A 57,671-nucleotide genomic window follows, 5' to 3' on the forward strand; every position below is an offset into this window, starting at 1 on the left:
CCCACCCAGGACGACGCCGACGCCCTCCCGGTGATCGCCCGCAAGTCGCAGATCCCGGTGATCGCCGACATCCACTTCCAGCCCAAGTACGTCTTCGCCGCGATCGAGGCCGGCTGCGCGGCGGTCCGGGTGAACCCGGGCAACATCAAGCAGTTCGACGACAAGGTCAAGGAGATCGCCAAGGCCGCCAAGGACCACGGCACCCCGATCCGCATCGGCGTGAACGCCGGCTCGCTGGACCGGCGCCTGCTGCAGAAGTACGGCAGGGCGACCCCCGAGGCGCTGGCCGAGTCCGCCCTGTGGGAGGCGTCCCTCTTCGAGGAGCACGACTTCCGGGACATCAAGATCTCCGTGAAGCACAACGACCCGGTCGTCATGGTCGAGGCCTACCGCCAGCTCGCCGCCCAGTGCGACTACCCCCTCCACCTCGGCGTCACCGAGGCCGGCCCCGCCTTCCAGGGCACCATCAAGTCGGCCGTCGCCTTCGGCGCGCTGCTCTCCCAGGGCATCGGCGACACCATCCGCGTGTCGCTGTCGGCCCCGCCGGTCGAGGAGATCAAGGTCGGCATCCAGATCCTGGAGTCGCTCAACCTGCGCCAGCGCGGCCTGGAGATCGTCTCCTGCCCCTCCTGCGGCCGCGCCCAGGTGGACGTGTACAAGCTCGCCGAGGAGGTCACGGCCGGGCTGGAGGGCATGGAGGTGCCGCTGCGGGTCGCCGTCATGGGCTGCGTGGTCAACGGTCCCGGCGAGGCCCGGGAGGCCGACCTGGGTGTCGCCTCCGGCAACGGCAAGGGGCAGATCTTCGTGAAGGGCGAGGTCATCAAGACCGTGCCCGAGTCGAAGATCGTGGAGACGCTGATCGAGGAGGCGATGAAGATCGCCGAGGAGATGGAGAAGGACGGCGTGACGTCGGGCGAGCCGCAGGTGTCGGTGGCCGGCTGACGTGGCCGGCCGGCCCGTCCGGCGCCCGGGGACGGGGCGGGTTCAGGACCGAAGCGGGGTCCGGGGTCGGCGTCCCCCGGATTCCGCGGGTACAGTGCGGAGAAATCAGCAGACCCCAGTGTGTGAGGCCCCGCACGTGTTGACGCAGACCACATCCCGGGTCCTCGAACCGAGCGACCTGGACGCCGCCCTCGCCGTACTCGACCGCGAGCCGGTCGCGAACGCCTTCGTGACGGCCCGCGTCCAGATCGCGGGCCTGGACCCGTGGCGGCTCGGCGGCGAGATGTGGGGCTGGTACGAGGGGGGCGTCCTGACGTCCCTGTGCTACGCCGGCGCCAACCTGGTACCCATCTGCGCCACCCCCCGGGCCGTCCGCGCCTTCGCCGACCGCGCCCGCCGGGCCGGCCGCCGCTGCTCCTCCGTCGTCGGCCCGGCCGAGCCCACCGCCGCGCTCTGGCGGCTGCTCGAACCCCAGTGGGGCCCGGCCCGCGAGGTCCGCACCCACCAGCCCCTCATGGTCACCGACCGCATGTCCGACGTCATAGCCCCGGACCCCTACGTCCGCCGCGTCCGCAAGGACGAGCTGGAGACGATCATGCCGGCGTGCGTGGCGATGTTCACCGAGGAGGTCGGCGTCTCCCCGCTGGCCGGCGACGGCGGCCTGCTCTACCAGGCCCGGGTCGCCGAGCTCGTCGGCGCCGGCCGCTCCTTCGCCCGCTTCGGCAGCGACGGCAAGGTCGTCTTCAAGGCCGAGATCGGCGCCGCGACCGACCGCGCCTGCCAGATCCAGGGCGTCTGGGTGGCCCCCGAGCACCGGGGCAAGGGCGTCGCGGCCCCCGGCATGGCGGCCGTCCTGCGCTACGCCCTGACGGAGATAGCGCCCGTGGCGAGCCTCTACGTCAACGACTTCAACACGCCCGCCCGCAGGACGTACGAGAGGGTGGGCTTCCAGGAGGTCGGCGCCTTCATGAGCGTGCTGTTCTGACCGGCACCGCCCTGTAGTCTCCCCGGCATGGTGCGCTTTCCCGGTCACGGCCGCTCCCACCCCGACGACATCGTGATCGGCCCCCTCGACCTCCCCGGCCACGTCGACGAGGCGCTGGCGGTGCAGGCGGTGGCGTTCGGGCTGGGCCCGGAGGAGGTGGCGGTACGCCGGCAGATCGTGCTGCGCCACATGACCCTCCCGGGCGCCCGGGCCTTCGGCGCCACCGTCAAGGGCCGCCTGGCCGGCTTCGTCTACGGCATGCCCAACGACCGCGCCCACTGGTGGTCCACCGTCGTCGAGCCCTATCTGCGCGCCCGGGGCCACGACGACTGGCTCGACGACTCCTTCGTCATCACCGAGCTGCACGTCCACCCCCGCCACCAGCAGCACGGCATCGGCCGCGCCCTGATCACCACCATCACCGACGGCGCCGAGCAGCCCCGTTCGATCCTCTCCGCGATCGACGTCGAGAGCCCGGCCCGCCGGCTGTACCGCTCGCTCGGCTACCAGGACCTCGCCCGCCAGGTCCACTTCCCCAGCGCCGCCAAGCCGTACGCCGTCATGGGCGCCCCGCTGCCGCTCCTCCGCCGATAGGGACAATGGATTTCCGCCGTCCCGTCCCGCCCGGCTAACCTCCTGTCATCACCCAGACGCAGCAGGAGTACCGAAACCATGGCGAACGCACCGGTCCAGCGCATGTCCCAGTTGATGGCGAAGACGCTGCGCGACGACCCGGCGGACGCCGAGGTCCTCAGCCACAAGCTTCTCGTCCGGGCCGGCTACGTGCGCCGCACCGCCGCCGGCATCTGGACCTGGCTGCCCCTCGGCAAGAAGGTCCTCGCCAACGTCGAGCGCATCGTCCGCGAGGAGATGGACGCCATCGGCGCCCAGGAGGTGCTGCTCCCCGCCCTGCTGCCGCGTGAGCCCTACGACGCCACCGGCCGCTGGGACGAGTACGGCCCCGAACTGTTCCGCCTCCAGGACCGCAAGGGCGGCGACTACCTCCTCGGCCCCACCCACGAGGAGATCTTCACCCTGATGGTGAAGGACCAGGCGTCCTCCTACAAGGACCTGCCGGTGATCCTCTACCAGATCCAGTCCAAGTTCCGGGACGAGGCCCGCCCCCGCGCCGGCATCCTGCGCGGCCGCGAGTTCCTGATGAAGGACTCCTACTCCTTCGACCTGGAGGACGAGGGCCTGGCGAAGTCCTACGCCCTGCACCGCCAGGCGTACCAGAAGGTCTTCGAGCGCCTCGGCCTCGACTACCGCATCTGCGCGGCCACCGCCGGCGCCATGGGCGGCTCCAAGTCCGAGGAGTTCCTCGCCCCCGCCGAGGCCGGCGAGGACACCTTCGCGGACTGCCCGAACTGCGACTTCGCCGCCAACACCGAGGCGGTCGCCTACGAGCTGAAGCCGGTCGACGCCACCGGTGTCCCGGCGGCCGAGGAGATCCCCACCCCCGACACCCCGACCATCGAGACCCTCGCCGCCTCGCTCGGCGTGGACGCCTCGGCCACGCTGAAGAACCTGCTGGTCAAGGTCGACGGCGAGATCGTCGCCGTAGGCGTCCCCGGTGACCGCGAGGTCGACATGGACAAGGTCGAGGCGCACTTCGCCCCGGCCGCCGTGGAACTGGTCACCGAGGCCGACTTCATCGCCCGCCCCGACCTGGTGCGCGGCTACGTCGGTCCGCAGGGCCTGGACAAGGTGACGTACATCGCCGACCCGCGCGTCGCGCCGGGCACCGCCTGGATCACGGGCGCCAACAAGGCCGACACGCACGCGAAGAACGTGGTCGCCGGGCGCGACTTCGAGGTCGACGCGTACGTGGACGTCGTGGTGGTGCAGGAGGGCGACCCCTGCCCCAGGTGCGGCACCGGCCTCAAGCTCGACCGCGCCATCGAGATCGGCCACATCTTCCAGCTGGGCCGCAAGTACGCCGACGCCCTCAAGCTCGACGTCCTCGGCCAGAACGGCAAGCCGGTCCGCGTCACCATGGGCTCCTACGGCATCGGCGTCTCCCGCGCGGTGGCGGCGCTCGCCGAGCAGACCGCCGACGACAAGGGCCTGTGCTGGCCCGCGGAGGTCGCCCCGGCCGACGTCCACGTGGTCGCCGCCGGCAAGGCCCTCCAGACCGAACTCGCCCTCGACGTCTCCGAGAAGCTGTCCGCCGCCGGCCTCCGCGTCCTGGTCGACGACCGCCCCGGCGTCTCCCCGGGCGTGAAGTTCACCGACTCGGAGCTGATCGGCGTTCCGCAGATCCTGGTCGCGGGCCGCCGCGCCGCCGAGGGCGTCGTCGAACTCAAGGACCGCCGCACCGGAGAACGCGAGGAACTCACGGTCGAGGAGGCGGTGACCCGCCTCACGGCGTGACGGCGTCACGGGGCCCGCGCCGGTCGTCCACCGGCACGGGCTCCGGGTCTCACCCGGTCCCTCTCACTTCCAGGGGTCGGTGAAGGACCGGCCGGGCACCGGCTTGGCGACGAGCGCGACGGCGGTGAAGAAGCTGACCTGGCCGATCGCGAACACCAGGGTGGCAAGCGCCTTCGGCTCGTAGTGCTCGGCCACCCGCGCGTACAGCGCGTCGGAGACCCGCTCGCCGTCCGCGGACGGCCGCAGCACGGCCTCCACGAGGGCCAGCGCGGCGCGCTCGGCACCGGTGAAGTACGGCGAGTCCCACCAGGACGCCACCGAGGCGATCCGCTCCTCCGACTGCCCGGCCTTGCGCAGGAAACCCGTGTGCAGGACCGTCAGGTAGGTGCTGCCGGCGATCTGACCGGCGCGCAGCTGGACCAGACTGATCGTGGAGCGCGGCACCGACCCGTTGCCGGTGACCTTGAACAGGGCCGCCGACACCTCCGCCAGCTCGGGAACGAGCTCCGCGGGGTCCTCGGCCATCCGCGGAACCATCGGGATCTCCGCCGTGATCGAACGCGTTTCCATCGCCGTCTCCTCAAGGTCGCTTCGCTTGCTGTCACCGACCTGACGGACCGCGGCGGAGAAGTGTGACGGAGGCCCCGGAGCGAGAACGGCCCTAGAGCCAGCTCGCGAACTCCAGGAGGAGTTCCGCGTCCCGCTCACGGCCCACGCGGCGGGCCCGCACCCCCGACTCCACCGCGCGGAACAGGGTCCAGCCCCGCAGCCGCTCCCGGTCGACCTCCAGCGACTCCGCCAGCCGCTTCACCCGCCGCCGGGTCGTCGTCGCCCCCGACGCCTGCGCGATGAGGTCCTCCACGCGGTCCCGCACCAGCCGGGCCAGGTCGAACGCGTGCTCTCCGACCACCGGGTCGGGCCCCACCGCCAGCCACGGCATGCGCTCCCCGGACAGCACCTTGCTCTGCCGGAACGTCCCGTGCAGCAGCCGGTGCTCGGGCGGCGCCGCCAACAGCTCCTCGCGGGCCGTCAGCGCCGCCTCCACCAGCGGGGCCACCTCCGGGTCGGCCGCCGCGCTCGCCCGCATCGCCCGCGCCTGCCGCTCCGTCCGCTCGGCCACCGTCTCGAAACCGTGTCCGTCCGGCGGGTCCACCCAGAGCCGGCGCAGCGTCCCCGCCGCCTCCAGCAACGCCTTCGCCTCCGGCAGCGACCGCACCGACACGTCCGGGTGCAGCCGCTCCAGCAGCAGCACCCCCTCGGTCGCGCCCGGGACCGGCTCCAGCAACTGGACCGCCCCCAGGCCGCCCCAGTGGGCCAGCGCGGCCCGCTCGCTCTCCGGGCGCGCCCGGCGCGGCGCCAGCTTCAGCACGGCGGGCGTCCCGTCGGCCGTCCGCACCAGCACGACCAGGCTGCTGCGCCCGCCCGGCACCTGCACCCGCTCCACGGTCAACTCACGCTGTGCGACGGCCCCGCGCGCCACCTCCGGCAGCTCCGCCAGCCAGTCGTCGCCCTCGGGCGCCGTCTCACCGAGCGCCCTCACCAGACGCTTCGGCGGTTCGAAAACCATGCGCGAGTCGTTCCCTTCCTGCTGTACGCGGTGTCCGCCGCCCCGTCACGCCGTCGGCGCCGGGGTCCCCGAAGCCGTACCGCCCCGCTCGGCGAGCCCAGGGAAGGCTACGCTCTCGCCGCTCCAGCGCACCGACCGCACCGCCGCCTCCCGCATCGCCTCGGCGGCTCCCCGCCGCCGCTCGCCGCCGCTCGCCCGCACCAGATCGGCGTACACCCCGGCCACCCGGTCCTCCAGCTCCGCCGCCAGCCGGACCGCCGCCGCCGCGTCCGGGACCGGGAACGGCAGCGCGTATCCCGCGGCGGCGGCGACGGGTGCGCCCCCCGCGTCCTTCACCGCGCGCACCAGTGCGTCCCTGCGCGCCCGGTGCGCGTCGTACGCCGTCCGTGCCTCGGTGCGCCGGTCCTTGCCGATCCGCCCGCCGACGACCCCGTAGCCGTACACCGCCGCGTGCTCCGCCGCCAGGGCGGCCTGCAGGGCCCGCAGTTCCCGGTCCTTCGCCTCGCGCGACTCGCTCACCCTCGTGCCTCCGTCAGCAGGTACACATGTGCCGCGCCGGCCGCCGCGACCGAGGCCAGCAGCCGGGCCAGCTCGCCCGGCGCGTCAAGGAGCGCCTCGGTGCGCCGGCCGGAGATCTCCCGCTCGGCGGCGGCGAGTCCGGCGAGGGCGTCCTTCTCCTTCGCGGGCACGGCGGCCGGCGGGGAGGCCGCGGGCGCGCCCGACCCGGACGACGACGGCGACGGCGAGGGCTCCGCCGTGTCCCCGAACGCCTCGGCGTGCCGTACGACCTCCGCGCGCAGCGGCCGCAGCCGCTCCGCCAGCTTCGGATGCGCGGCCACGACCGCGTCGTACCGCTCGGCCAGCTCCCTGCTGTCCCGGGCCGCACGCGCGCGTGCCCGGTCGGCGGCCGAGGGACGGCTGCCGCCGGAGGCACCGGGGTCCTCGGACCCGGCGGAGCAGCCCGCCACCAGCAGGGCCGCCGGGGCGACGGCGAGCAGACTCCTTCTGCGCGGCCCCGAACGGGCGCGCGGGGACGGGGGGAACGACACGGCAGACGTCCTCGGGGGCTCGTACGAACGTAGCGACGAAAAGCGGGGCGCGGGGCCCGTGATCACCGTACCCGTGCGCCCGCGCGGGGGCGCTCAGCGGCACCCTCCGTGACCGGGTGGACGGCAACACCCTCTGCGACCGGATACCCTTTGACCAGACACGCGCACCGTCCCACAACAGCACACGCGGCCGAGGAGTCACCCGGATGAGCACCACCCAGAGCGAGAGGCTTCGAGAACTTCTGGAACCGCTCGTCAGCTCCCAGGGCCTGGACCTCGAAGAGATCGCCGTGGACGCGGTCGGCCGCAAGCGTGTGCTGCGCGTCGTCGTCGACTCCGACACCGGAGCGGACCTCGACCGGATCGCCGATGTGAGCCGCGCGCTCTCGGCGAAGCTCGACGAGACGGACGCGATGGGCGGCGGGGAGTACACCCTCGAGGTCGGGACCCCCGGCGCGGAGCGCCCCCTCACCGAGCACCGGCACTACGTGCGCGCCACCGGCCGCCTGGTCCGGTTCCAGCTGGCCGAGGGCGGCGAACTGGTCGCCAGGATCCTCGAGGCGGACGACGACGGCCTCGACCTCGAGGTGCCCGGGGTGAAGGGCCGCAAGGCCACCACGCGCAGACTCGCCTTCGACGACATCACCAGGGCGCGCGTCCAGGTCGAGTTCAACCGCAAGGACAACGAGAAGGAAGAGGAGGCGTAATCGTGGACATCGACATGAGTGCACTTCGGCTCTTGGTGAGGGAGAAGGAGATCTCCCTCGACCTGCTGGTCGAAGCGATCGAATCGGCCCTCCTCATCGCCTATCACCGCACCGAGGGAAGCCGCCGGCACGCGCGCGTGGAGCTCAACCGGGAGACCGGGCATGTGACCGTGTGGGCGAAGGAGGACCCCGAGGACCTCGAGGAGGGCCAGGAGGCCCGCGCGTTCGACGACACCCCGTCCGGCTTCGGCCGTATCGCCGCCACCACGGCCAAGCAGGTCATCCTGCAGCGCCTGCGCGACGCCGAGGACGACGCGACGCTCGGCGAGTACGCCGGCCGCGAGGGCGACATCGTCACCGGCGTGGTCCAGCAGGGCCGCGACCCGAAGAACGTGCTGGTCGACATCGGCAAGCTGGAGGCCATCCTGCCGGTGCAGGAGCAGGTGCCCGGCGAGACCTATCCGCACGGCATGCGGCTGCGCAGCTACGTCGTCCGGGTGGCCAAGGGGGTGCGCGGCCCGTCCGTCACCCTGTCGCGCACGCACCCCAACCTGGTGAAGAAGCTCTTCGCCCTGGAGGTGCCGGAGATCGCCGACGGGTCCGTCGAGATCTCCGCGATCGCCCGCGAGGCCGGCCACCGCACCAAGATCGCCGTACGCTCCACCCGCTCGGGCCTGAACGCCAAGGGCGCCTGCATCGGCCCCATGGGCGGCCGGGTGCGCAACGTCATGGGCGAGCTGAACGGCGAGAAGATCGACATCGTCGACTGGTCCGACGACCCGGCCGAGATGGTGGCGAACGCGCTGTCGCCGGCCCGGGTCTCCAAGGTGGAGATCGTCGACATGTCGGCCCGGTCCGCCCGGGTCATCGTGCCGGACTACCAGCTGTCCCTGGCGATCGGCAAGGAGGGGCAGAACGCCCGCCTCGCCGCCCGGCTGACCGGCTGGCGGATCGACATCCGGCCGGACACGGAACAGACCGGGGAACGGTCCGGGGAATAGATCCAGGCCGCAGGTCGCTGAGATCACGACAGCTTTGCGCGCGGCAAGTGTTCGATTCTTGCCCCAAAGGGGTGAGGTCGGCCGGGGGAGGTAGACTGAGGAGTGTCTGGCCGGACACGTGCTGGCGTATGCCCCGAGCGCACCTGCGTGGGGTGCCGGGAGCGAGCGGTCAAGAGCGAGCTGCTGCGCATCGTGGTGACCGAGGACGCGTGCGTCCCCGATCCTCGCGGTACGCTGCCCGGCCGGGGTGCCTATGTGCATCCCGTCCCGGTCTGTCTCGACCAGGCAGTGCGCCGCAGGGCGTTCCCGCGGGCGCTCCGCGTCCCGGGACCGCTCGACGTAAAGGCGTTGCGCCTCTACGTCGAGCAGGCACAAGGTTGCTGAGCAGCGGCTGACCGCCGGCTGGACAGGCAACACGTAAGAACATGCCGCACGGAAGCCCCGTGCGGTCTGGTACCTCGCGAGTCGAAAGCAGGTCGAGATTGCGATGAGCACTCGATGAGTACGCGATGAGTACGCCCATGAACTAGCGACGGTCCGGACGCAACCCGGACCTCAAAGGAGCGAAGTGGCTAAGGTCCGGGTCTACGAACTCGCCAAGGAGTTCGGTGTGGAGAGCAAGGTCGTCATGGCCAAGCTCCAGGAACTCGGTGAATTCGTCCGTTCGGCGTCTTCGACCATCGAAGCGCCCGTAGTACGCAAGCTGACCGACGCCTTCCAGCAGGGCGGGGGCAACGGCAAGTCCGCCGCGAAGCCCGGCGCGCCCCGCAAGGCGGCCCCCAGGCCCGCCGCGCCCTCTCCGGCGCAGGCGGCTCGTCCGGGTCCGGCTGCCCCGAAGCCGCCGGCCGCGCCCAAGCCCGCCGCGGCCCAGCCGCCGGCGGCTCCGACGGCCCCGTCCGCGCCCGCGCCGGCGGCCTCGGGTCCGCGTCCGACGCCGGGCCCGCGCCCCGCGCCGCGTCCGGCTCCGGCGGCTCCGGAGTTCCAGGCCCCGCCCGCGGCGGCGGCTCCGGCTCCGGCTCCGTCCGGTCCGAAGCCCGGCGGCGCGCGTCCCGGTGCCCCCAAGCCCGGCGGTCGTCCCGCCGGTCAGGGTGGTCAGGGTCAGGGCGGCCAGGGCCGTCCGGCCGGTCAGGGTCAGCGTCCCGGTGGCGGCGCCCCGCGTCCGGGCGGTCGCCCGGCCGGTCCGCGTCCCGGTAACAACCCCTTCACCTCCGGTGGCTCCACCGGCATGGCCCGTCCGCAGGCTCCGCGTCCGCAGGGCGCGCGTCCCGGTCCGGGCGGCCCCGGTGGTCCCGGTGGTGCCGGTCCCCGTCCGCAGGCCCCCGGTGGCCAGGGTGGCGGCGGTCCGCGTCCGCAGGCTCCGGGCGGGCAGCGCCCGACCCCGGGCTCGATGCCGCGTCCGCAGGGCGGTCCCCGTCCCGGTGGCGGCCCCGGCGGTCCGCGTCCGAACCCCGGCATGATGCCGCAGCGTCCCGCTGCCGGCCCGCGTCCCGGCGGTGGCCCCGGCGGCCGCGGCCCGGGCGGTGCGGGTCGTCCCGGCGGTGCCGGCCGTCCCGGTGGCGGCGGCTTCGCCGGCCGTCCGGGTGGCGGCGGCGGTGCCGGTCGTCCCGGTACCGGCGGCGGCTTCGCCGGCCGTCCCGGCGGCGGTGGCGGCGGCTTCGGCGGCGGCGGTGGCCGTCCCGGCTTCGGCGGCCGTCCCGGCGGTCCCGGTGGCCGCGGTGGCACGCAGGGCGCCTTCGGCCGTCCCGGCGGTCCCGCGCGTCGTGGCCGCAAGTCGAAGCGGCAGAGGCGCCAGGAGTACGAGGCCATGCAGGCCCCGTCGGTCGGCGGCGTGATGCTGCCTCGCGGCAGCGGCGAGACCATTCGCCTGTCGCGCGGTGCGTCGCTCACCGACTTCGCGGAGAAGATCAACGCCAACCCGGCGTCGCTCGTCGCGGTCATGATGAACCTCGGCGAGATGGTCACCGCGACCCAGTCCGTCTCCGACGAGACGCTCCAGCTCCTCGCGGACGAGATGAACTACACCGTTCAGATCGTCAGCCCGGAGGAGGAGGACCGCGAGCTGCTCGAGTCCTTCGACCTGGAGTTCGGCGAGGACGAGGGCGACGAGGAGGACCTGGTGGTCCGCCCGCCGGTCGTCACCGTCATGGGTCACGTCGACCACGGAAAGACCCGCCTCCTCGACGCCATCCGCAAGACGAACGTCATCGCGGGCGAGGCCGGCGGCATCACCCAGCACATCGGTGCCTACCAGGTCACGACCGAGGTCAACGAAGAGGATCGCAAGATCACCTTCATCGACACCCCGGGTCACGAGGCGTTCACCGCCATGCGTGCCCGTGGTGCGAAGTCGACCGACATCGCGATCCTGGTCGTCGCGGCCAACGACGGCGTCATGCCGCAGACGGTCGAGGCGCTCAACCACGCCAAGGCGGCCGACGTCCCGATCGTCGTCGCGGTCAACAAGATCGACGTCGAGGGTGCCGACCCGACCAAGGTGCGCGGTCAGCTGACCGAGTACGGCCTGGTGGCCGAGGAGTACGGCGGCGACACCATGTTCGTCGACATCTCCGCCAAGCAGGGTCTGCACATCGACAGCCTCCTCGAGGCCGTCATCCTCACCGCGGACGCCTCGCTCGACCTGCGGGCCAACCCCACGCAGGACGCGCAGGGCATCTCGATCGAGTCCCGGCTCGACCGCGGCCGCGGTGCCGTGGCGACCGTCCTCGTCCAGCGAGGCACCCTGCGGGTCGGCGACACGATGGTGGTGGGCGACGCCTACGGCCGCGTGCGCGCCATGCTCGACGACAACGGCAACAACGTCGCCGAGGCGGGCCCGTCGACGCCGGTCCAGGTCCTGGGCCTGACCAACGTCCCGGGTGCGGGCGACAACTTCATCGTCGTCGACGAGGACCGTACGGCCCGTCAGATCGCCGAGAAGCGCGCCGCCCGTGAGCGCAACGCCGCGTTCGCCAAGCGCACGCGCCGCGTGTCCCTCGAGGACCTGGACAAGGTGCTCAAGGCCGGCGAGGTCCAGCAGCTGAACCTGATCATCAAGGGTGACGCTTCCGGATCCGTCGAGGCGCTCGAGTCCTCGCTGCTCCAGCTGGACGTCGGCGAAGAGGTCGACATCCGCGTCCTGCACCGCGGCGTCGGTGCGGTCACGGAGTCCGACATCGACCTGGCGATGGGCTCCGACGCCATCGTGATCGGCTTCAACGTGCGCGCCGCCGGGCGGGCACAGCAGATGGCCGAGCGCGAAGGCGTGGACGTCCGGTACTACTCGGTCATCTACCAGGCGATCGAGGAGATCGAGGCGGCCCTCAAGGGCATGCTCAAGCCGGAGTACGAAGAGGTCGAGCTCGGCACGGCGGAGATCCGCGAGGTCTTCCGCTCGTCCAAGCTGGGCAACATCGCGGGTGTGCTCATCCGCTCCGGCGAGGTCAGGCGCAACACCAAGGCGCGCCTGCTGCGCGATGGCAAGGTCATCGCGGAGAACCTCAACATCGAGGGTCTGCGTCGCTTCAAGGACGACGTCACCGAGATCCGCGAAGGCTTCGAGGGCGGTATCAACCTCGGGAACTTCAACGACATCAAGGTCGACGACGTCATCGCGACGTACGAGATGCGCGAGAAGCCGCGGGCGTAACACCCCACGGTGCGTACCGGCCGGCGGGACCCACCCGGGTCCCGCCGGCCGGCGCGCGTGTGCGCGGCGGTGCGGTCGGCGGAGCGCAATATCCGTCGATCGCCCCGCCCCCTTCGTTGTACGGTTCTGATGTCCCTGCCCACCACGGATGGCGGGGCCATCGATCCCGTACCGGCGGGTGAACCGGTTGCACATGTATGTGGGGACGCTGTCCTTCGACCTCCTCCTCGGCGACGTACATTCGCTGAAGGAGAAGCGCTCCGTCGTCCGCCCGATCGTCGCCGAGCTCCAGCGCAAGTACGCGGTGAGCGCGGCCGAGGTGGACCACATGAACCTCCATCGCAGGGCGGTCATCGGCCTGGCCATGGTGTCCGGCGACGCGGGGCACCTGAGCGACGTACTGGACCGGTGCGAGCGGCTGGTCGCCGGGCGCCCCGAGGTGGAGCTGCTGTCCGTCAGGCGGCGCTTCCACGGCGAAGACGACTGACGACCACAGCCCAGAGACACGCAGACAGGAAAGAACGGGAGACGGACCAGTGGCCGACAACGCGCGGGCGAAAAGGCTGGCGGACCTCATCCGAGAGGTGGTGGCCCAGAAGCTGCAGCGCGGGATCAAGGACCCGCGGCTCGGCTCGCACGTCACCATCACGGACACCCGGGTCACGGGTGACCTCAGGGAGGCGACCGTCTTCTACACGGTGTACGGGGACGAGGAGGAGCGCAAGGCCGCCGCGGCGGGCCTGGAGAGCGCCAAGGGCGTCCTGCGCTCCGAGGTGGGCCGGGCGGCGGGCGTGAAGTTCACGCCGACCCTGGCCTTCGTCATGGACGCGCTCCCGGACACGGCCCGCACCATCGAGGACCTCCTCGACAAGGCGCGCCAGTCCGACGCCAAGGTGCGCGAGGCGTCCGCGGGCGCCGCGTACGCCGGCGAGGCCGACCCGTACCGCAAGCCGGGCGACGACGAGACGGACGACACCGCCGAATGACGCAGAAGCACACCACGCCCGACGGCCTTGTCATCGTCGACAAGCCGTCGGGCTTCACTTCGCACGACGTGGTCGCCAAGATGCGCGGCATCGCGCGCACCCGGCGCGTCGGCCACGCCGGCACCCTCGACCCGATGGCGACGGGCGTCCTCGTCCTCGGCGTCGAGCGGGCGACCAAGCTCCTCGGCCACCTCGCGCTGACCGAGAAGGAGTACCTGGGCACCATCCGGCTCGGGCAGAACACGCTCACCGACGACGCCGAGGGGGAGATCACCTCCTCCACCGACGCCTCCGCGGTCACCCGCGAGGCCGTCGACGCCGTCGTCGCCGGGCTGACCGGCGCCATCATGCAGGTGCCGTCCAGGGTCAGCGCCATCAAGATCAACGGGGTGCGCTCCTACAAGCGGGCCCGGGAGGGCGAGGAGTTCGACATCCCCGCCCGGCCGGTCACCGTCTCCTCGTTCTCCGTGTACGACGTCCGGGAGGCGGTCGCCGAGGACGGCACCCCGGTGCTGGACCTGGTGGTGTCGGTCGTCTGCTCCTCCGGCACCTACATCCGCGCCCTCGCCCGCGACCTGGGCGCGGGACTGGGCGTCGGCGGGCACCTCACCGCGCTGCGCCGCACCCGCGTCGGCCCGTACAAGCTGGACTCCGCGAGGACGCTGGACCAGCTCCAGCAGGAGCTGACGGTGATGCCGATCGCCGAGGCCGCCACGGCCGCGTTCCCGCGCTGGGACGTCGACGACCGGCGGGCCAGGCTGCTCACCAACGGGGTGCGCCTGGAGATGCCCGAGGAGTACGCCGGTTCCGGAGCCGTGGCCGTGTTCGGCCCCGGGGGCCGGTTCCTGGCGCTCGTCGAGGAGCAGCGGGGCAAGGCCAGGAGCCTGGCCGTCTTCGGCTGACCGCTTCCGCGGATCCGTCCGTGGAGCGGCGTCACGGGGACGGACGTGACGCCGCTCCACGGCCCCCCTCGGTTCCCCCACCCCTAGGGTGTATCCATCCACCCCCGCCTGTTCACCCGTAAGTGCGGGCGCTCGGAGTGAAGCGGGGGAGCGGAAGGGGGCGCGTTCACCGGGCGATCTGTCCCGGTGATCATCCCGGCCCTACTGTCGCAGCCAAGGGCACGGATGCGCGACGGGAGGCTTCGACGATGCCGTCCCCCTACGAACCCCGTGACGGACGGGACATGCCGGACGGGACCCCAGGCCCGTCCGATGTCCTGGTCCGCCTGCACGACCTCGCCGGCCGGCCGCGCGGAACCGGCTTCGTGGCCGATCACCACGGCACGGTGCTCACCAGCCACGAGGCGGTCGACGGCCTGCCCCGGATCGTGCTGTACGCGGCGGGCGACCGCCGGTGCGTGGTGACCGCGGACGCGGTGACCCCGCTGCCCGCGCTCGGCCTGGCCCTGGTCCGCAGCGAAGGGCTCGGCCTCGCCCCGCTGCCGGTCACCGCGCGGCGCACCGTCCGGCCCGGCACCTATGTGCGGATCGCCGCCGGAGGCTGGCGCGAGGCGCGCGTGCTGGGCACGAGCGCCGTGACCTACACCGCCACCGACCGCGCGTACCCCCTCGGCGACGCCCTGGAGCTGGCGGTCGGCACCGCGGGCCGGGACGCGCTGCGGCTCGGCGGCGCCGCCGTCGGCGGTCCGGTGCTCGACGCCACCACCAACGCCGTGCTCGGCGTCCTCGGCACCGCGCTCCGCTCGGACGACCGCGACGGGGGCTTCGCCGTACCGCTGCCTCCCCCCGCCTCCACCGGGGGACCGCTCGCCGAGCTGCTCGCCGAGAACGCGGCGACGGTCCCGGCCCACGGAGCCGACCTCAACCTCGCCGGGCTGGTGCAGCTCACGGCCTGCTCGGCCGAAGGGGAAGGGCCGGCCGGCGCCGTGGGGTCCGTCGGCCGGTCCGCTGCGCGCGCGGGGTCCTCCTCGGTCGGACGGGACGGGCCGCCCGGTGCCGTGGAGCCCGTCGTCCGGCCCGCCGTACTCGCGGAGTTCGCCGCGTTCGAGCGGGGCGAGGCCGCCGTGCTGGGCCTGGTCGGGCCGCCCGGCAGCGGTCGTACGACGCAACTCGCGGCGCTCGCCGCCCGCCGTCACCGCGCGGGCCTGCCCACGCTCCGGCTGCGCGGTGCCGACCTGGACGAGGGCGACGGCTCGGTCGCGGACGCCGCCCGCCGGGCACTGGACCGGGCCGCCATCGTCGTCGCCGCCTCCCGCATCCCGTTCCCGGCCGGCCCGGACGCCCTCGGCGACGTGAGCCCGGAGCACCTGGCCGGGTTCGCCCGCACGGCCGGCCGGTCCCTGCTGCTGCTCCTCGACGGTCCCGAGGAGACCCTGCTCGACAGGCAGGCCGAGTGGGCCGCCGGGACCGCGCGGTGGCTGCGGACGACGGGAGCCCGGCTGGTGGTGGCGTGCCGCGCGGAGCACTGGGAGGAGGCGGGGTTCCCGGAGGAGCTGCTGCACGCCGGCGCACCCCGCACCGACGGGCTCCCCGCCTGCGTGGCCCTCGGCGACCTCACCGCCGAGGAGGCCCACGAGGCGCGTGCCCGCCACGGCATCCCCGCGGGCGCGGTCGTCGGCACCGACGCCCGCCACCCCCTGACCCTGCGGATGCTCGCGGACATCCGGTCCGCCCTCGCCGGTACCGCCCTCGCCGGCACCGTCCCCGACGCCCCCGTCGACCGCGACGACGTCTTCTCGGCCCACCTGGACCTGGTGTGCCTGCGGATCGCCGTCCGCCTCGCCGACGGGAACGGCATCCGCGGCACCGCCGTACGCCGGCTCGCCGCCAAGGTCGCCGGGCAGGTGCACGAGGCCGCCCGGCGCAGCCTCGGCACGGGCGCGCTGGACCGGGAGACGTTCGACGCGGTGTTCCCCCGGGGGCCCGCCCCCGGCCGGCTCGGCGGCGGCACCGGCTGGGCCTCGGCCGTGCTCGCCGAGGGGCTCCTCGTCCCGGCCGGGACGACCGGCTACCGGTTCGCGGACGAGGAGCTGGCCGACTGGCTCCACGGCACCCACCTCGACGTGGACGACGCCCTGCGCGCCCTGGTCCACACCGCCCCCACCACCCCGGCCACCCACGACGACCGCACCCCGCGGCCCGCTGCCGCCGAGGACGGCCCCACGCCGCCCGGCCACCGGACCGGGCCCGCCGCCGCTCCCGGCGACCGGGACGCCGCCGAGGGCTCTCTTCCGCCGGCCGCCCGCAGGACCGGCGCGGCCGACGGGCGCCGCACCGTGCCGGCCGCCCGGGCCGCCTCCGGCGACCGGGACTCCGCCGGAGTTCCCCTCCCGCCGTCCGGCCGCCGGGCCGGGCCGGTGGCTGATCGCCGTGCTCTGCCCGCTGTCGCCTTCGACCCCTGGACCGTGGTCGGTCCCGACCCCTGGGCCGTCGCCGACACCGACTACCGGCCCGCCGACGACGGCCTTCTCCCGACGCGGTCCTTCCACCGCGGCGGTGCGGCGCCCGGCACCCACCCGGGAACCGCCGCCGATGACGGCGGGACGGATGCGGCGGCCGGCCCGGGGCCCGCGGTCGACGGCGGCGCGGCCGTCGGACGCCCGCCACTGCCCGCCGTCGCTCCCGGCGCACGGCCACGGGCCGCGGCCGGCCTCCGTCTCCCCCCGGCCGGCCGTCGGGCCGCCCCCGACGCCGAAGCCGTCCTCCCGGCCGCCGCCCCCGTCCCGCACCACCGCGTCGGTGTCGTCGTCGAGGCCCTGCTGTTCCTCGCGCGGCGGTACGGGAACCGGCGGCTCTCCTCGCGGCTCGTGGAGCTGGTGCACGCCCTCGACGCCGCTCCGGGGTCCTGGTGGGCCGCCCGCCTGCTCGGCGGAACCCTCACACGCGTGGCCGACGCGACGCCGTACACGGACGTGCTGCGGCTGCTGGCCGACCGTCTCGTGGCCTGGCGGGAGCAGGGGCGGGGCGTGCCGCCGGAGCTGGGGCCCGCCTTCTGGGCCGCGCTCCGGCTGCCGTTGGAAACGCGGTGCGCGCTGCTGCGCCGGCTCGTCCACGCCGACGGCCCTCCGCGCGGGAACGGGCCCCGCTTCCTCGACGCCGCCGCCCGGCTGCTCGCCACCGACCCCGTCGCCGTACCGCCGTACCTCATCCGCTGGTTCGAGGACGAGCGGCCGCTGCCCGCCACCCCGCACGCCACCGTGGCGACCGCCGCGCAGGCGCTCCTGCACACCCACCGGCACGCGGCCCCGGACGCGTTGACGGAAGCGCTCGCCGACAGCGCGCACCCGCGGGCCGACCAGCTGCTCACCGTGCTGACGGAGGAGGAGCCCGCCGCGATGTGCAGGGCCGTCGACCGGTGGGCGAAGGACGCACGGCCCGCACGCCGGGCCACGGCCGTCGCCTACGGACTGCGGGTCGCGCCGTACGCGTGCGACGACGCCGACCGCGCCCTGCTGCGGTACGCGGCGCTCGCCGTCCTCGTCCGCACCGCCGACCGCGAGCTGCACGGCGGCGCCCTCGCCCTCCTCGTGCGCGACCCGAACAGCAGGGAGCGCCACCTCCCGCGGGCCCTGGAGCGCTTCGCGGCCGGCGATCCCCACCTCCCGCCGAGCGCGCTCGTCCCCGCCCTCGACACCCACCCGGAGCCCGTCCTCGACGCCTTCCGGGCCAGGCTCGGCGGAGCCGGCGCGGGCGAGGCGTTCCGCGTCCTCGCCGACGCCGCCCCACCCGCCCTGGCCCGCCCGGTCGCCGCACTCGTCCGGGAGGCGGTGCGGCGGCGGCCGGAGCTGACGGGACCCGTGACCGCGTACGCCGACGGGCGGCTGGAGGGGGGCCCGGCCGCCCGCGCCGTACTGAGGACCCTGCTCACCGGCCTGCTCGACGACGGCCCGCAACCACTCCGAGTGGCCCTCGCCGGCGTCCTCGCCGGCCCCGGGACACCGGCCTCCCGCCCGCTGCGCCGCGAACTGCTGGACACCCTGCTCGCCCGCGAGTCCGACCCCGCCGTCCTGGAGGCGGTGCTGCGCGCCGCGGCCCGGAACACCGGCCCCGAGCCGCGCGTCCTCGTCCACCGCACCGGGCTGCTCCTCGTCCGCACCACGGAGGGCGCCGCCCGCTTCGACCGCTGCCTGGACGACCTGGGCCGTCAGGTGCCGGGCTTCGCCGCCGCCCTGGCCGGCTGGCTGACCGACGCCCCGGGCGAGTGGGCCGTGCTGGTCGGACCCGCCACCCGCCGGACGATCGAGAACCTGGCCGGCACGGGCGTCCCCGCTTGACCCCGGCCGGCACGTGCCCCCGTCACACCGCCCCCATGCCGATGCGAACCCCCGGCATACGGCATGGCACCCTTAGAGCTGCGCGGAGAAGTCCGCGGACCCGGGTTCGTCCGACGAGGTTTCGACAAGGAGCAGGCACAGTGCAGCGCTGGCGTGGCTTGGAGGACATCCCCCAGGACTGGGGGCGCAGCGTCGTCACCATCGGCTCCTACGACGGAGTCCACCGCGGGCACCAGCTGATCATCCGGCATGCCGTGGACCGCGCCCGGGACCTCGGCGTCCCCGCCGTCGTCGTCACCTTCGACCCGCACCCCAGCGAGGTCGTCCGCCCCGGCAGCCACCCCCCGCTGCTCGCCCCGCACCACCGGCGCGCCGAACTCATGGCCGACCTCGGCGTCGACGCGGTCCTCATCCTGCCCTTCACCACCGAGTTCTCGAAGCTGTCCGCCGCCGACTTCGTCGTCAAGGTGCTGGTCGACAAGCTGCACGCCAAGGCGGTCGTCGAGGGCCCCAACTTCCGCTTCGGCCACAAGGCCGCGGGCACCGTGGAGTTCCTCGCCGAGCAGGGCCGGGTCTACGACTTCGACGTCGAGGTCGTCGACCTGTACGTGTCCGGTGAGGCGGGCGGCGGCGAGCCGTTCTCCTCCACGCTCACCCGCCGCCTGGTCGCCGAGGGCGAGGTCGAGGGCGCCGCCGAGATCCTGGGCCGCCCGCACCGGGTGGAGGGCGTCGTCGTCCGGGGCGCCCAGCGCGGCCGCGACCTGGGCTTCCCCACGGCCAACGTCGAGACCCTCCCGCACACCGCGATCCCCGCCGACGGCGTCTACGCCGGCTGGCTGCACGCCCAGGGCGAGGCCATGCCGGCCGCGATCTCCGTCGGCACCAACCCCCAGTTCGACGGCACCGAGCGCACGGTCGAGGCGTACGCCATCGACCGCGTCGACCTCGACCTGTACGGGCTCCACGTCGCCGTCGACTTCCTGGCCTTCGTGCGCGGTCAGGCGAAGTTCGACACGCTGGAGGCGCTGCTGGAGCAGATGGCCGAGGACGTCGAGCGCTGCAAGGACCTCGTGGCCGCGGCCGGGAAGCCGTAGCCGGTCAGCTCCTCCCGGCGTGCGCCCAGTGGCACGCCACCTGGGCCGCGCCGCCCCCGTCGAGGATCCCCGGGTCCCGGCCCCGGCACGCCTCCGCCACCCCCGCCCGGTCCGCCTCGCCGCCCGCCAGGACCTGGCAGCGGGCGTGGAACCGGCACCCGGACGGGACGCGGGACGGGTCCGGGGGCTCGCCCGTGAGGATCACCGGCTCGCCCGGCGCCTCGGGGAGGACCGACAGCAGGGCCCGGGTGTACGGATGCCGGGGGGCCGTCAGGACCAGCTCCACCGGCCCGGTCTCCACGATCCGGCCCAGGTACATCACCGCGACCCGGTCGGCGATGTTCCAGGCCAGCCCCAGATCGTGCGTGACCACCAGCGCGGACAGGCCCAGTTCGGCGCGCAGCCGCAGCAGCAGGGCGAGGATCTCCCCGCGTACCGACGCGTCGAGGGAGGCCACCGGCTCGTCGGCGACGAGGAGTTCGGGTTCCAGCACCAGCGCGCCCGCGATCACCACGCGCTGTCGCTGACCGCCGGACAGCTCGTGCGGACGGCGCAGGAAGAAGCGTTCCGGCGGGCGCAGCCCGGCCCGGGACAGGGCGCCGGCGACCGCGGCCCGCTCGTCACCCCGGTGGCCGTGGATACGCAGCCCCTCGGCCACCGCGTCGTACACCGTGTGCCGGGGGTTGAGCGAGCCGCTCGGGTCCTGCAGCACCAGCTGCACGCGCTTGCGGTACGCCTTCAGGGAGCGGCCGGAGTACTCCAGCGGCCGCCCGTCGAAGGTGACCCGGCCCGCGGTCGGCTCGACCAGGCCCAGCAGGGCGCGGGCCAGCGTCGTCTTGCCGCAGCCCGACTCGCCGACCAGGGCGGTGATCTCACCGGGACGGATGTCCAGGTGGACACCGTCCACGGCCCGGGCGTCCGGGGCGCCGTGCCGGCCCGGAAAGGTGACGTGCACGCCCTCGGCACCGAGGAGGGGGGACGTGGTCATGGGGTACGGGGCCTCGCTTCCTGCGGGGAGTCCGGTCCACCGGGCGCCGTGCCTTCCGGAGCGACCCGCACGCACGCCGCCCACCGGTCCGTTCCCGCCTCCCGGAGCGGTGGGTCCTCCGTGGCGCAGGAGTCCAGAACCACCGGGCACCGCGGACGGAACGCGCAACCCGACGGCAGCGCCGCCGGGTCCGGCGGATCGCCCGGCAGACCGCGCGGCGCGAAGCGCGCCGCCGGGTCGCCGACGTGCGGGAACGCGGCCGACAGCGCCCGGGCGTACGGATGGCGGGCGGCCTCGTACACCTGTCCCGCCGGTCCCTCCTCGACCACCCGGCCCGCGTACATCACCGCGAGCCGGTCGCACGTTCCGGCGAGGACCGCCAGATCGTGACTGATCATGATCAACCCCACGTCCTGGTCCGCGACCAGCTGCTCGATCAGCCGCAGGATCTGCGCCTGGATCATCACATCCAGCGCCGTCGTCGGCTCGTCGGCGATGATCAGCCGCGGATCGCAGGCCAGCGCCATGGCGATCATGACGCGCTGCCGCTGACCGCCGGACAGTTCGTGCGGGTAGGCCGACGCACGGGCGGCCGGCAGACCGACCTGCTCCAGCAGTTCCCCGGTCTTCTTCCGCGCCCCCGCCACAGTGGCCTTCCGGTGCAGCAGGACCGGCTCGGCGATCTGGTCGCCGACGCGCCGCACGGGGTTGAGGGAGTGCATCGCCCCCTGGAACACGATGGACGCCCCGGCCCAGCGGACCGCCCGCACCCGGCCCCACTTCATGGCCAGCACGTCCTCGCCGTCCAGCAGGACCTCGCCGCCCACCCGGGTCCCCGCCGGCAGCAGCCGCAGCAGTGCCAGCGCCAGGGTGGACTTGCCGCAGCCCGACTCCCCGGCGATCCCCAGCTTGCGGCCCGCCTCCAGCCGCAGGTCCACCCCGCGCACGGCGGCCGCCCCGCCCGCGTACGTGACCGTCAGCCCCCTGACGTCGAGCAGACTCAACGGGACACCCCCAGCCTGGGGTTGAGGACGGACTCCACGGCCCGTCCGCACAGCGTGAACGCCAGCGCCACCAGGGCGATGGCGATGCCGGGCGGCACCAGGTACCACCAGTGCCCGGCACTGACCGCCCCCGCCTCCCGGGCGTCCTGCAGCAGCCCGCCCCACGACACCACCGTCGGATCGCCGAGTCCCAGGAACGCCAGCGTCGCCTCCGCCAGGATCGCCGAGGAGATGATCAGCGTCGTCTGGGCCAGCACCAGCGGCATCACATTGGGCAGCACGTGCCGGGACATGACGTGCCAGTGCCCGCCGCCGAGCGCCCGCGCCCGCTCGATGTACGGCCGGGTCTCCACCGCCAGCGTCTGTGCCCGCACCAGCCGGGCCGTCGTCGGCCAGGTCGTCACCCCGATCGCCACGACGATCGTCAGCAGCGAGCGGGACATCACCGTGGCCAGCGCGATCGCCAGCACCAGCGTCGGCATCACCAGGAACCAGTCGGTGATCCGCATCATCACCGTCGCGTACCAGCCCCGGAAGTGCCCCGCCGTCACCCCGATCACCGTGCCGATCGCCACCGACAGCACGGCCGCGAGCAACCCCACCAGCAGCGACACCCGCGCCCCCCAGATCACCAGGCCGAGCAGGTTCCGCCCGAACCGGTCGGCGCCGAAGGGGAGTTCACCGCTCGGGCGCTCCAGCGGGCTGCCCGGCGCGTCGGTCACGTCGGCCACGTCGGAGCCGACCAGCAGCGGAGCGGCCACGGCGAGCAGCACGAACAGCGCGAGCGTCGCCAGACCGAGGACACCGGCCCGGTGCGTGCGGTACTGCCGCCAGAAACGCGCGGCCGAGGCCCGGCGCCGCTGCCACGCCAGGGCGCGAGGGCGCGCGGCCGGGATCTTCTCGGTCGTCATCGGCCCACCCGGGGATCGAACAGCGGATAGATCAGATCGGCGAGCGTGTTCATCAGGATCACCGCGGCGGCGAACACGAGGAACAGCCCCTGCACCAGAGGCAGATCGGGCACGCTCAGCGCCTGGTAGAACAGCCCGCCCAGCCCCGGCCAGGAGAAGACCGTCTCCACCAGGATCACTCCGGCCACCGTCCGCCCGAGGTTGATGAAGATCAGCGTCACGGTCGGCAGCAGCGCGTTGGGCACCGCGTGCCGGCGCCGTACGAGGTCGTCGCGCAGCCCCTTGGCCCGCGCGGTGGTCAGATAGTCGCTGCCCATCTCGTCCAGCAGCGCCGACCGCGTCACCAGCAGCGTCTGCCCGTACTCCACGGCCACCAGCGTCACCACCGGCAGCACGAGGTGGTGCGCCACGTCCACGACGTAGGCGAGGCCCTCCTCGCCGCCCGACTCCATGCCACCGGTCGGGAACAGCCCCGGCAGCGGGCCGATCCCGACCGACAGCGTGACGATGAGCAGCAGCCCCAGCCAGAAGGACGGCAGGGAGTACAGCGCCAGCGCCAGCCCGGTGTGGAACCGGTCCCCGAACCGCCCGTGCCGCCACGCCGACCGGGTGCCGAGGACGATGCCGAGCGCCGTGTACAGCACGAAGGCGGTGCCGGTGAGCAGCAGCGTGTTCGGCAGCGCCTCCGAGATCTTGTCGACCACGGGCGCGTTGAACTGGTACGACGTGCCCAGATCGCCGGTGAGCGCCTTGCCGCAGTAGTCGGTGAACTGCTGCCACAGCGGCAGGTCCAGCCCGAACTGCTCCCGGTACCGCGCCAGTTGCTCGGCCGAAACCTGTCGGCCCCCGGTCATGGACTTCACCGGGTCGCCGGGGATCAGCCGGAACAGGAAGAAACCGGTGACGAGGACGGCGAGGAGGGACACGGCCGCGCCGGCCGTCTTGCCCGCCACGTACCGCGGATAGGCGGTGGTGACGCGGCCGCCGCGGGGCCCGCGGCCGGCAGCCGGTCCGTCCTTCACCGGACCGGCGGCGGCCCCCGTGCTCCCGCCGACGGATGCGGATGTCGCGTCGGAGGTCATGGGTCCCCGTCCGCCGCCTACTCGCGGTCCTCGGCCGTGGCCCGTCGCCGCAGCGCGGCGAACGCCCCCAGCCCCGCGAGGACGACGACCCCCGCGACGATCCCGACGACCACGCCCGTCGACGACGAACCACCGTCCGCGTCCCCGGAGTCCGCCGCCGGCACCGCCGACCACCAGCTCCAGTAGCCGTCCTGACCGTAGATGTTGCCCGCCTTCGCCGGCATGGTGGTGATCGACTCGATGTGGTCCGTGCGGTACGCCTCGACCGCGTTCGGATACGCCATGACGTTCATGTACCCGAGGTCGTACAGCCGTGACTCCATCTGCTTGACGATGTCCGCCCGCTTGCCGGCGTCGTACTCGGCGAGCTGCCGGGCGTAGAGCTCGTCGTACGTCTTGTCGCAGATGAAGTTGTCGGTCGCGCCGGTCTCCTCCGGGGTCGCCGGGAGCGCCGCGCAGGTGTGGATGGACAGCACGAAGTCGGGGTCCGGGTTGACCGACCAGCCGTCGAAGGCGAGGTCGTACTCGCCGGCCAGCCAGGGATCGGTCACGTTGTCCAGGCAGGCGAGCGTGACCCCGATACCGAGGTCGCCCCACCACTCCTCGAGGTACTGGCCGATCGCCTTGTCGTTCGGGTCGGTGGCGTGGCACAGCACGCGGTAGTCGATCGGCTCGCCGTCCCTGCCGACGCGTCTGCCGTCGCCGTTCTTCTTGATCCCGGCCCGGTCGAGCAGCCGGGCCGCCTCGGCCGGGTCGTACGCCAGCTCCTGGTCGGCCGACGGTTCCCAGAAGTACTGGGAGAAGCGGGGCGGGATGTACCCCGCCCCCTCCACGGCGTGCCCCTGGAACACCTTGTCGATGATGGTCTTCCGGTCCACCGCCATGAACAGCGCGTTGCGCACCCGCCGGTCGAGCAGCGAGGGGTGCCCGTCACCCATCTTCTCGCCGTTCTTCGCCTTGGCGCCCGGGTTGGTGGCGAGGGCGTAGAAGCGGCGGCCCGGGGCGTCGTTGACGTGGATGTCCTTCTCGCCCTTCAGCGAGTCCGCCTGCGCGGGCGTCAGGGAGGGCGACCCGGCGACGAACGACACCTCGCCCTTGCGCAGCGCCGACACCGCCGCGTCCTGGTCCTTGTAGTAGCGGAAGACCAGCTCGTCGAACTTGGGCGCCCCGCGCCAGAAGTCCTTGTTGGCCTTCAGCCGCACATGGCTGTCCGCCTTGTAGCCGGTGAGGACGAACGGCCCGTTGCCGACGACGGGGAAGTCCTTGTCGTTGTTGAACTCGGAGTAGTCGTCGACCTTCTCCCACACGTGCCGGGGCACGATCGGCACGTCCAGCGCCGTCATCGTGGCCTGCGGCTTCTTCAGCTCGATGACGAGCTTGGTGGGGCTCGGCGCGGTCACCTTCTCGAAGTTGGCGACGAAGCTGCCGTTCGCGGTGGCCGCGCCCGGGTCGGACATCATCGTGTTGAACGTCCAGGCCGCGTCCTCGGCCGTGGCCTGCTTCCCGTCCGACCACGTGGAGTCGGAACGGATGGTGTACGTCCAGGTCAGCTTGTCCGGCGACGACTCCCACTCGGTGGCCAGACCGGGGACGACGTGGTTGTCCTCGGCGTCGTAGTTCGTCAGGTACTCGTAGGTGAGCCGGTGGATGCTCGTACTGAGCAGCCGTACCGCCAGGAACGGGCTGAGCGAGTCGACGCTCTGCGCCACCGCGACGGTCAGCACCTTGGTGCCGTCGTCGGCCGCCCGGGCCTGCTGCGGCGCCGGGTCGAGCGGGGTGGCGAGTCCGGCGGTGAGGGTGAGCGCGGCGGCGCCGGCCGCCATGACGAGCCGGGTGCGTCCCGGGGTGCGGTGGTGACCGCCGTACTGATCGTTCGTGTCCATGGTCGCTGACCTCGCGTCATCGCTCGCACGGGAAGGACGGGCTGATCAGATGAGTGATGAGTGTGTCTATCAGCGACAGCTGCGAGCGTCAACGGCGCGTGTACCCCATGTGGCCTGCGGAAACAAGGAGTTGACGCGTCCGGTGCCGCCCATTGGTCGAGACCACTGACGCGTTCCTGGCCAACGCCTGACGGCGGATTCCCCGGACCGGGGCCGGGGGGACCGCCGGCCCGCCCGGCCCAACCGGCCCAACCGGCCCGCCCGGTCGGCCCCTAAGCCAGGTCGACCGGCCGTGTCCGCAGCTTGGCGGCGATGCGGGCCAGGGCGCGCTGGTCCGAGGCGGTCAGCGGGTCGAGCACCAGCCGGCGCACCGCCTGCACATGTGTCGGCGCGGCCGCGACGACGACCTCGTAGCCCGCGTCGGTCAGGGCGGCGATGGTGAAGCGGCCGTCGTCGGGGTCGGGGTAGCGCTCGACCCACCCCCGCGCCTCGAACCGCTTGACGACGTTGGACAGACGGGAGAGCGAGCCGTTCGCGAGATACGCCAGCTCGCTCATGCGCAACCGGCGCTCCGGGGTCTCGGAGATGTGGCTGAGGGTCAGGTACTCGAAGAGCGTGAGGCCGGCCTCGCGCTGCAACGGCGACTCCAGCCGCCCCGGCAGCAGCAGGACGAGTGAGATCAGGCCGGTCCAGGCCTCCTTCTCGTCCGCGGTGAGCCACTGGGGTCCGTCGGGTGCGGCACCGCTGGTGTCGGGGACTGGGGCACTGCTCATCCGGACAGGTTACCAATCGGCCATGACTTCATGCATGAAGTCAATCGTGGTACGTTCACTTCATGCGTGAAGTCAATCGAGAGGATTTCCCGATGTCTGGCACCACCACGGACGTCTCCCGTGCCCCGGAGTTCTTCGTCACCCCCGGCTACGGCCCGAAACACCTTGACCTGCTGCACTACAGCCAGGCGGTGCGCGTCGGCGACCGCGTCGAGATCTCGGGCCAGGGGGGATGGGACGACGACACGAACTTCCCGGAGGCCCTGGAGGACGAGATCGTCCGGGCCTTCGACAACGTCGAGAGGACCCTCGCCGAGGCGGGCGCCACCTGGCGCGACGTCATCGCCGTGGACTCGTTCCACATCCCCGGTGCCACGGACTCCATCGGCGAGGACCACAACCGGGTCATGGTCGACCAGTTCCGCCGGCGCATGGGTGAGCGCGCGCCCATCTGGACGCAGATCGGGGTGGCGGCGCTCGGCGCACCGGGCATGCGCGTCGAGATCCGCGTCACGGCCGTCGTCGGCCACGAGGGCTGACCCCGCCGCGAACAGTGGCAGGGGCGGGCCTCCCGTCACTCGGGAGACCCGCCCCTGCCGCGCCGGAGCGCCCCTTACTGCTGCGGGGGCGGCTGCTGTCCGGGCGGAGCCGGATAGGGCTGGTCCGGATAGGGCTGGCCCGGGACCTGCGGGTACGGGTGGCCGGGCTGGGCCGGGGGCTGCCCGGGCTGCGACTGCTGGGGGTACGGGCCCGGCTGACCGGGAGCGGCCTGACCGGGCATGGGCTGACCCGGGGCGGGGTGACCGGGGAAGGGCTGACCCGGGACAGGCTGACCGGGGAAGGGCTGACCCGGGACGGGGTGACCGGGGAAGGGCTGGCCGGGGACGCCCTGGCCCGGCAGCGGCGGGGCGGCGACCGGCGGCGGGTTGCCGTCGGAGGTCCACAGACCGTGCGACTGCTGATGCCGTACGAAGTCCTCGGCGACCATCGCCGCGAGGTTGAAGTACGCCTCCCGCACCTTCGGCCGCATCATGTCGAGGTCGACCTCCGCACCCGCGGCCAGGTGCTCGTCGAACGGTACGACGATCACGCCCCGGCACCGGGTCTGGAAGTGCGCCACGATGTCGTCGACCTTGATCATCTTGCCGGTCTCGCGCACCCCGGAGATCACGGTGAGGGACCGCGAGACGAGGTCCGCGTACCCGTGCGCGGACAGCCAGTCCAGCGTCGTACTGGCGCTGCTCGCACCGTCCACGGACGGCGTGGAGATGATGATCAGCTGGTCGGCGAGGTCCAGCACGCCGCGCATGGCGCTGTAGAGCAGACCCGTACCGGAGTCGGTGAGGATGACCGGGTACTGCTTGCCGAGCACGTCGATCGCGCGCCGGTAGTCCTCGTCGTTGAAGGTCGTGGACACGGCCGGGTCCACGTCGTTGGCGATGATCTCCAGACCGGACGGCGCCTGGGAGGTGAACCGCCGGATGTCCATGTACGAGTTGAGGTACGGGATCGCCTGGACGAGGTCGCGGATGGTGGCCCCGGTCTCGCGCCGCACCCGGCGGCCGAGCGTACCGGCGTCCGGGTTGGCGTCGATCGCGAGGATCTTGTCCTGCCGCTCGGTGGCGAGGGTGGCGCCGAGGGCGGTGGTCGTGGTCGTCTTGCCGACGCCGCCCTTGAGGCTGATGACGGCGATGCGGTAGCAGGACAGCACCGGCGTACGGATCAGCTCCAGCTTCCGCTGCCGCTCGGCCTCCTCCTTCTTGCCGCCCAGCTTGAAACGCGAACCGCCGGCCGCGGGGCGGCTGCTCTTCGCCTTCTGCTTCCTGCTGTTGAGCAGCCGGTCCGAGGACAGCTCCACGGCGGCGGTGTAACCGAGGGGCGCCGCACCGGGGTTGGTCGGCTGCCGCTGGTCGTGCTGTATGGGCTGCGGCCAGGCGGCCCCGGTACGCGGATCGACGGGCTGCTGCCCCTGCTGCGGCTGCGGGGGGACGCCGGGCTGCTGCGGTTGCTGCGGCTGCTGGGGGAAGCCGTAAGCGCCGGGCTGGGCCGGGGGAGTCGGGGCGGCGCCCGGCTGCGGGAAGCCGTAGCCGGCCTGCGGGCCGGGCACGGGCGGGGTACCGGGCTGGGGCTGCGCGGAGGGCTGCTGCGGGACCGCCGCACCGGGCTGGGCCGGGGGAGCCGGGGCGGCGCCCGGCCGGGGGAAGCCGTAGCCGGCCTGCGGGCCGGGTGCGGGGGCGGCCTCGGGCTGCGGGTTCGCCGTGCCGGGGGCACCGGCGGGCGGGAAGCCGTAACCGGCGGGCTGGGCCGGAGGAGTCGGGGCGGCGCCCGGCTGCGGGAAGCCGTAGCCGGCGGGAGCGCTGGGCGCCGGGGCGGCCGGGGCCCCGGGCTGCTGCGCGGGGGGCTGCGGGAAGCCGTAACCGGCCGGTGGAGCGGTCGGCGGGTTCCAGGCGGCGGGCGCGGGCTGCGGTGCCTGGGGCTGGAACGGCGGCTGCTGAGCGGGGACGACCGGCTGGTCCTGCGCCGCCGCGGGCTGAGGCTGTGCACCCGCGTCCGCCGGCTGGGCGGGTGCCTGCGGTGGCTGCGCGGGCCACTGGCCGGGCGACGCCGGGGCGGCAGGGTGCGCCGACGGCACCGGGGGCACGCCCTGCGGCGCCGGGAGGGTCCAGGCGGGTGGGGCGTCGGGCGCGGCCGGGACGGCGTCCCGGGGCGTGTCGTCCTCGGGAGCCGCGCCGGCCGGCACCGCGTCGTCCACCGGCCCGGTGTCCTCGGACCCGGCCTTCGGCTCCGCCGGAGCGGCACCGCCCTCCACGTCGGTCACCGAGGACCCGGCATGCTCGGTCTCCGCCTCGCCGGCCGTGATGTCCTCGGGGCCGGAGACCGCGCCGGCGCCGGGCTCGTCGGCCGTACCGGAAGCTTCCTCGGAGTCGTCGGCGTCCGACGGGTCGCCGGAGGTCCCCGCGGCGCTCCCGGCGTCGTCGTGGGTCCCGCCCTCACCGCCGGACGGCTCCAGCCGCACCTCGGCCTCGGCCTCGGCCCCGGACTCGGCCTCGGCCCCGGACTCGGCCCCGGACTCTGCTTCCGCGCCCGCCTCGCGCTCCGCGATCTCCCGCTTCAGCGCGGCGGCGGAGAAGCGGATCGTCGCACCGCTCTCCAGATCACCGTTGTCGGCCTGGAAACCACCGACCGGGCTGTCCGGCACGGCCGGAGGGAAAGCCGCCCCCGGCTCCGCGGGCTCCTTCCCCGCTTCCGGCCGCTGCGGCTCGAACCCGCTCCCCACCGGAAGCCTCGGCACGGCCACCGGCTCCCCGGAGGGCGGCGCGGGCGGCGTGAACGGCGCGGCGGGCGCGGGCGCCGGAGGCGTGAAGGGGGCGCCCGGTGTGGGTGCGGGCGCCGGCGGAGTGAAGGGCGCCCCCGGCGCGGGCGCGTGCGGCGGCGGAGTCGCCCCCGGCAGCGGCGGAACGGGTCCACCGGAGGAAGGAGCCGAAGGAGCCGAAGGAGTCGAAGGGGTCGAAGCAGGTGAGGAGGGCGACGAACCGGATGAAGCGGACGGCGCCCCCGACTCCGAACCCCCCGAAGCGTTCTGCGTGTACCAGGCCGGCGGCGCGTAGTCGATGGTGAACTCGCCCGTCGTCTCGATGGCGGACTCCGCGTCGGGCTGGTCATCGCCGGGTGTCGCCCAGCCCCCGCGCGTCCCGTCCCGATCGCTGCTCACAGTTCCTCCTGGTGTGGTCGAGCACCCTTGTGCCGTGCTGGGGCGACCATTTCTCGTCGTCCGACGTGTCCGAAAAGGAAACGAAGTCGTCCGAACCGGCCCTCCCTGTAGGACGCCGATGCCCGGCCCCCGGGTTCTGGCGTCGCGCCGGGTACCACCCTAATCACCAGGAGCCCCGCCCCGTCAGCCCCGCCCACCTCGCGGCACCCGCGGTGGACGTCACGCGCCGTCACCCACCGGTCGGCAAACACCTACAGACGCGTCAAACCGCACATGGCGCCCGAAGGGGCGGTGAGTCGTCCGGTCAGTCCATGCGGCGCGGCGTTCCCACCAGACCGATCTCGGCGTCCGTCGGCTGCGTCATCACGTACTGCCGGTCCCGCTCCGTGCACCACAGGGTGACGCCGTCGGCGAGCGTGGGAAGCGCCTCGTACTCGGCCCGGGGCAATCCCGTCACCCGCCCGATCTCCACCGCCTCATCAGGTGAGACGCGTTGCACACCCACCAGGCGTGCCTGACGCGCCAGCCTGGGCGCGACCGGACTCAGATAGGGCAGAAGCGTGAGAACGGACTGCCAGGGCGCCGAGGTCACCCGCCCGCGCGGCGGTCGCATGCCGCAGTCCCGGATCACCAGGACGGGACCCGTCGCCGAGGCGCCGAGCGGCGGTACCCGGCCCACCTCGTGCACGGTCATCCCGGACTGGCCGCCGCCGACCGCCTGCACGACCTGCGCCCAGTGCCCGGGCCGACCGGTCTCCACCGCGACCCTCGCCCCCGTCGCCGCCGCGCGCAGCGCCAGCACCTGCGTCGTCCACAGACCGCCGATGAGCAGGATGTCGAACGGTGTCGGGCGGTTCACCCCGAGAACGGCAGGCTGCCCCTCGGCGTTCACACCCACCACGACTCCGTCGTCGCCTATGGGCAGGGCCAGCATGTCGGCCTCGGCCAAGGACAGTGTGTGCCGCGGGTGCCGGGGTCCCAGCAACCCGAACCCGGTGCGCAGGCGGTCCCGGAGACCGACGGGCGGCTGCGCACCGGCGACCGGACCGGCCGGTGTGGTGGATGTCGGCATGACCATCAGCGGGCACCTCCGAGCGGCAGAGTGGCGAGCACACCGGGCAGTTGCTCCCGGTCCAGACGTACGATCCCGGTCCGCGCCCGGCGTGCGGTGTGCTCCAGTGCGCGGCGGGCCTCGGCCAGCTCGGTGCTGCTGCGGCCGGTGACCCGCACGTGCCCGGTGACCGCCACGTCCCGCTGCCCGCTGCGGGCCAGGGTCAGGCTGAACGTCGTCGCCAGCGCGGGAACCGCCGTCAACTCGGCGACGAGCTGGGGCAGACCGTCACCGGGACCGCCGAGCGGGGGCCAGCGGCGGACCCAGTACGTGGTGTGCCTGCGGTTGTCGCACCGCCAGCTGCGGCCGGACTCCTCGGTCCGCCGCCGGGGCGCGTCGCTCTGTCCGGCCTGGGCGGTCACCATGGGGTTGGCGCACGCCGACGTACTGATGGCGGCCGTCAGTTCCTCCTCGGTCAGCAGGCTCGCCCGGAAACCGGCGCCCGTCAGCCGGCTGGACAGGTGCTCCGCCGACCGCACCAGGCACTTCTGCGCCCCGAGGAGCCCGCCGCCCCGCGCGGCCACCGCGTCAGGACAGAGCTCGTGGTCGAGTTTCAGCGCGATCCACATGATGCGGACCGCCGGCGAGACGCTCTGGGCCTGCAACTGCTGGTAGTTGGTCACCACGACGGACTGCTGCGGCAGGTGGGGCGCGGGCGCGGGCTGCGTGTGCAGCACGACCTGAGCCGACTCCAGCCGGATGCCGTCCACCTCCAGCGCGTCCCGGACCAGCGCGAGCGGAAGCGGCCTGCGGCCGCGCTCGGCACGCAGAGCACCGGCGTCGGCCTCCACCTGGAGGACGGCGCTGAGGAAGCTCCCGTCACCCACCATGCCCACCGGCCGCCGGTCACGGTCGCCACCGTGGTCGTAGGTGTGCGTCCGCAGGTTCGGCTCACACTCCACCGCGGGCATCAGACCGGGGTCGACGTCCGGCGGCACCGGGGTCTTCGCCGCTCTCCGGAGGCGGGCACGCAGAGCCAGCCGACTGCTCAGCCAGTCCGGCAGGGAGTGTCCACGCCGCCGTACGACCGCGAGCACGCAGAGGAGGACGGCGACGACGGCACCCGGCATCAGGACGAAAGGGCCGATGAGCCAGCCGCACACCACCAGGGCGGCCGCCAACTCCAGCAGCACCAGCCGTTGGACCAGGAAGGAGCCGCCGTGTCCCGAACGCGTCCGCAGACGGGGTACGGCGGTCCTCGATGTCGCCGATTGCGATCGCGACCGGGTCCGTGGCGCGGAAGCCATCACTGAAAAACCCCCGAACTCTCCCTAAAGCACTGCCCGCAGGAAACCGGCAGGGCCCCAGCACCCTACCCGTGCCACACACCCGAACGCGCAGCAGGCATAGTAGGGGCCGAGACTGACAGTCGGGGTTCCAGAGGCAGCCGGGGGTGCGGGGACCGATGTCCAGCGGCCACCCACTGAACATCCACCGGTCCTCCACTTTCTCGCACGGGGAGAGAACGAAAGCAGATGGCATCACGGCGCGATGAACTGAACGCCTACACCTTCGCGAAGCGCCGCACGCTCGCGTCCTTCCTGCAGCCCTCCCCCTCGGGTTCGGAAGAGGACGCCCCCAAACCGCTCAGGGCGGTCGTGCCGGGCGTCATCGTCGGCGTGGTCGTCCTCGCCGTCTTCGGCGCGATCGGCCTGTTCAGTCCCACGGCCCCGAAGGGATGGGACGAACCGGGGGCACACGTGATCGTGGCCAGCGACTCCACCACGCGGTACGTCGTGCTCAAGACGGAGGGGAAGAAGCAACTGCACCCCGTCCTCAACATGGCGTCCGCGAAACTCCTCCTGGACCCCGACAACGACAGCGTCATCACCGTCAAGGAGAAGGTCCTCGACCGAGGCGAACCCCCGCACGGTGCCACGATCGGCATCCCCTACGCGCCCGACCGGCTGCCCTCGCCCGAGGAGGCCGAGACCGCCAAGCGCTGGGCGGTCTGCGAACGGCCCGGCGCCGGCGGCCGCGCCATCCAGAAGGCGGCGTTCGTCCTCGCGGAGAAGCAGTGGTCCAGGACCGAGGGCTCCGGCAGGCTCACCCGGGGCGAGCTGATGTACGTCGTCGGCCCGGACGGCACCTCCCCGTACGTGGTCGACTCCCGCGGCTACGCCTACCCGCTGGCCGACCCGGCCGACAAGGAGCTCCTCAAGGCCCTCGACACCCAGGGACGCGCCCCGCAGCGCGTGTCCCAGGAGTGGCTGGACACCCTTCACCAGGGTGACCCGATCTCCATCCCGGAGATCCCGGACACCCCGGGCGCGGAAGCGGGAGCCGCCGAAGCACTCGGTCAGTACGACAAGGTCGGCATGGTCATCAAGGCGTACGACGGCCGGCGCATGCAGTACTACGTCGTCCTGCCCGGCGAGGTGGCGCGCATCTCCGAGTTCACCGCCACCCTGCTGCTCAACAGCGGCGACCTGGTCGGTGTCGGACAGGCGGGCGAGGCCCAGCAGGTCAGCCCCGGCGCGGTCGTCGACAGCACGGACTTCGAGGGGGAGAAGAACTGGCCGTCGTACCGGCCGAAGACGGTCAACGACGGCACCACCGCGACCTCCGGCCACAACACCGTCTGCAACGTCCTGCGCTCGGTGGACGCCAAGAACGGCAGGACGACCCTGTCCACCTGGGTGGGCACCGATTTCCCGGAACAGCTGCCCACCGGCTCGTCCAGCGCCTACGTCACCCCGGGCTCCGGACAGCTCTACCGGCAGTTCCAGGGCACGGAGACCGACGCCGGCGGGGTCTTCCTGGTCACCGACACGGGGCTGCGCTACGCCCTGCAGTCCAACAGCGACAGTGCCACGGACGACGAGGGCATCGGAACCTCCGACAAGCAGCGTGAACAGGGGCTCAACGAGGCCAGGATCGCCCAGACCCGCCTCGGCTACGAGAAGGTGGCCCCCTCTCCCGTCCCGGCGCAGTGGTCGACGTTCCTGCCCACCGGTCCGCGCCTGTCGGAAGCGGCCGCGCGGCAGCCGCAGGGTTCCTAACCGCCACGGCCCGTCAGGAAGCGACCAGCCATGCCGACACACACCCGCACCGGACGTGACGCCACCGAACGGCCCGACGGCGTACGCGCGGCCCGACACCCCCGCGCGCTGCCGCGCACGACGCTGACCGTGCTCACCGCCACCGTCCTCACGGGGACCGTCCTGGTGTTCCCGGCAGCCCCCGCGGCACGGGCGGACGACGCCGGACGGTGCACGTTCCCGTCCAAGAAGTACGAGGGCCGGCCGTGGGCGCTGCAACGCGTCAACCTCGACGCGCTGTGGGCACAGTCGAAGGGGGAGGACGTCCGGGTCGCGGTGATCGACACGGGCGTCGACGTGAAGAACCCCCAGCTCTCCGACGCCGTCGACGCGTCGAAGGGCAGGAACTTCCTGCCGTCGAAGAACGCCAAGGGCGAGAAGATCGAGCGCGGCAACGCGCAGGGCACCACCGACACCGTCGGCCACGGCACCCGCGTGGCCGGCATCATCGCGGCCCGCCCCGCCGAAGGCACCGGCTTCGTCGGACTGGCCCCCGAGGCCACGATCATCCCGATCAAGCAGAACGACGCGGAGGGCAACGGCACCGCCAAGACCCTCGCGGACTCGATCCGCTACGCCGTCCAGGCGGGCGCCGACGTCATCAACATCTCCCAGGACACGGCCAACGCAGTCCGGCCCGACCCGAGCCTGGAGGAGGCGGTCGACCACGCCCTGGACCAGCAGGTCGTGGTCGTCGCCTCGGCCGGCAACGACGGCCTCGGAGGCAACGTCAAGGTCACCTACCCGGCCTCCTACGAGGGCGTCCTGGCCGTGGCGTCCTCCGACCGCAACAACGAACGGGCGCCCTTCTCCCAGTCCGGTGAGTTCGTGGGCGTGGCCGCCCCCGGCGTCGACATGGTGTCCACCGTCCCCGGCAACGGCCACTGCGCGGACAATGGCACCAGCTTCTCCGCCCCGTACGTGGCCGGGGTGGCGGCACTGCTGAAGGCCAAGTTCCCGAAGTGGACCGCCCGCCAGATCGTCGCCCAGATCGAACAGACCGCGGAACGCTCGATCCCCGGCCACGACCGCCTGGTCGGCTGGGGCGTGATCGACCCCGTCAAGGCCCTCACGGACGTCGATCCGGCCCGCCCCGTGGAATCCCCCCGGGCCGAGGAAGGGGCGATCCGCGCGAAGGCACCCGCCGTGGCCCCCCTGCACTTCGGCGAGACGGCCGAGGAACGCAACACCCGTCTGGGAACGTACGTGGTGGTCGGCGGCCTGGTCCTGGCGGCGGGCCTGGCCGGTACGGCGGTCGCGGTGAGAGACGCACGACGCAGGCACGGAGGCCGGGGAGGCCACGCATGACACCACTGGAAAAACTGTCGGTATTCGGCTTGATCCTGGCCGCAGTACTGCTCGCGATGGCCTGCGTCAAGGCCGACCGCGTACGGGCCTGGCGCGAGTCCTCCAACCCCTCGGCCCCCGATGTCCCCGACTCGGCCTTCGTCGTCGCACGCCTGACGCTGGTCACGATGGCCGTGCTCATGATCGTCGTGAGCGTCCGCGGCCTGGCCACTGGGAACGGTGCTTAGGGGAGCGACGACGAACCGACCAGTGCGGTGGAGCGGACCGTGACGGCCCTGGACGGCAGCGACTCCACGATGACCGAGAACGAGGTCGTGGAACACGGCGGCGAAGCCCCCGACTCGGCATCGACGCCCACCCGACCGCCGGCAACACGGCCACCGATTCGCCCCGCACCGTCACGGGTGACGCCACGGAAGTCGCCTTCTGCGTCCACGCGCAGCGCACCCGTCCCAAGTAGCAAGACCGGTTGGTCCCGAGCCTCAGCGGAGGCGATGGATCGACGACACCGGGCTACGCGTACGCGGTGACGAGCCGCAAGGTCGCCTGCTGACCCGCCTGTCCCGCTCTCAACGGCACACCGCGGAACGCTCGACCGCCCGGGCGTACGCGGTGACCAACCCCTCCATGGCCGCCGAGTCGTCCACGCCGTCGGCGTAGACCTGGGCGGTGGCGAACAGGATGTGCTCGGGCCGCTCCGAGTTGCTGCAACGCACTCGCTGCACAGCTCCCGTGCCGGTGAGCAGGGAGTCGCTGTCATCCGCCAACGTGGCGGTCTGAAACTCATGGCGGGAGGGGGAACGCGCGACGGCATCCCTGACGTCCTCTATTACGGGCTTAGATCGGAGGACATATCACAATTCCCCTTGTCATGTGCGTACGCGACAGTGCTTTTCGTCAGCTCGATCAGCGCCATCCGCCTGTCTGTGTCGCTCGCCTTTCCCGCCTTCTCGAGATGAACCACCGCGCTGATGTTGTACTGGCCGCCGGGGATCTTCCCAGGTGATACACAGGGCATGAAGACGGCGGCCACTGATGGCGAGGCCGCACTCTTGATTTTCGCCAAGAAGGGCGTTAATTGCTGCCGACCTGCGAATTCAACAACCTCGCTGTTAATCCAACCTTCCAACGGTTCGTCGCGCATCATCGTGGTCGAGACAGACATGAGCTGATCGCCATCCCCCGAGATGGAGCAGTAGGAACGGTAGCTGTCATCGTGATCGCCTACGCGAAGGTGGACCTCGTCGTCGAACGCGTACGAAGTTTTCTCCGGAAGCACGGACGTGAGTGCCCTTCTGGCTTGAGATGCCGATCCGAGTGAGTCACACACGGCGCTCGCATCGATTTCTCCTTTCTCCTTGGAGAACGGAGGGGCCCTGAACAGATATGCGACACCACCCAGGGCTACAAGCATGACGGCGGCAACCGCGATTACGTATCCATTCCGTCTGAACTTCACGAATTAGTCTTCCTTTTCTAGCTGTCGCGGAATGCCTTCACCGTCGAGTGCGTCATGCACGTTTTTCCCGGCGTTGTTGAAGCCTTGCTCGGCCGCTGTCGCGGCAGCGGAGACAATCATCGGAGAGGGATGGCCGACGTTCTCTCCTGCCTTCTTAGCGGCGGTTTCGATGAGTGTGTAAGTCGAATCTTTGGTACCTTCCAGGTCCTGTCCATTGCGGTAGATGACCTGGCCCGAGCTGTCCTTCACGGCGCCTCCGGTGATCGCTCCGATGATCTCGTCCGCCGCAGTGCCAGCCACCCCACCAACAACAACGCCTCCCGGCCCGACGAGCGGTGCCGTACCGAGGCCGACACCGATCCCAACCGCGGTACCTCCCCAGGTTCCGATTTCCTCGATGACGGAGTTGTAGTCTGCGTCCTTCTTGCCACCTTCGATCTCGCCCTCGTAGGCTCGTCCGGCCCCGATGGTGCCCTCGATCTCACCGCCCACACGGGCAATGTCCTCGATGGTCTTCTTCAGATTTTCGTCCTGCGAGAAGTTCGGGTCGTTCAGGTACATGTCGGGATGCTGGAAGTGGTACTGCATCAGGCTTGTCGTGTAGCTGTGCTGGCCGAGATTGATGGCCGCGTAGCCCTCCGGATTACGCCCCACGGAGTACAGGAAGCGGGTTGTGTCGGTCTCGTTGAGTTGTGCTGCCGCGCCCGCGACAGGGAAAAGTTGGTCCTCGCGTTCCGTCCCAGGGTGCAGAGCACGGTGGATATCCGGCATGTATTCGGCAGCCATTTGCCCCATACTGTCGGACATATAGCTGTTCTTCGTGAGTCGGGAAGGATCGTCCGCGACCGAAGAGATCAGGTTCTGCATGAGCCTGGCCTGACCCTCGTTGTGCGCGGGTGTATCTGCCGTAGGCAGCTCACCCGCTGGATGCCCTGTTGTCGCGGCCTCCAAAGCCAGCGCCAAGTTGTTCTGTCCGGTGTGAAGGTCGTCCCCCTTGGAATTCGTCTCCTGGGGCCAGTCTCGCTCTTCGAACAGGTACTGAAAGTTGCTGAGAGAGACCTTCCCTTTGTAATCATTCTTGTCGTCAGAATCCCGTTCGAACGGGTTGTCCGGGTCGTCCTTTGCCACGAACTGCTGGTTGAAGAAGTCGGTGGCCGCGTCCGGGCTGTTGGACAACCCCTTCAGATACCCCGTCAGCGCGTCGGCCCCGCTGTCCTCCCCGATCCGGTTGAGCCGGGGAGCCACGGGGCCGCTGTGCCAGGCGGTGTTCGCATGCTCACCGTTACCGGTAAACTTGCGCTCGGTGGCCATGAGCTTCGTACCGTAGTCCGTGAGGAAGCGGTCGTCGTAGTCGCCGGTCCGCATGAGGTTGCTCATGACCTGGAAGCCCATCGGTCCGCCGTGGTTGCCGTAGATCGGCTTGTCACCGATGTCGATCATCGTGCGCTTCCAGTCCGCCATGGCCGCCGTATCGCTCTGCGTGGCGTTCGCCAAGGTCGTTCCCAGGTTCCGCTGCAGATCTTCGAACTGCTCCAGACGGTCGCGCCCCAGTTCCCAGTTACCCCTTTGCGGATCGCTGAGCCCGGCCCAGAACTCCAGAGTCTTCTTGGGCCCGAGCGCCGTGGCGAACCGCTCAGCGAACAAATCGTCACCGGTGTACTTCTTGAGCCCGGCGTTGATCCTGTCGAAGTCCTTGACCGTCAGGTCGTCAGGGTTCTTCCTGGCAAGCGCGGCCAACTGGTCGGCCTGCTTGAGTGCCTCGGCGGCGGAGTCCCGGTCCGCGTAACCGGCGTCGGAGAAGCCCATCTCGCTCTGGTCGGCGAGGGCCTGCAGAACGGTCCTGGCCGAGTTGTCGCTCTCGGTGGCCTTGTCGAGGATCCCCTGGATCTCGTCGCGAAGGGCCGTGATGTCGCCCTTGTTGTCCTGGTCCATCGCCCTCCGCGCCTCGGGGGGAGCGTTCGTGGTGACCGTGAAGCCACCCTCGTACCCGATGACCGTGAGGTTCTTCTTCCGGCCGCCTTCGATGGCTTCGACGAGTTGCCGGTGGTAACCCTTCAGCTCACCCACCGTGTCGCTGAGGATCTTGTAGATGCTCTTCGCCTGGGTGTGGGCGTCCGCGAACTCGCCGGCCGTCTTGCCGATGAACTCCTTGGACACCTTGGCGTTCACGCCGGCCCAATCGGCGTTGTTGGCCCTCTTGCGCAGATCGTCCTCGGCGTCCTTCTTCAGACCCTCGAGGCTCTTGACGAGCGTCGACCAGTCCTCGACGGCGTCGTCGAGCAGTGTGAAGTTGGCGTCGCGGAGAGTGTCGAGTTCCATGGGTGCACGTCCTGGAAGTGAGACGAGGAGCAGGCTGAGGGAGGTGGTGCGAGCAGCGGTGAGTGCAGGACGCGGCAGAAGGCGTCCTCAGCGCCCCACTACTCCTCTTTTTTCTTCTTGCTCGGCTCCCCGTAGATGCTGTTCTTCTCGCCCGGAGCCCCGACCCTTTCGTCGAACCCGGCGTCCAGATCGGCGATGCTGCTCATCTGGCGCTGGATGTAACCCTCGTCGTCGTCATGCAGCTTCTTGGTCACCCGCATGTGGTTCGAGATGTGGGCGCACGCGTCCATCAGGGACTTGAGCTGCTCCTCCCACCGGTTCGACACGTGCTTGAGCCCCGAGCCGAGCGCGAACCCCTGCTTCGACAGGTCGGCGGCGGCCGAGTCACTGCTGGGTACGGCGACCCGCGCCTTGTCCCACAACTGGTCGTAGAGCCCGAAGGCGGCCTTGCCGATCTTGGTGAGCCCGTCGTTGGTGACCTTGAGGCCGCCGTACGTGTCCGGCCTGCCGGGGCCGCCGAAACCACCGCCCCCGTCCAGCTCGTTGAGCTGCATCCGCGTGGAACCCTGCTGCCGTTGCAGGGCGTCGGCCTTGAGCTGCTCCCACTCGTCCCATGCCATGGACGGCTACCTCCCCCCGTGTACAGGACCGTCAGCGCCGTTGTCGGTCGGACGACGCTCAGCGGCGTCCGGACTCCGGCGCAAGCTAGCAACCCACCCGAGTAACACCGAGACGCTACGGCTCCCATAACCTGGTTGCTGGCGTAAAGGTTCTGGGTGGATCCACCCGTTCCGGTCGAGGTGACAGGTGAAGCGTGCCTCGCTACCGCCACCATGTCCGCATGCGCGGTGCGATGAGGGCGTCGGCCGAACATCGGCCGAAAAGGCACCTACAGGGCACAGCCGTAACTGAGTTGGCACACATCACGATTGGCTCTGTCGTACCCGTTGGTTAGAGTGGCGATCACGACTGGTTTGCGAACGTAGGGCGCACAACTGGCCAGCTGGTCGGTCTCGGCCGACGGTGTCACGGGGAAACGGGGAGGGAGCGACGTGCTTCCAGCAGACATGGTGGGTGGCGTGTCCGCCACCAGGGCACTGAACCTGGAAGTCGCCGACGAGGCGCTGACCACGTTCGTGAAGCGTGTGGACGGCGTACTGCGCGATCTGGAGGGCTCCGCAGCCCACCCCACGCGGGTCGGCGGCCAGACCATCAAACCCACGTCGCTGAACAGCGGCAGTACGGCCGCCTTCCCGGAGGCGCACGGGCTGTACCTCCAGTACAACCGCGTCCACGAGGAACTGACCGCGCTCTCCAAGACACTGCACCTGCAGATCGAGGCGATCGGCATCGCCGTCAGGGGTGCGCACGTGGGCTTCGACAACCTCGAAGAGGAACAGCGTCGTCGTTTCCATGAGATCCAGGTGCAGATCGGACAGATTCAGGACGCCAGGGACGGCGAACAGCGCGCCAAGGGCGGGGACACCAGCGGGAGCCTGTGACGATGACCGACAACAAGCACGAGGCGGACCTGGAGCGGGTCTCCCAGCAGAACTTCCTCACGGACTTCACCCGAGGCGTCGAGGAACGGCCTGCGATCGACCCGCTCAGCAGACTGATGCGCACGGCGGTCGAATCGACCCCCGTCGGGCAGGCCCTGCAGGGCCGTACGAACTTCGAGAACCACAGCCTCAACGCCATGGTCGACCTGGTCGAGCAGACCGACCCGGAGGACCTGGAGTCCTCGGGCAAGGCCCTGTGGTCGGCGCGGGACGCCATCAAGGACGCGGCCAAGGAACTGGACGGCCACATCGAAAGGGTCCACTGGGTCGGGGAGTCGGGCGAGGCGTTCCGCAAGTGGGGGCGTTCACTCGTCACCGACACGTACGCGCTGAGCGACTTCGCCGGCGGAGCGGGTGACCAGATCACCGCCGCGGCCGTGGGTCTCGCGGACGTCCGCAAGGCGATGCCCCCTCGCGACACCCGCGCGGAGGCCATGCGCCCCGGCCAGTTCCCGAAGGACGAGCGGGTCGAGAGCAACGACGAGTACACCGCGGCCCTGAAGGTGGAGAAGAACCGCCAAGAGGCGATCAACCAGATGAACCGGTTGTCGTCGTACTACGCGGTGTCCGAGGAGCAGCTGGCGGCGCTGGAGCCGCCGAAGTTCAAGACGATGCCGGATGTGGGGGTGCCGAAGCCGAAGGAGGGACGCTACCGGGGGCCGGGTTCGCCTGAAACACCGATCTACGGAACGGCTCAGGAAACTGCAACAGGGGAAGTTGAGGGGCACCACCCGACGGTTACTGTGGAAGGGCACGCCGCTCCGCAGAGCATGCGTGGTCTCGCGGTACCCGGGGATGTCACTACGGAGCAGAGCATCGACCTCGGCGCTCCCGTCGGGACGACCATTGACAGTGTCGGCACACTGCCGCCCCCGGCAGCGACCGCCGCAGGACAGACGGCACCCACTGGTGTCCCCGGTACCGCGAGTGGGACGGCCAATCCAGCCACGAATGGCTTCGGCGCCCCGCTTCCTCCGCTCCTCTCGGGGCGTTCCGACGGGAGGCCAAGCGGCGCGCGTCCTACTTTGCCTGTCGCGGTTCAAGGGCGAACGAGTGCGGTCCGTGGGAGTGCCTCGGGTGTGACGCCAGGACACATGGCAGCCGGAGCGCCCTTGGGGCAAGTGGGTCGAGCAGCAGTTGTGGGGGCGCCGGTCGCTCAGGGCAGGACCTCCACGGCCCAGCCGTTGCCCATGGGACCGGGGGTGAGCGGTGGTACGCCGCGGGCCGGCGGTACGGCGACGCCTCGGGCGGCGGGCAGCATGGTCACAGGTGCCGGCAGCACAGGCGGCGTAGTGGGAGGCCGTCCCTCGACTGCTGCCGGGGGATCGGTGAGAGGCGGACAGAGAATCCCTCCGGGCACGGTGGCCGGTGCCGGGACAACCTCCAGTTCCCGGCCCGCGGTCGGTGGACCCGGACAGCCCGGTGTCTTTGGGGCGACTGGTTCCCCGGCACGACCCGGTTCGAGCACAGTCAACGCGCGAGGAGGCGCGGCTGTGCCCGGAATCGTCGGAAACCCTGCTGCGCAACAATCCGCCGCCAACGCAACGCGCAACGGCATGACTCAGGGCGGAACTGGCTTGGTACGAGGGCCCGGTGGCCGTGGCAGGCCTGGTGAAAACCGCAGAGCGGAGAGAGCGCAGCGGCCCCCGCGAGTGACCGGAGACGAGGAGACGGGCGAACCCGGCAAACCGCGGCATGATGCACCGCCAGTCAACTAAAACGCTAGCGAGGACTCACCACACCATGAAGTCAGGGACACGTCGAGGGCGACGCGTACGTGCCATGGGCGCCGTCGTGAGCGCCCTGGTCACGGCGAGCGTGGCGTTCGCCCCGGGTGCTGCTGCCGCCGATGTCCAGTCGAAGCAGTGGTACCTGGAACCCATGCAGGCCGAGCAGATGTGGAAGGTCAGCACGGGCAAGGGCATCAAGGTCGCGGTCATTGACTCCGGAGTCAATTCCCGTACTGATTCGCTCAAAGGGCAGGTACTCGCCGACGAGGTACCCGAGAACGTTGCTTACGGCGCCACCGATGACTACGACGGTCATGGAACGACCATGGCCGAACTGATCGCTGGTACCGGGGCGAGTGGTGGCATCCGAGGGCTTGCACCCGGAGCGAAAATCATTCCATATCGGATTCAGCTTGAAGAACAGCCGGAGGGTGAGGGAAAGCGGAAAACGGCTACACCAGCGGAAGCCCTTCGAGCAGTTGCGGAAACCGACGCGCAGATCGTCAGTATGTCATTCGGCGTGAGTGCCATTTACCCTGAGGTTGAAGCAGCGATCAAGCACGTCGCTTCGAAGGGGAAGCTACTGATTGCTGCTGTGGGAAACCATGGTGGTGAATTCATCGCGTATCCGGCAGCCTACCCGTATGTCCTGGGCGTCTCGTCCATCGACGAGTCCAGCAAAGTATCGGACTTCGCTGCCTATGGGAACTACGTTGACCTTGTAGCTCCGGGGGAGAACATCCCGGCATACTGCCGACCTGATTTCAGTACCTACTGCTCCGATAGCCAGGGCACAAGCCAGGCCACCGCCATCACCGCAGCCTCCGCCGCCCTCATCTGGTCCGCGCACCCCGACTGGACCGCGAACCAGGTCACCCGCGCGCTGATCGACACCGCGGGCCGCAAGTGGGCGAAGGACAAGCCGACGCAGAAGGCCGGGTACGGAACCATCCGGCCGCGCGTGGTGCTCGCGGACCCGAACTACGACGCCGGTGACCCCTACTCCGATCCGCTCGGCAAGTGGAACAAGAAGGATGGGGAGAAGTTGGTGACGGAGATCGCGCCGTCCTCGGCCGCTCCCTCCCCGTCTGCAACAGGCGCGTCACAGGGCGCGGGGTCCACTTCCGCGGACAAGGCGGCCGGAGCAGGATCGAAGGCGGAGACCGTGTCCGCGGAGTCGTCGGACGACAGCAACACGATGTGGATCGCCTTGGGCGCCGCCGCGGCGGTGATCGTGATCGGCGGTGCCGCCTTCGCGGTGCTGCGCGCACGACGCGCACGGTGACACCGGTTCGGTTCCGTCGCCCACGCGCACCCCGCCCGGCTCACGAAGACCGAACCGGGCGGAAACCCCGCACTCACCGCCGTAAGCCACTGAGCCACTGAGCCACACAACAGTGGGAATCCGAACAAGGACAGGGAGGGCCGGCTGACCATGGCCGTCGACCAGAAGCTCGAAGATGCAGCAGTAGTCAAGCTGCAGAAGGACATGTACGAGAAGTTCGAGAACATCCGGAAGCGGGTGCGCAGCCTCCAGGGTGTGATCGACAGCCTCGAGGGGCAGTGGCACGGCATCGGTCGTGCCGCGTTCGACACCAAGCAGTACGAGATCAACACGTCCCTGCAGAACATGGGTCGCGTCCTCGCCGACGTCATCGACGCGATGACCACGGCGCGCAACATCAAGGACAGCAAGGAAGACGAAGTCCGCGCCTCCGTGAACAAGATCAACGTCCTGGACGGTGCCCCCACGGTGCAGCCGTCCCCGTTCAGCTCGTTCTGAGCCGGCGGAATTCCCGGTAATCGGTCAACAGCACACACGAGCGAGACGAGGTAGGCAGAGATGAGCCGTAACAACGAGGGACTGCAAGTCGGTTATGACGGTCTCGACATCGCGGCGACCACCATCGCCAACGAGGCGAAGCAGCTCGAGGAGGACCTCCAGCAGCTCCGGCAGATGGTGGTCAACAGCAAGCAGTACTGGGCGGGTAAGGCGCAGGACACCTTCGACGAGAAGCTGCGGCGCTGGGACAAGGAAGCCAGTGACATCCACGTGGCCCTGATGGGCATCGGTCAGGTCGTGGGCTCGTCCGGCGGTACGTACATGGAAGGCGACCTGGCGGCGTCCCGGTACCTGCAGTGATCCTTTTTCCGTAACCGGCCGTCACTTCGTCATGATCGCCGGATCGGGCTGGACTCTGCTGTCCTCAAGCCGTACAACCGTAAGGCCCCTGGCAGGAACGATCTTGCAAAAGAAAGCTCCGGTCGAGGGGCCTCACGCGTTGGAGGACATCACCTGCACCCTCACCGACGGGGGCTGGCTGTATCCGGCGACCTGGCTGGATCACCTGACCACCTGACGACCTGCGAAATCGTCGGCTACTCGATGGTCGACCACCACCGCGCACCCTTGATGGCCGACGCACTGACGACGGCTGCCGGCGGCAGCGGCCTCCAGCCCGGCTTTCTCCGGTGGATCACCGGCGCGCTGCCCGACCACTTCCGCTGCCCGGCGTCGCGGGGTTGCGGCGTCGAGGTGTGCTCCGACCCGGGGAAGCCGCCCCCCGCATCCCCGGGCCGTCCCACCGCCGCTTCGGCAACTGGTCATCGGGCAGCCTCAGCCGAGTGCGAGTGCACGCAGCGGCGATGAGAGCCGCCGGCGCCGGTGAACCGTCAGAGCTCCTCCTCCGCCACAAGCCCCGTCTGCACCAACGGCCGCCCCCGTCGCCGGGAGACGAACACGCCCCGCCCCGGAGGCATCGGACGCGGACGTACGCCGCCCAGCAGATCGCCCTCGGCCGGGTCGCCGCTGAGGACCACGCCCTGTGCGCCGAGTTCCTTCAGCCGCTGCATGAAGGGCTCGTATCCGGAGCGGCTCGCGCCCGCGGTGGACCGGGCGATGATGAAGCGCACGCCGACGTCCCGGGCGAGGGGGAGCATCTCGGTCAGGCCGGCCAGGGGGTTGCCGCTCGACGTGGCCACCAGGTCGAAGTCGTCGATGACGATGTAGACCGTCGGCCCCCGCCACCAACTGCGGTCGCGCAGCTGCTGCGGCGTGACGTCCGCGGTCGGTGTGCGCCGCTGCATCAGTTCGGCGAGCGCGTCCATGTGGTGCTGCATCTGGTTCGACATGGGGACGTACTCGGCCAGGTGCGAGGGCGGGGTCACGCCCAGCAGGGAACGCCGGTTGTCGATGACGAACAACTTGCAGTTGTCGCCGTCGTAGCGCTCGGTCAGGCGCCAGATGAGTAGCTTCAGCAGGTTCGACTTGCCGGACTCGCTCTCTCCGAAGATCAGGAAGAAGGGGTCCTGCTCGAAGTCGACGAACACCGGTTCCAGGTTGTCCTCGTCGAGCGCGAAGGAGATCCCCTGACGGGGGAACCGGTCGCCCGGGGGGAGCTGGTGGGCCGGGAACTCCCTCGGCAGCAGGCGCACCACGGGAGCACCGGGCTGCTGCCAGTGCCGGGCCACCTCGGTCCCGAGCGCCTGGGTCGCCTCCGCGAGGTCCGTGTCGGAGGACAGGCCGTCCATCCGCGGGACCGCAGCCATGAAGTGCTGCTTCTGCGGGGTCTGGCCGCGACCGGGCACCCCCGTCGGCACGTTGGCCGCGACCTTGCGGTCGAACTCGGAGTCCATGGGATCGCCGAGCCGCAGCTCCAGGCGGTTCATCAACTGGTCCTTGAGGTTGCCGCGGACCTCCATGGAACGGGAAGCGGTGAGGATCAGGTGGATGCCGTAGCCGAGGCCGCGCGTCGCGATGTCCACCACGATCGGCTCCAGCGCGTCGTAGTCCGTACGGAAGTTCCCCCAGCCGTCGATGACCAGGAAGACGTCGCCCCAGGGCTGGTCGGTCACGGAGATGTCGCCCCGCGCACGGCGGGTACGGAACTCGGCGATCGAGGAGATGCCCGCCGTACGGAAGTACTCCTCGCGGCGCGTCATGACGCCGTACACCTCGGCCGCCGTACGCCGCACCTTCTCGGGGTCCAGGCGGGACGCCACCCCGCCCACGTGCGGGAGCCCGGCCACGGCGGACAGGCCGCCGCCACCGAAGTCCAGCCCGTAGAACTGCACTTCGTGGGGGGTGTGGGTGAGCGCGAAGGACGCGATGATCGAGCGCAGCAGCGTCGACTTCCCGGACTGCGGACCGCCCAGGATCTGCATGTGGCCGGCCGCGCCGCCGAAGTCCAGCCACAGGGGGTCGCGACGCTGTTCGTACGGCTTGTCGACGAGGCCGACCGGGACGACGAGCCGGCCCGCGCCCTCGTAGCCGGGCTGGGTCAGGCCGCGGCCGGGCACCTCGGCGAGGCCGGGCAGCAGCGCGTCGAGCGACGGCGGGCTGTCCAGCGGGGGCAGCCACACCTGGTGCGCCGCCGGGCCCTGCGCCTCCAGGCGCCGCACGACGACGTCGAGGACGGTGTCGGCCAGCGCGTCGTCGGTCTCGCCGTCCGGCACGCCGTCGGACGCGTCGCGCTGTCGCGGAACCACCACGTACCGCACCGGAACCTGCGTGGCCGTGAACAGCACGGGCCGGCGGTCGACGGGCAGGGGGCCGTCGTACGACGCCGCCCGGTCGGCGCCCGAGCGGTACACGCCGGAGACGTACGCGGCCTTGAAGCGCACCATCTCGTCCGTACCGAACTTCAGGAAACCCGAGCCGGGGACGTTCGGCAGCTCGTAGGCGTCCGGGACGCCGAGTGCCGCCCGCGACTCGGCCGCCGAGAACGTGCGCAGACCGATCCGGTACGACAGATAGGTCTCGAGCCCGCGCAGCCGGCCCTCCTCGAGGCGCTGCGAGGCGAGCAGCAGGTGCACGCCCAGCGACCGGCCGATGCGGCCGATCTGCACGAACATCTCGATGAAGTCCGGCTTCGCGGTGAGCAGCTCGCTGAACTCGTCGATCACGAGCACGAGGGACGGGATCGGCTGCAGCGGGGCACCGGCGGCGCGGGCCTTCTCGTAGGCGTGGATGTTGGCGTAGTTGCCCGCGTCGCGGAGCATCTCCTGGCGCCGGTTGAGCTCACCGCGGATGGAGTCGCCCATCCGGTCGACGAGGGTGAGGTCGTCGGCCAGGTTGGTGATCACGGCCGCCACGTGCGGCAGTTGGGCCATGCCCGCGAAGGTGGCGCCGCCCTTGAAGTCCGCCAGCACGAAGTTGAGGGTCTCGGAGGAGTGGGTCACGGCGAGGCCGAGCACCAGGGTGCGCAGCAGCTCCGACTTGCCGGAACCGGTCGCGCCGACGCACAGGCCGTGGGGGCCCATGCCCTCCTGCGCCGCCTCCTTGAGGTCGAGCATCACGGGCCGGCCGTCCTCGCCGACGCCGATCGGCACCCGGAGCCGCTCGGACTGCGAGCGGGGCCGCCAGGTCCGTCGCGGGTCCACCGCTGCGGCGTCACCCAGGTTCAGCAGATCGGTGAACTCCAGGTTGGACAGGAGCGGTTCGTCGTTGTCCCCGCCCGACGCCATGCGCAGGGGGGCGAGCTGCCGGGCCAGGGCCTCCGCCGCCTCGTACGAGAGCCCTTCGGACGTGCCCTCGTAGACCATGCCGTGCGCCGACTCGAGGCGCAGCTCCTTCGGGCGGACGACGACGGAGAGGTCACCGCGTCCGGTGGTGAGGTTGCCGGGCACGACCTCCAGCACGGTCACGCCCTGCAGGCCCTCCGGACTCGCCAGCAGTGACGTCGGCGGCAGCGAGACGCCGTCGAGCACGACGACCAGGTGCGGCTGCTCGGGCACCGGCGGCCCGCCCGGGTGGAAGCGCGGGCGGCCCTGGAGACGGGTCGAGAGCAGTTCCTCCAGCTCCACCGGGTCGGTCGAGACCAGGCGCATGCTGCCGGCGCCGTCCGCGGCCGTCGGAGACTGCGCGTGGGGCAGCCACTTGGCCCATTCCCACTCGGGTGCCGACTCGTGTCCGGTGGCGACGGCGACGACCAGGTCGTCGGGGGAGTGCAGCGAAGCCAGGGAGGCGGTGACGGCACGGGCCGTGCCGCGCACGCTCTTCGGGTCGCCGCTGAGCGTCACGTGGTAGAAGGCGCGCAGGGATATCGCCATCGGGAGGGCGTCGAGGGTGTTGTGGGTGGCCACGAAGCGCTGCATGGCCCCGGCGGTCAGCGGCTCCAGCTGATCCACCGGAGCGGTCTCCGGCGGAACCAGGGGAGTGGCCAGGGCCTGTGGGCCCAGGCCCACCCGTACCTGCCCGAAGTCCGCGTCACCCGAGCGGCGTTCCCACACCCGGCTGCCCTCGGCGACCAGGGCCCACAATTGCTCCGGTGAAGGGTGCAGGTAGTACTGGGCGTCACGCTGGGCCTTCGCGGTCTCCTGGGTGGTGAGCCGGACCTGCGACAGGTAGCGGAGGTAGTCCCGGCGCAGGTCCGCCAGCTGCCCCTGGTTGCCGCGCCGGTAGCGGACCAGCATCGCGACGCCCATGGCGATGGTGGAGGCCACCATCACCATGCCCATGATCTTCATGAACGGCTGGGCCTGCGGATTGAAGAAGAACACCACGGACCCGCCCATGCCGAGCATGGGCAGGAGTTGCATCAGGGCGCCCTCCTGCTGGCCGCGCGGCAGCTCCGGAGGCGGTTGCAGCACGACTTCGTTCGTGGGCACGTCCTTCGGCAGCGCACGTGGTGGACGTTTGACGACGATGTGACTCACTCGCACCAATTCCCTTGCCGAACGGATCCGTTCCGCCCGCCGTCCCGTGTTCGGCGAACATTGATCGCGCTGCGCGATCCTACTGACAGCCGCCGACGGTGGTGAGCGGTAGGGTGCCGTGAGACGTGTGAGCAGTTGCGAATCGGCCGCCGAATTCGGTGCGCCGCGCGACATGCGGCACACGCGTGGTCCGTCGGCCCGGGCCCGGACAGGGTGGCCGGCGGGCGGATCGGACGGAAGCACCGCCCAGGGACCGTGCGCGACGGTACGCGCAGGTCCACAGTACCGACGAGGGGGAACAACAGGTGAGTACGACGGCCTCCGCGCCGGCCGGCACGGCCGGCGGACCGGGCACCGGAGCCCCGTCCAGGGCAGGCACGGGACTCGGCTTCTGCCGGGTCACCATCGTGGCCCCCGACAGCCGTGTCGACGTGGCGCTGCCGGACGACGTGCCGGTCGCCGACCTGTACCCGGAGATCCTTCGGTTCTCCCAGCAGAGTCCCGCCGAGGGGGCACCGGTCGGCTACCACCTCGTACGCCGCGACGGGACCGTTCTCGACAGCGCCCGGTCCTTCGCGGCCCAGCGCATCCTGGACGGCGAACTGCTCACGCTGCGCCCGTTCTCCGAGTCGCTGCCCCCCGCCGTCTTCGACGACGTGTCGGAGGCGGTGGCATCCGCGGTCACCCGCGACCGCACCCTGTGGGACGGCGATCTCACCCGCGTCGCCGGTCTCGTGGCGGGCGGTGTCCTTCCGGCGCTGCTGGCGTTCGTGGCCTGGAGCTCCCAGGTCCGCCACGACATGCACGGCCTGCAGGGCATCCTCGCCGCGGTCACCGGAGTCCTGCTGATCATCTTCGCGTGCGTCCGCGCGCGCGTGTACGACGATCGCGGCTCCGCGGTCGCCCTCGGGCTGGGTGCCCTGCCCAACGTCGCCGTGGCCGGTTCGGGACTGCTGCCGCTCGCGGAGGGCCAGGGCATCGGGCGGCTCCAGTTCCTCCTGGCGTGCGCGGCGGTGCTGGTCGCCTCCGTCGTTCTCGCCCTGGTGTCGCCGGGCGGCGACAGCCCCTTCGTGGCCTTCGTCCTCGCTTCCGCGATCGGCCTGCTCACGACGTTCCTCGCGATGCTGACGCGGCTGGAGCCCACGGAGACGGCCGCCGTGTGCGCGCCCCTGGCGGTGTGCGCCCTCGCCTTCCTGCCGGGCCTGTCCGTGCGCTTCGCCCGGCTGCCCATCGGTTTCGAACCGCCCAGCGCGTCGCGCGGTTCCTACCTGACGGAGGAACAGGACGCTCCGGAACCCGTCGACACCGAGCGCATCCTCGCCCAGGCCCGTCGCGGCCACGAACTCCTCGTCGGACTCGTCGGCGGATGCGCGTTCGTCTCCGTGGGAGCGTCGATCGTCCTCGGCTTCTCCGGCGGCGTCTGGGCGCAACTCCTCGCCCTGGCCACCGGCGTCGCGATGCTGATGCGGGCCCAGCTGTTCCGGTACACCGCTCAGGTCGCCCCCACGCTGGCGGCCGGACTCCTCTGCCTGGTCTTCCTCGGCCTGGGACTGGCGATGAACCCCCCGGCGCACGACTGGCGCGACGCGCTCCAGGGCGACACCACCGCCCTCGACGTCCGCAGCGTGTGGCTGACGGCGGCCGTGGCGGTGACCATCGCCCTGGTCACCGCCATCGGCCTGGTCGTCCCCCGTCGCGGGGTCACGCCCTTCTGGGGCCGGTTCATGGAGATCGCCGAGGGCTTCGTGCTGCTGACGCTGGTGCCGCTGGCGCTCGCCGTCTTTGACGTGTACGCGTCGGTGCGGTCGATGACCGGCTGACGTACGACGCCCGGCAGGACGCTGACGTGCGACGCCCGGTGGAAGGCACCCGCGCGGGTGCCTTCCACCGGGCGTCGCGGAGCGGTCACTCCGCCTCGGGACCCGCCGGCTCCAGGTCGAACTCCCCGTCCCGCGCGCCCAGCACGAAGGCCCGCCACTCCGCCTCCGTGTACCGCAGTACGGTGTCCGGGTCGAGCGAGGACCGCATGGCCACGGCACCACCGGGCAGGTACGCGATCTCGACCCGCTCCTCGTGCTCCTCGGTGCCCGGCGCGCCGTGCCACTCGACACCGGAGATGTCGAGGGCGTAGAGCTCGTCCTTCTCCCGCTCCTTGCGTGCCTTGATCTCCTCAGCCGTCTCCGCCATGCCGCAGCGACCCCTTCCCGACGTACGAACGGTCCGGGTGCTCACCCTAGTGGCCCACGACGTCCGCCCGGCCGGTTCGGCGGACCGGGGGAGAGGCACCCGTCACCGCCTGGTATCCTGAGCGACGGCCGTTTGTGTACGCACCCCCGGAGCGAGCTCGCCCTGGAGGCCGCGCCCAGCGGATCCCCGCCTTCCGAGTCATGGAAGACCCCCCGAGACGAAGACCGGGGGCGCTCGGTGGCCACTCACAGACTATGAGGAGTACGCGTGTCGCTCGACGCCGCAGTGAAGAAGCAGATCATCTCCGAGTTCGGTACCAAGGAGGGTGACACCGGCTCCCCCGAGGTCCAGGTCGCTCTGCTGTCCCGTCGGATCTCCGACCTGACGGAGCACCTCAAGACCCACAAGCACGACCACCACTCCCGTCGTGGTCTGCTGATCCTGGTCGGCCAGCGCCGCCGGCTGCTGCAGTACCTCGCCAAGAAGGACATCCAGCGCTTCCGCGCGCTGGTCGACCGCCTCGGCATCCGCCGCGGTGCGGCGGGCGCCAAGTAAGACGCCGTGAAGGGAGCGGTTCCCTGGAGAAAGGGGACCGCTCCCTTTGCTGTACGTGCGAAGTGTCACCGCGCCTTTGTAGTGTGGTAGCACAACGCAAGAGACACAACTCGGTGTGATGCCCCGCACCGCATGGGTATGCGGTCCCCAGGGCACCGCCGACCGACGTCATCGGACGTCACGACGCACGAGGAGAAGCGCACCTCGCCGCCGCCGGTCCTCGGTAGTGGCCCCCGGGAGAGTGAACCCCGGGAGCTTCGATCGAAGACCGGCCCGCACCAGTGGAGCGCTTCTCCGTCCCCGTCCCCCCGCCACACGGGCGAGGCGGGACGAAAGACGACAAAGTAACGGAGAAAACGCTAGTGGAGAACGAGACCCACTACGCCGAGGCCGTCATCGACAACGGCTCCTTCGGCACCCGCACCATCCGCTTCGAGACGGGCCGCCTGGCCCGCCAGGCCGCCGGCTCCGCCGTGGCCTACCTGGACGACGACACCATGGTGCTGTCGGCCACCACCGCCTCCAAGAACCCCAAGGACCAGCTCGACTTCTTCCCGCTCACGGTGGACGTCGAGGAGCGGATGTACGCGGCGGGCCGGATCCCCGGTTCCTTCTTCCGCCGCGAGGGCCGGCCCTCCGAGGACGCCATCCTCACCTGCCGCCTCATCGACCGCCCGCTGCGCCCGTCCTTCAAGAAGGGCCTGCGCAACGAGATCCAGGTCGTCGCCACGATCATGGCGCTCAACCCCGACCACCTGTACGACGTCGTGGCGATCAACGCCGCCTCCGCGTCCACCCAGCTGGCCGGTCTGCCCTTCTCCGGCCCGATCGGCGGCGTCCGCGTCGCGCTGATCAACGGCCAGTGGGTGGCGTTCCCGACGCACAGCGAGCTCGAGGACGCCGTCTTCGACATGGTCGTCGCGGGCCGCACCCTGGAGGACGGCGACGTCGCGATCATGATGGTCGAGGCCGAGGCCACCGAGAAGACCATCAAGCTGGTCGAGGGCGGCGCCGAGGCGCCGACCGAGGAGGTCGTCGCCGCCGGTCTGGAGGCCGCGAAGCCCTTCATCAAGGTCCTCTGCCGGGCCCAGGCCGACCTCGCCGCGAAGGCCGCCAAGCCCACCGGCGAGTTCCCGATCTTCCTGGACTACCAGGACGACGTCCTCGAGGCGCTCACCGCCGCCGTCAAGCCGGAGCTCGCCTCCGCGCTGACCATCGCCGGCAAGCAGGAGCGCGAGGCCGAGCTGGACCGCGTCAAGGCGCTCGCCGCCGAGAAGCTCCTGCCGGAGTTCGAGGGTCGCGAGAAGGAGATCTCCGCCGCGTACCGCTCGCTGACCAAGTCCCTGGTCCGTGAGCGCGTCATCAAGGAGAAGAAGCGCATCGACGGCCGCGGTGTCACCGACATCCGCACCCTGGCCGCCGAGGTCGAGGCCATCCCGCGCGTGCACGGCTCGGCGCTGTTCGAGCGTGGCGAGACCCAGATCCTGGGCGTCACCACCCTCAACATGCTCCGCATGGAGCAGCAGCTGGACACCCTCTCCCCGGTGACCCGCAAGCGCTACATGCACAACTACAACTTCCCGCCGTACTCCACCGGTGAGACCGGCCGCGTCGGCTCCCCGAAGCGCCGCGAGATCGGCCACGGCGCCCTCGCCGAGCGCGCCCTGGTCCCGGTCCTGCCGACGCGCGAGGAGTTCCCCTACGCGATCCGCCAGGTGTCCGAGGCCCTCGGCTCCAACGGCTCGACGTCCATGGGCTCGGTCTGCGCCTCCACCATGTCGCTGCTGAACGCCGGTGTGCCGCTGAAGGCCCCCGTCGCCGGTATCGCCATGGGCCTGATCTCCCAGGAGATCGAGGGCGAGACGCACTACGTCACCCTCACCGACATCCTCGGTGCGGAGGACGCCTTCGGCGACATGGACTTCAAGGTCGCCGGCACCAAGGAGTTCGTGACCGCCCTCCAGCTCGACACCAAGCTGGACGGCATCCCGGCCTCCGTCCTGGCCGCCGCCCTCAAGCAGGCCCGTGACGCCCGCCTCCACATCCTCGACGTGATGATGGAAGCGATCGACACGCCGGACGAGATGTCCCCGAACGCGCCGCGGATCATCACCGTGAAGATCCCGGTCGACAAGATCGGCGAGGTCATCGGCCCCAAGGGCAAGATGATCAACCAGATCCAGGAGGACACCGGCGCCGAGATCACCATCGAGGACGACGGCACCATCTACATCGGCGCCGCCGACGGTCCCTCCGCCGAGGCCGCCCGCACGACCATCAACGGCATCGCCAACCCGACGATGCCCGAGGTCGGCGAGCGCTACCTGGGCACGGTCGTGAAGACGACGACGTTCGGCGCCTTCGTCTCCCTGCTCCCCGGCAAGGACGGTCTGCTGCACATCTCGCAGATCCGCAAGCTGGCCGGCGGCAAGCGCGTGGAGAACGTCGAGGACGTCCTCGGCGTGGGCCAGAAGGTCCAGGTCGAGATCGCCGAGATCGACTCCCGCGGCAAGCTCTCCCTGATCCCCGTGATCGAGGGCGAAGAGGACGCTTCCGACAACGACAAGAAGGACGACGCCGACAAGTGACGTCCCGTAGCGCCAAGGCGACGGCCCGCACCTCCTCGGAGGCGCGGGCCGTCGCCCGTACCCAAACCCTGATCAAGGGCGAGAACGGCATCGGTACGGTCCGCAGGACCACCCTCCCCGGCGGCCTGCGCGTCGTCACCGAGACGCTGCCCTCGGTCCGCTCCGCGACCTTCGGCATCTGGGCCCACGTCGGCTCCCGCGACGAGACCCCGGCCCTGAACGGTGCCACCCACTACCTGGAGCACCTGCTCTTCAAGGGCACCTCCCGCCGGTCCGCCCTGGACATCTCCTCCGCCATCGACGCCGTCGGCGGCGAGATGAACGCGTTCACGGCCAAGGAGTACACGTGCTACTACGCGCGCGTGCTCGACACCGACCTGCCGCTCGCCATCGACGTGGTGTGCGACATGCTGACCGGCTCACTGATCCAGGAGGAGGACGTCGACGTCGAACGCGGCGCCATCCTCGAAGAGATCGCCATGACCGAGGACGACCCGGGCGACTGCGTGCACGACCTGTTCGCGCACACCATGTTCGGCGACAACCCCCTCGGCCGCCCGGTCCTCGGCACGGTCGACACGGTCAACGCCCTCACCGCCGACCGCATCCGCCGCTTCTACAAGAAGCACTACGACCCGACCCACCTCGTGGTCGCCTGCGCCGGCAACGTCGACCACAACAAGGTCGTACGCCAGGTCCGCGCCGCCTTCGAGAAGGCCGGCGCCCTCAAGAACCCCGACGCCGAGCCGATCGCCCCGCGCGGCGGCAGCCGCGCGCTGCGCACCGCCGGCCGGGTCGAGCTCACCGGCCGCAAGACGGAGCAGGCCCACCTCGTCCTCGGCATGCCGGGCCTGTCCCGCACCGACGAGCGGCGCTGGGCCCTGGGCGTGCTGAACACCGCCCTCGGCGGCGGCATGTCGTCCCGCCTCTTCCAGGAGGTCCGGGAGAAGCGCGGACTGGCCTACAGCGTGTACTCGTACACGTCCGGCTTCGCCGACTGCGGCCTGTTCGGCGTGTACGCGGGCTGCAGGCCCTCCCAGGTGCACGACGTGCTGAAGATCTGCCGCGACGAACTCGACCACGTCGCCGAGCACGGACTCCCCGACGACGAGATCGAGCGCGCCATCGGCCAGCTGAGGGGCTCCACCGTCCTCGGCCTCGAGGACACCGGCGCGCTGATGAACCGTATCGGCAAGAGCGAACTGTGCTGGGGCGAGCAGATGTCGGTCGACGACATGCTGGCCCGGATAGCCTCGGTGACCCCGGACGACGTCCGCTCGGTCGCCCGTGACGTCCTGGGACGGCGGCCCTCCCTGTCGGTCATCGGCCCGCTCAAGGACAAACAGGCGTCCCGCCTGCACGACGCCGTCGCCTGACCCACCCCCGTAAGGAAGCAACAGACATGAGCAAGCTGCGCGTGGCGGTCCTCGGTGCCAAGGGCCGGATCGGTTCCGAGGCGGTACGGGCCGTCGAGGCCGCCGACGACATGGAGCTGGTGGCCGCCCTCGGCCGGGACGACAAGCTGGAGACCCTCGCCGAGAACGGCGCCCAGGTCGCCGTGGAGCTGACCACCCCCGCCTCGGTCATGGGCAACCTCGACTTCTGCGTGCGCCACGGCATCCACGCCGTGGTCGGCACCACCGGCTGGACCGACGACCGCCTCGCGCAGCTGAGGGGCTGGCTCGACCAGTCCCCGGGGACGGGCGTGCTCATCGCGCCGAACTTCTCCATCGGCGCCGTCCTCACCATGAAGTTCGCGCAGATCGCCGCCCCCTGGTTCGAGTCCGTCGAGGTCGTCGAGCTGCACCACCCGAACAAGGTGGACGCCCCCAGCGGCACCGCCACGCGCACCGCCCAGCTCATCGCCGAGGCCCGCCGTCAGGCCGGCAGCGCACCCGCCCCGGACGCCACGACCACCGCCCTCGACGGCGCCCGCGGCGCCGACGTCGACGGGGTCCCGGTGCACGCGATCCGGCTGCGCGGACTCCTCGCCCACCAGGAGGTCCTGCTCGGCGGCGAGGGCGAGACCCTCACCGTCCGCCACGACTCCCTGCACCACAGCAGCTTCATGCCGGGCATCCTGCTCGGCGCCCGCCGCGTGGTGACCACTCCCGGCCTGACCTTCGGCCTGGAACACTTCCTCGACCTGAACTGAGCCCGAGCCGACCCCATGCGCGCGAAGATCTCCTACGCCATCACGGCCGCCGTCCTGGTCGTCTACTTCGTCCTGGCGGGCGGCCGCGGCGTGCTGCTCATCGAGGCCGGCACGCCCCTCACCGTCACCTTCGGCGTGGCGGTGCTGATCCTGCCGGTCATCGGCGTCTGGTTCCTGTGGAAGAACACCGAGTTCGTCCGCGACGCCAACCGGCTCGCCGCCCTGCTCGACGCCGAGGGCGGCCTGCCCGTCGACGAGCTGAAGCGGCTGCCCAGCGGCCGGGTCGACCGCGACTCGGCCGACGAGGTCTTCGCCCGCCGCAAGGCCGAGACGGAGGACGCCCCCGACGACTGGCGCAGCTGGTTCCGGCTCGCCGTCGCCTACCACGACGCCCGCGACACCCCTCGCGCGCGCAAGGCGATGCAGCGGGCGATCGCCCTGTACAAGACCTCTCACTGAGCGCGCGGAGCGGTGCCGGGGGGCCTGGGGCCGCTCAGCCGCGCCGGTACTCGGCGGCCCACGCCTCCACGGTGTCGGCCGCCCGGTCGAAGGCCAGCTGGTCCCGCCCCAGGAAGTCCGCGTTGTGCGAGGTCAGCAGCGGCGCCGGCGACTCCGCCGAACGCCCCTGCCGGGTGAGGACCAGCGCCTGCCCCTGCACCGTCCGGGGCAGCCCCAGCCAGCGCACCGGCTGCTGCACCGTGCGCACGGAGACGACCTGCTCCCAGGACGTCGTACGCGTGCTCACGAAGGCCACATGGCGCAGCCCCCGGGAGCTCACCCACACGCCCATGCGCAGCAGCCGCAGCGCGCAGACCACGACGACCAGGGCGATGGCGAAGACCGTCCCGGCGGACGCCGGCTTCGCCGTCGCCGTGATGATCACCGCGGCGAACAGCACGAACGACGCGAGCAGCAGCAGGAGCGCCGCCGCCCCCACCCGCCACGGCCCGGGACGGTACGGGCGCCGCCAGCGGTCCCGGTCGTCGTACGGCAGGGCGACATCGTCCGCCGTGTCGAAAGCGCGGTCGGCCGTCAGGAAGGGCAGGGGCACGGCGGGTCC

The 57,671-nt window shown here is 71.4% G+C and carries 48 protein-coding genes; 28 read left to right on the top strand and 20 right to left on the bottom strand.

Going from position 1 to position 57,671, the window contains the following annotated elements:
* The 4 genes from ispG to AB0A94_RS32765 form a co-directional block, all read left to right on the top strand.
* The coding region (gene ispG, locus AB0A94_RS32750) for a flavodoxin-dependent (E)-4-hydroxy-3-methylbut-2-enyl-diphosphate synthase (RefSeq protein ID WP_361749705.1) at positions 1-942 on the top strand (942 nt) is incomplete at its 5' end.
* Between the two features lie 136 nt (positions 943-1,078).
* Positions 1,079-1,927 (top strand): GNAT family N-acetyltransferase, encoded by an 849-nt coding sequence (locus tag AB0A94_RS32755; protein ID WP_361749707.1) that lies wholly within the window; start codon positions 1,079-1,081, stop codon positions 1,925-1,927.
* A 27-nt stretch (positions 1,928-1,954) separates the two neighbouring features.
* Positions 1,955-2,521 carry a GNAT family N-acetyltransferase gene (locus AB0A94_RS32760; RefSeq protein WP_361749709.1) on the top strand — a complete coding sequence of 189 codons (567 nt, stop codon included), beginning with the start codon at positions 1,955-1,957 and terminating at the stop codon, positions 2,519-2,521.
* 78 nt (positions 2,522-2,599) lie between these two features.
* The gene (locus tag AB0A94_RS32765) at positions 2,600-4,300 is read left to right on the top strand and encodes a proline--tRNA ligase (protein WP_361749711.1); all 1,701 of its coding nucleotides are present in this window, start codon (positions 2,600-2,602) and stop codon (positions 4,298-4,300) included.
* Between the two features lie 63 nt (positions 4,301-4,363).
* Here the strand turns inward: AB0A94_RS32765 and AB0A94_RS32770 are convergent, their stop codons facing one another.
* The 4 genes from AB0A94_RS32770 to AB0A94_RS32785 form a co-directional block, all read right to left on the bottom strand.
* The gene (locus AB0A94_RS32770; RefSeq protein WP_361749713.1) at positions 4,364-4,870 is read right to left on the bottom strand and encodes a carboxymuconolactone decarboxylase family protein; all 507 of its coding nucleotides are present in this window, start codon (positions 4,868-4,870) and stop codon (positions 4,364-4,366) included.
* Between the two features lie 91 nt (positions 4,871-4,961).
* On the bottom strand, positions 4,962-5,867 hold the full coding sequence (locus AB0A94_RS32775) for an aminoglycoside phosphotransferase family protein (protein WP_361749715.1): 906 nt from the start codon (positions 5,865-5,867) through the stop codon (positions 4,962-4,964).
* Between the two features lie 45 nt (positions 5,868-5,912).
* Positions 5,913-6,386 carry a ferritin-like domain-containing protein gene (locus AB0A94_RS32780; RefSeq protein WP_217130126.1) on the bottom strand — a complete coding sequence of 158 codons (474 nt, stop codon included), beginning with the start codon at positions 6,384-6,386 and terminating at the stop codon, positions 5,913-5,915.
* Complete coding sequence (locus AB0A94_RS32785; RefSeq protein WP_361749717.1) at positions 6,383-6,916, bottom strand: hypothetical protein; 534 nt, start codon at positions 6,914-6,916, stop codon at positions 6,383-6,385. Before AB0A94_RS32785 ends, AB0A94_RS32780 begins: the two co-directional genes overlap by 4 nt.
* Positions 6,917-7,122: 206 nt before the next feature.
* Here AB0A94_RS32785 and rimP point away from each other — a divergent pair, with 206 nt between their 5' ends.
* The 9 genes from rimP to AB0A94_RS32830 all read left to right on the top strand — a co-directional run bounded on the left by rimP (position 7,123) and on the right by AB0A94_RS32830 (position 19,586).
* On the top strand, positions 7,123-7,623 hold the full coding sequence (gene rimP, locus AB0A94_RS32790) for a ribosome maturation factor RimP (protein ID WP_217130124.1): 501 nt from the start codon (positions 7,123-7,125) through the stop codon (positions 7,621-7,623).
* Between the two features lie 2 nt (positions 7,624-7,625).
* Entirely contained in the window at positions 7,626-8,624 is a 999-nt protein-coding gene (gene nusA / locus AB0A94_RS32795) for a transcription termination factor NusA (RefSeq protein WP_361749719.1), read from the top strand.
* Between the two features lie 102 nt (positions 8,625-8,726).
* A complete protein-coding gene (locus AB0A94_RS32800; protein ID WP_361749721.1) occupies positions 8,727-9,008 on the top strand; it encodes a YlxR family protein in 282 nt (93 codons plus the stop codon).
* Positions 9,009-9,192: 184 nt separating this feature from the next.
* Positions 9,193-12,270 carry a translation initiation factor IF-2 gene (gene infB / locus AB0A94_RS32805; RefSeq protein ID WP_361749723.1) on the top strand — a complete coding sequence of 1,026 codons (3,078 nt, stop codon included), beginning with the start codon at positions 9,193-9,195 and terminating at the stop codon, positions 12,268-12,270.
* 193 nt (positions 12,271-12,463) lie between these two features.
* Complete coding sequence (locus AB0A94_RS32810; RefSeq protein WP_019330973.1) at positions 12,464-12,757, top strand: DUF503 domain-containing protein; 294 nt, start codon at positions 12,464-12,466, stop codon at positions 12,755-12,757.
* Between the two features lie 49 nt (positions 12,758-12,806).
* Entirely contained in the window at positions 12,807-13,256 is a 450-nt protein-coding gene (gene rbfA, locus AB0A94_RS32815; RefSeq protein ID WP_217130120.1) for a 30S ribosome-binding factor RbfA, read from the top strand.
* On the top strand, positions 13,253-14,158 hold the full coding sequence (truB, locus tag AB0A94_RS32820) for a tRNA pseudouridine(55) synthase TruB (RefSeq protein WP_361749725.1): 906 nt from the start codon (positions 13,253-13,255) through the stop codon (positions 14,156-14,158). The genes rbfA and truB overlap by 4 nt, the downstream gene beginning before the upstream one ends.
* 284 nt (positions 14,159-14,442) lie before the next feature.
* Positions 14,443-18,492, top strand: a complete 4,050-nt coding sequence (locus tag AB0A94_RS32825) for a trypsin-like peptidase domain-containing protein (protein WP_361749727.1) — start codon at positions 14,443-14,445, stop codon at positions 18,490-18,492.
* 140 nt (positions 18,493-18,632) lie between these two features.
* Positions 18,633-19,586: a bifunctional riboflavin kinase/FAD synthetase gene (locus tag AB0A94_RS32830; RefSeq protein ID WP_361749729.1), complete on the top strand. Its 954-nt coding sequence runs from the start codon at positions 18,633-18,635 to the stop codon at positions 19,584-19,586.
* Positions 19,587-19,590: 4 nt separating this feature from the next.
* Here the strand turns inward: AB0A94_RS32830 and AB0A94_RS32835 are convergent, their stop codons facing one another.
* The 6 genes from AB0A94_RS32835 to AB0A94_RS32860 all read right to left on the bottom strand — a co-directional run bounded on the left by AB0A94_RS32835 (position 19,591) and on the right by AB0A94_RS32860 (position 26,227).
* On the bottom strand, positions 19,591-20,574 hold the full coding sequence (locus AB0A94_RS32835; protein WP_361749731.1) for an ABC transporter ATP-binding protein: 984 nt from the start codon (positions 20,572-20,574) through the stop codon (positions 19,591-19,593).
* Complete coding sequence (locus AB0A94_RS32840; protein ID WP_361749733.1) at positions 20,571-21,578, bottom strand: ABC transporter ATP-binding protein; 1,008 nt, start codon at positions 21,576-21,578, stop codon at positions 20,571-20,573. The genes AB0A94_RS32835 and AB0A94_RS32840 overlap by 4 nt, the downstream gene beginning before the upstream one ends.
* Positions 21,575-22,489 (bottom strand): ABC transporter permease, encoded by a 915-nt coding sequence (locus AB0A94_RS32845; protein WP_361749735.1) that lies wholly within the window; start codon positions 22,487-22,489, stop codon positions 21,575-21,577. The genes AB0A94_RS32840 and AB0A94_RS32845 overlap by 4 nt, the downstream gene beginning before the upstream one ends.
* A complete protein-coding gene (locus AB0A94_RS32850; RefSeq protein WP_361749737.1) occupies positions 22,486-23,571 on the bottom strand; it encodes an ABC transporter permease in 1,086 nt (361 codons plus the stop codon). Before AB0A94_RS32850 ends, AB0A94_RS32845 begins: the two co-directional genes overlap by 4 nt.
* Before the next feature lie 17 nt (positions 23,572-23,588).
* Positions 23,589-25,454 carry an ABC transporter substrate-binding protein gene (locus tag AB0A94_RS32855; RefSeq protein WP_361749739.1) on the bottom strand — a complete coding sequence of 622 codons (1,866 nt, stop codon included), beginning with the start codon at positions 25,452-25,454 and terminating at the stop codon, positions 23,589-23,591.
* Between the two features lie 272 nt (positions 25,455-25,726).
* Positions 25,727-26,227 carry a MarR family transcriptional regulator gene (locus AB0A94_RS32860; protein ID WP_361749741.1) on the bottom strand — a complete coding sequence of 167 codons (501 nt, stop codon included), beginning with the start codon at positions 26,225-26,227 and terminating at the stop codon, positions 25,727-25,729.
* A gap of 92 nt (positions 26,228-26,319) precedes the next feature.
* Between AB0A94_RS32860 and AB0A94_RS32865 the strand changes: the two genes are divergently transcribed.
* The gene (locus AB0A94_RS32865; RefSeq protein WP_145866938.1) at positions 26,320-26,766 is read left to right on the top strand and encodes a Rid family hydrolase; all 447 of its coding nucleotides are present in this window, start codon (positions 26,320-26,322) and stop codon (positions 26,764-26,766) included.
* A 74-nt stretch (positions 26,767-26,840) separates the two neighbouring features.
* Here the strand turns inward: AB0A94_RS32865 and AB0A94_RS32870 are convergent, their stop codons facing one another.
* The 3 genes from AB0A94_RS32870 to eccE form a co-directional block, all read right to left on the bottom strand.
* A complete protein-coding gene (locus AB0A94_RS32870) occupies positions 26,841-29,939 on the bottom strand; it encodes an SCO5717 family growth-regulating ATPase (protein ID WP_361749745.1) in 3,099 nt (1,032 codons plus the stop codon).
* A 304-nt stretch (positions 29,940-30,243) separates the two neighbouring features.
* The gene (locus AB0A94_RS32875) at positions 30,244-31,011 is read right to left on the bottom strand and encodes a hypothetical protein (RefSeq protein WP_254397284.1); all 768 of its coding nucleotides are present in this window, start codon (positions 31,009-31,011) and stop codon (positions 30,244-30,246) included.
* 5 nt (positions 31,012-31,016) lie between these two features.
* Positions 31,017-32,297 (bottom strand): type VII secretion protein EccE, encoded by a 1,281-nt coding sequence (gene eccE / locus AB0A94_RS32880; RefSeq protein ID WP_361749748.1) that lies wholly within the window; start codon positions 32,295-32,297, stop codon positions 31,017-31,019.
* Positions 32,298-32,525: 228 nt separating this feature from the next.
* On the opposite strand from eccE, the gene eccB reads away from it, so the two are divergent.
* From eccB to AB0A94_RS32895, 3 genes are all read left to right on the top strand, one after another.
* Positions 32,526-34,052, top strand: coding sequence for a type VII secretion protein EccB (gene eccB, locus AB0A94_RS32885; protein ID WP_361749751.1), 1,527 nt, complete (start codon positions 32,526-32,528; stop codon positions 34,050-34,052).
* A gap of 129 nt (positions 34,053-34,181) precedes the next feature.
* Positions 34,182-35,399 carry a type VII secretion-associated serine protease mycosin gene (gene mycP, locus AB0A94_RS32890; RefSeq protein ID WP_361749813.1) on the top strand — a complete coding sequence of 406 codons (1,218 nt, stop codon included), beginning with the start codon at positions 34,182-34,184 and terminating at the stop codon, positions 35,397-35,399.
* Positions 35,396-35,626 carry a hypothetical protein gene (locus AB0A94_RS32895; protein ID WP_361749754.1) on the top strand — a complete coding sequence of 77 codons (231 nt, stop codon included), beginning with the start codon at positions 35,396-35,398 and terminating at the stop codon, positions 35,624-35,626. The genes mycP and AB0A94_RS32895 overlap by 4 nt, the downstream gene beginning before the upstream one ends.
* A 342-nt stretch (positions 35,627-35,968) precedes the next feature.
* On the opposite strand, the gene AB0A94_RS32900 is transcribed toward AB0A94_RS32895, so the two are convergent.
* From AB0A94_RS32900 to AB0A94_RS32915, 4 genes are all read right to left on the bottom strand, one after another.
* Entirely contained in the window at positions 35,969-36,166 is a 198-nt protein-coding gene (locus tag AB0A94_RS32900; protein WP_361749757.1) for a hypothetical protein, read from the bottom strand.
* A 62-nt stretch (positions 36,167-36,228) separates the two neighbouring features.
* Positions 36,229-36,858, bottom strand: coding sequence for a hypothetical protein (locus tag AB0A94_RS32905; protein WP_361749759.1), 630 nt, complete (start codon positions 36,856-36,858; stop codon positions 36,229-36,231).
* A gap of 3 nt (positions 36,859-36,861) precedes the next feature.
* Positions 36,862-39,177, bottom strand: a complete 2,316-nt coding sequence (locus AB0A94_RS32910; RefSeq protein WP_361749762.1) for a hypothetical protein — start codon at positions 39,175-39,177, stop codon at positions 36,862-36,864.
* Between the two features lie 98 nt (positions 39,178-39,275).
* On the bottom strand, positions 39,276-39,797 hold the full coding sequence (locus tag AB0A94_RS32915) for a hypothetical protein (protein WP_361749765.1): 522 nt from the start codon (positions 39,795-39,797) through the stop codon (positions 39,276-39,278).
* 432 nt (positions 39,798-40,229) lie between these two features.
* Between AB0A94_RS32915 and AB0A94_RS32920 the strand changes: the two genes are divergently transcribed.
* The 5 genes from AB0A94_RS32920 to AB0A94_RS32940 all read left to right on the top strand — a co-directional run bounded on the left by AB0A94_RS32920 (position 40,230) and on the right by AB0A94_RS32940 (position 44,612).
* Positions 40,230-40,679, top strand: a complete 450-nt coding sequence (locus AB0A94_RS32920) for a hypothetical protein (protein ID WP_361749768.1) — start codon at positions 40,230-40,232, stop codon at positions 40,677-40,679.
* Between the two features lie 2 nt (positions 40,680-40,681).
* Positions 40,682-42,457 (top strand): hypothetical protein, encoded by a 1,776-nt coding sequence (locus AB0A94_RS32925; RefSeq protein ID WP_361749771.1) that lies wholly within the window; start codon positions 40,682-40,684, stop codon positions 42,455-42,457.
* A gap of 64 nt (positions 42,458-42,521) precedes the next feature.
* The gene (locus AB0A94_RS32930) at positions 42,522-43,754 is read left to right on the top strand and encodes a S8 family serine peptidase (RefSeq protein WP_361749774.1); all 1,233 of its coding nucleotides are present in this window, start codon (positions 42,522-42,524) and stop codon (positions 43,752-43,754) included.
* A 150-nt stretch (positions 43,755-43,904) separates the two neighbouring features.
* Positions 43,905-44,252, top strand: a complete 348-nt coding sequence (locus tag AB0A94_RS32935; protein WP_217130102.1) for a WXG100 family type VII secretion target — start codon at positions 43,905-43,907, stop codon at positions 44,250-44,252.
* A gap of 60 nt (positions 44,253-44,312) precedes the next feature.
* Complete coding sequence (locus tag AB0A94_RS32940) at positions 44,313-44,612, top strand: WXG100 family type VII secretion target (protein WP_361749777.1); 300 nt, start codon at positions 44,313-44,315, stop codon at positions 44,610-44,612.
* 530 nt (positions 44,613-45,142) lie between these two features.
* Here AB0A94_RS32940 and eccCa read toward each other — a convergent pair.
* A complete protein-coding gene (gene eccCa / locus AB0A94_RS32945; RefSeq protein ID WP_361749780.1) occupies positions 45,143-49,126 on the bottom strand; it encodes a type VII secretion protein EccCa in 3,984 nt (1,327 codons plus the stop codon).
* A gap of 305 nt (positions 49,127-49,431) precedes the next feature.
* Between eccCa and eccD the strand changes: the two genes are divergently transcribed.
* Positions 49,432-50,946: a type VII secretion integral membrane protein EccD gene (eccD, locus tag AB0A94_RS32950; protein WP_361749783.1), complete on the top strand. Its 1,515-nt coding sequence runs from the start codon at positions 49,432-49,434 to the stop codon at positions 50,944-50,946.
* A gap of 85 nt (positions 50,947-51,031) precedes the next feature.
* Here eccD and AB0A94_RS32955 read toward each other — a convergent pair whose 3' ends face one another.
* Positions 51,032-51,313, bottom strand: a complete 282-nt coding sequence (locus tag AB0A94_RS32955) for a DUF397 domain-containing protein (RefSeq protein WP_055570621.1) — start codon at positions 51,311-51,313, stop codon at positions 51,032-51,034.
* A 267-nt stretch (positions 51,314-51,580) separates the two neighbouring features.
* Between AB0A94_RS32955 and rpsO the strand changes: the two genes are divergently transcribed.
* The 5 genes from rpsO (at position 51,581) to AB0A94_RS32980 (ending at position 57,070) form a co-directional block, all read left to right on the top strand.
* Positions 51,581-51,868: a 30S ribosomal protein S15 gene (rpsO, locus tag AB0A94_RS32960; protein ID WP_004924725.1), complete on the top strand. Its 288-nt coding sequence runs from the start codon at positions 51,581-51,583 to the stop codon at positions 51,866-51,868.
* Between the two features lie 362 nt (positions 51,869-52,230).
* Positions 52,231-54,456, top strand: a complete 2,226-nt coding sequence (locus AB0A94_RS32965) for a polyribonucleotide nucleotidyltransferase (protein ID WP_361749787.1) — start codon at positions 52,231-52,233, stop codon at positions 54,454-54,456.
* Positions 54,453-55,832, top strand: coding sequence for a pitrilysin family protein (locus AB0A94_RS32970; RefSeq protein WP_361749790.1), 1,380 nt, complete (start codon positions 54,453-54,455; stop codon positions 55,830-55,832). Before AB0A94_RS32965 ends, AB0A94_RS32970 begins: the two co-directional genes overlap by 4 nt.
* A 26-nt stretch (positions 55,833-55,858) precedes the next feature.
* Positions 55,859-56,611 (top strand): 4-hydroxy-tetrahydrodipicolinate reductase, encoded by a 753-nt coding sequence (dapB, locus tag AB0A94_RS32975; protein WP_361749793.1) that lies wholly within the window; start codon positions 55,859-55,861, stop codon positions 56,609-56,611.
* 15 nt (positions 56,612-56,626) lie between these two features.
* Positions 56,627-57,070: a tetratricopeptide repeat protein gene (locus tag AB0A94_RS32980; RefSeq protein ID WP_361749796.1), complete on the top strand. Its 444-nt coding sequence runs from the start codon at positions 56,627-56,629 to the stop codon at positions 57,068-57,070.
* Positions 57,071-57,104: 34 nt separating this feature from the next.
* Here AB0A94_RS32980 and AB0A94_RS32985 read toward each other — a convergent pair whose 3' ends face one another.
* Complete coding sequence (locus AB0A94_RS32985) at positions 57,105-57,662, bottom strand: hypothetical protein (protein ID WP_361749798.1); 558 nt, start codon at positions 57,660-57,662, stop codon at positions 57,105-57,107.
* Between the last annotated feature and the right edge of the window lie 9 nt (positions 57,663-57,671).

Origin of the sequence: Streptomyces sp. NPDC044984, assembly GCF_040646935.1 — a bacterium.
Lineage (GTDB): Bacteria > Actinomycetota > Actinomycetes > Streptomycetales > Streptomycetaceae > Streptomyces.

Excerpts from the sequence above, each read along its gene's own strand:
- AB0A94_RS32760 (WP_361749709.1), top strand. The coding sequence starts at position 1,955 with ATGGTGCGCTTTCCCGGTCACGGCCGCTCCCACCCCGACGACATCGTG.
- AB0A94_RS32765 (WP_361749711.1), top strand. The coding sequence starts at position 2,600 with ATGGCGAACGCACCGGTCCAGCGCATGTCCCAGTTGATGGCGAAGACG.
- AB0A94_RS32770 (WP_361749713.1), bottom strand. The coding sequence starts at position 4,870 with ATGGAAACGCGTTCGATCACGGCGGAGATCCCGATGGTTCCGCGGATG.
- AB0A94_RS32775 (WP_361749715.1), bottom strand. The coding sequence starts at position 5,867 with ATGGTTTTCGAACCGCCGAAGCGTCTGGTGAGGGCGCTCGGTGAGACG.
- rimP (WP_217130124.1), top strand. The coding sequence starts at position 7,123 with ATGAGCACCACCCAGAGCGAGAGGCTTCGAGAACTTCTGGAACCGCTC.
- AB0A94_RS32810 (WP_019330973.1), top strand. The coding sequence starts at position 12,464 with ATGTATGTGGGGACGCTGTCCTTCGACCTCCTCCTCGGCGACGTACAT.
- truB (WP_361749725.1), top strand. The coding sequence starts at position 13,253 with ATGACGCAGAAGCACACCACGCCCGACGGCCTTGTCATCGTCGACAAG.
- AB0A94_RS32825 (WP_361749727.1), top strand. The coding sequence starts at position 14,443 with ATGCCGGACGGGACCCCAGGCCCGTCCGATGTCCTGGTCCGCCTGCAC.
- AB0A94_RS32835 (WP_361749731.1), bottom strand. The coding sequence starts at position 20,574 with ATGACCACGTCCCCCCTCCTCGGTGCCGAGGGCGTGCACGTCACCTTT.
- AB0A94_RS32845 (WP_361749735.1), bottom strand. The coding sequence starts at position 22,489 with ATGACGACCGAGAAGATCCCGGCCGCGCGCCCTCGCGCCCTGGCGTGG.
- AB0A94_RS32850 (WP_361749737.1), bottom strand. The coding sequence starts at position 23,571 with ATGACCTCCGACGCGACATCCGCATCCGTCGGCGGGAGCACGGGGGCC.
- AB0A94_RS32855 (WP_361749739.1), bottom strand. The coding sequence starts at position 25,454 with ATGGACACGAACGATCAGTACGGCGGTCACCACCGCACCCCGGGACGC.
- AB0A94_RS32860 (WP_361749741.1), bottom strand. The coding sequence starts at position 26,227 with ATGAGCAGTGCCCCAGTCCCCGACACCAGCGGTGCCGCACCCGACGGA.
- AB0A94_RS32865 (WP_145866938.1), top strand. The coding sequence starts at position 26,320 with ATGTCTGGCACCACCACGGACGTCTCCCGTGCCCCGGAGTTCTTCGTC.
- AB0A94_RS32875 (WP_254397284.1), bottom strand. The coding sequence starts at position 31,011 with ATGCCGACATCCACCACACCGGCCGGTCCGGTCGCCGGTGCGCAGCCG.
- eccE (WP_361749748.1), bottom strand. The coding sequence starts at position 32,297 with ATGGCTTCCGCGCCACGGACCCGGTCGCGATCGCAATCGGCGACATCG.
- eccB (WP_361749751.1), top strand. The coding sequence starts at position 32,526 with ATGGCATCACGGCGCGATGAACTGAACGCCTACACCTTCGCGAAGCGC.
- AB0A94_RS32895 (WP_361749754.1), top strand. The coding sequence starts at position 35,396 with ATGACACCACTGGAAAAACTGTCGGTATTCGGCTTGATCCTGGCCGCA.
- AB0A94_RS32910 (WP_361749762.1), bottom strand. The coding sequence starts at position 39,177 with ATGGAACTCGACACTCTCCGCGACGCCAACTTCACACTGCTCGACGAC.
- AB0A94_RS32915 (WP_361749765.1), bottom strand. The coding sequence starts at position 39,797 with ATGGCATGGGACGAGTGGGAGCAGCTCAAGGCCGACGCCCTGCAACGG.
- AB0A94_RS32925 (WP_361749771.1), top strand. The coding sequence starts at position 40,682 with ATGACCGACAACAAGCACGAGGCGGACCTGGAGCGGGTCTCCCAGCAG.
- AB0A94_RS32930 (WP_361749774.1), top strand. The coding sequence starts at position 42,522 with ATGGGCGCCGTCGTGAGCGCCCTGGTCACGGCGAGCGTGGCGTTCGCC.
- AB0A94_RS32935 (WP_217130102.1), top strand. The coding sequence starts at position 43,905 with ATGGCCGTCGACCAGAAGCTCGAAGATGCAGCAGTAGTCAAGCTGCAG.
- AB0A94_RS32940 (WP_361749777.1), top strand. The coding sequence starts at position 44,313 with ATGAGCCGTAACAACGAGGGACTGCAAGTCGGTTATGACGGTCTCGAC.
- AB0A94_RS32955 (WP_055570621.1), bottom strand. The coding sequence starts at position 51,313 with ATGGCGGAGACGGCTGAGGAGATCAAGGCACGCAAGGAGCGGGAGAAG.
- dapB (WP_361749793.1), top strand. The coding sequence starts at position 55,859 with ATGAGCAAGCTGCGCGTGGCGGTCCTCGGTGCCAAGGGCCGGATCGGT.
- AB0A94_RS32980 (WP_361749796.1), top strand. The coding sequence starts at position 56,627 with ATGCGCGCGAAGATCTCCTACGCCATCACGGCCGCCGTCCTGGTCGTC.